52 protein-coding genes, 4 tRNA genes, 1 other RNA gene and 1 pseudogene (2 of these 58 only partly in view) are annotated in these 55,348 nt (G+C 71.4%); 33 read left to right on the top strand and 25 right to left on the bottom strand.

What is annotated here, in order from left to right:
* Window positions 1–445: the 3' portion of a type 1 glutamine amidotransferase gene (locus tag CEY15_RS02650; RefSeq protein ID WP_095717161.1), read on the top strand. The gene continues 365 nt to the left of window position 1, outside the view; 445 of the gene's 810 nt are visible here — the last part of the coding sequence; its start codon lies off the left edge, out of view; it ends in the stop codon at window positions 443–445.
* Window positions 446–472: 27 nt separating this feature from the next.
* On the opposite strand, the gene CEY15_RS02645 is transcribed toward CEY15_RS02650, so the two are convergent.
* Together CEY15_RS02645 and CEY15_RS02640 are read right to left on the bottom strand one after the other, a co-directional pair.
* Window positions 473–1,252, bottom strand: a complete 780-nt coding sequence (locus tag CEY15_RS02645) for an SRPBCC family protein (RefSeq protein ID WP_095717160.1) — start codon at window positions 1,250–1,252, stop codon at window positions 473–475.
* Window positions 1,245–1,937: an ArsR/SmtB family transcription factor gene (locus CEY15_RS02640; protein ID WP_095717159.1), complete on the bottom strand. Its 693-nt coding sequence runs from the start codon at window positions 1,935–1,937 to the stop codon at window positions 1,245–1,247. The genes CEY15_RS02645 and CEY15_RS02640 overlap by 8 nt, the downstream gene beginning before the upstream one ends.
* A 159-nt stretch (window positions 1,938–2,096) precedes the next feature.
* Here CEY15_RS02640 and CEY15_RS02635 point away from each other — a divergent pair, with 159 nt between their 5' ends.
* Window positions 2,097–3,026, top strand: a complete 930-nt coding sequence (locus CEY15_RS02635; RefSeq protein ID WP_095717158.1) for an amidohydrolase family protein — start codon at window positions 2,097–2,099, stop codon at window positions 3,024–3,026.
* A gap of 156 nt (window positions 3,027–3,182) precedes the next feature.
* Here the strand turns inward: CEY15_RS02635 and recR are convergent.
* The 5 genes and pseudogenes from recR to ffs all read right to left on the bottom strand — a co-directional run.
* A pseudogene (gene recR / locus CEY15_RS02630) lies at window positions 3,183–3,788 on the bottom strand (recombination mediator RecR); the annotation flags it as partial.
* Between the two features lie 82 nt (window positions 3,789–3,870).
* Entirely contained in the window at window positions 3,871–4,206 is a 336-nt protein-coding gene (locus CEY15_RS02625; protein WP_095717156.1) for a YbaB/EbfC family nucleoid-associated protein, read from the bottom strand.
* 113 nt (window positions 4,207–4,319) lie between these two features.
* The gene (locus CEY15_RS02620) at window positions 4,320–7,019 is read right to left on the bottom strand and encodes a DNA polymerase III subunit gamma and tau (RefSeq protein ID WP_095717155.1); all 2,700 of its coding nucleotides are present in this window, start codon (window positions 7,017–7,019) and stop codon (window positions 4,320–4,322) included.
* 504 nt (window positions 7,020–7,523) lie between these two features.
* A complete protein-coding gene (locus CEY15_RS02615; RefSeq protein WP_095717154.1) occupies window positions 7,524–8,795 on the bottom strand; it encodes an aminotransferase class I/II-fold pyridoxal phosphate-dependent enzyme in 1,272 nt (423 codons plus the stop codon).
* A 47-nt stretch (window positions 8,796–8,842) separates the two neighbouring features.
* Window positions 8,843–8,937: signal recognition particle sRNA small type (gene ffs / locus CEY15_RS02610), an RNA gene on the bottom strand.
* Between the two features lie 106 nt (window positions 8,938–9,043).
* Between ffs and CEY15_RS02605 the strand changes: the two genes are divergently transcribed.
* The 16 genes from CEY15_RS02605 to nuoN all read left to right on the top strand — a co-directional run bounded on the left by CEY15_RS02605 (window position 9,044) and on the right by nuoN (window position 25,683).
* A tRNA-Ser gene (locus tag CEY15_RS02605) sits at window positions 9,044–9,131 on the top strand.
* Between the two features lie 96 nt (window positions 9,132–9,227).
* Window positions 9,228–9,641, top strand: coding sequence for a hypothetical protein (locus CEY15_RS02600; protein WP_370650913.1), 414 nt, complete (start codon window positions 9,228–9,230; stop codon window positions 9,639–9,641).
* A 243-nt stretch (window positions 9,642–9,884) separates the two neighbouring features.
* Window positions 9,885–10,244: an NADH-quinone oxidoreductase subunit A gene (locus CEY15_RS02595; RefSeq protein ID WP_095717152.1), complete on the top strand. Its 360-nt coding sequence runs from the start codon at window positions 9,885–9,887 to the stop codon at window positions 10,242–10,244.
* A gap of 25 nt (window positions 10,245–10,269) precedes the next feature.
* Complete coding sequence (locus CEY15_RS02590; protein ID WP_095717151.1) at window positions 10,270–10,824, top strand: NuoB/complex I 20 kDa subunit family protein; 555 nt, start codon at window positions 10,270–10,272, stop codon at window positions 10,822–10,824.
* Window positions 10,825–10,910: 86 nt separating this feature from the next.
* Window positions 10,911–11,546 carry an NADH-quinone oxidoreductase subunit C gene (locus CEY15_RS02585; RefSeq protein WP_206682165.1) on the top strand — a complete coding sequence of 212 codons (636 nt, stop codon included), beginning with the start codon at window positions 10,911–10,913 and terminating at the stop codon, window positions 11,544–11,546.
* Window positions 11,546–12,850 carry an NADH dehydrogenase (quinone) subunit D gene (nuoD, locus tag CEY15_RS02580; RefSeq protein ID WP_095717149.1) on the top strand — a complete coding sequence of 435 codons (1,305 nt, stop codon included), beginning with the start codon at window positions 11,546–11,548 and terminating at the stop codon, window positions 12,848–12,850. The genes CEY15_RS02585 and nuoD overlap by 1 nt, the downstream gene beginning before the upstream one ends.
* Window positions 12,847–13,641 (top strand): NADH-quinone oxidoreductase subunit NuoE, encoded by a 795-nt coding sequence (gene nuoE / locus CEY15_RS02575; protein WP_095717148.1) that lies wholly within the window; start codon window positions 12,847–12,849, stop codon window positions 13,639–13,641. Before nuoD ends, nuoE begins: the two co-directional genes overlap by 4 nt.
* A 1-nt stretch (window position 13,642) precedes the next feature.
* The gene (nuoF, locus tag CEY15_RS02570) at window positions 13,643–14,989 is read left to right on the top strand and encodes an NADH-quinone oxidoreductase subunit NuoF (protein ID WP_095717147.1); all 1,347 of its coding nucleotides are present in this window, start codon (window positions 13,643–13,645) and stop codon (window positions 14,987–14,989) included.
* On the top strand, window positions 14,986–17,595 hold the full coding sequence (locus CEY15_RS02565; protein ID WP_095717146.1) for an NADH-quinone oxidoreductase subunit G: 2,610 nt from the start codon (window positions 14,986–14,988) through the stop codon (window positions 17,593–17,595). The genes nuoF and CEY15_RS02565 overlap by 4 nt, the downstream gene beginning before the upstream one ends.
* Entirely contained in the window at window positions 17,592–18,923 is a 1,332-nt protein-coding gene (gene nuoH, locus CEY15_RS02560) for an NADH-quinone oxidoreductase subunit NuoH (protein WP_095717145.1), read from the top strand. The genes CEY15_RS02565 and nuoH overlap by 4 nt, the downstream gene beginning before the upstream one ends.
* Window positions 18,916–19,515, top strand: coding sequence for an NADH-quinone oxidoreductase subunit NuoI (gene nuoI, locus CEY15_RS02555; protein WP_095717144.1), 600 nt, complete (start codon window positions 18,916–18,918; stop codon window positions 19,513–19,515). The genes nuoH and nuoI overlap by 8 nt, the downstream gene beginning before the upstream one ends.
* On the top strand, window positions 19,515–20,303 hold the full coding sequence (locus CEY15_RS02550; RefSeq protein ID WP_095717143.1) for an NADH-quinone oxidoreductase subunit J: 789 nt from the start codon (window positions 19,515–19,517) through the stop codon (window positions 20,301–20,303). The genes nuoI and CEY15_RS02550 overlap by 1 nt, the downstream gene beginning before the upstream one ends.
* Window positions 20,300–20,599 carry an NADH-quinone oxidoreductase subunit NuoK gene (nuoK, locus tag CEY15_RS02545; protein WP_095717142.1) on the top strand — a complete coding sequence of 100 codons (300 nt, stop codon included), beginning with the start codon at window positions 20,300–20,302 and terminating at the stop codon, window positions 20,597–20,599. The genes CEY15_RS02550 and nuoK overlap by 4 nt, the downstream gene beginning before the upstream one ends.
* A 10-nt stretch (window positions 20,600–20,609) precedes the next feature.
* Window positions 20,610–22,526, top strand: coding sequence for an NADH-quinone oxidoreductase subunit L (nuoL, locus tag CEY15_RS02540; protein ID WP_095717141.1), 1,917 nt, complete (start codon window positions 20,610–20,612; stop codon window positions 22,524–22,526).
* Window positions 22,523–24,088: an NADH-quinone oxidoreductase subunit M gene (locus tag CEY15_RS02535; protein ID WP_095717140.1), complete on the top strand. Its 1,566-nt coding sequence runs from the start codon at window positions 22,523–22,525 to the stop codon at window positions 24,086–24,088. Before nuoL ends, CEY15_RS02535 begins: the two co-directional genes overlap by 4 nt.
* Window positions 24,085–25,683: an NADH-quinone oxidoreductase subunit NuoN gene (nuoN, locus tag CEY15_RS02530; RefSeq protein WP_095717139.1), complete on the top strand. Its 1,599-nt coding sequence runs from the start codon at window positions 24,085–24,087 to the stop codon at window positions 25,681–25,683. Before CEY15_RS02535 ends, nuoN begins: the two co-directional genes overlap by 4 nt.
* 81 nt (window positions 25,684–25,764) lie before the next feature.
* On the opposite strand, the gene CEY15_RS02525 is transcribed toward nuoN, so the two are convergent.
* Window positions 25,765–26,118, bottom strand: a complete 354-nt coding sequence (locus CEY15_RS02525) for a 4a-hydroxytetrahydrobiopterin dehydratase (RefSeq protein ID WP_095717138.1) — start codon at window positions 26,116–26,118, stop codon at window positions 25,765–25,767.
* Window positions 26,119–26,200: 82 nt separating this feature from the next.
* Between CEY15_RS02525 and gluQRS the strand changes: the two genes are divergently transcribed.
* The 3 genes from gluQRS to CEY15_RS02510 all read left to right on the top strand — a co-directional run bounded on the left by gluQRS (window position 26,201) and on the right by CEY15_RS02510 (window position 28,503).
* Window positions 26,201–27,124, top strand: a complete 924-nt coding sequence (gene gluQRS / locus CEY15_RS02520) for a tRNA glutamyl-Q(34) synthetase GluQRS (RefSeq protein WP_095717137.1) — start codon at window positions 26,201–26,203, stop codon at window positions 27,122–27,124.
* A 192-nt stretch (window positions 27,125–27,316) separates the two neighbouring features.
* Window positions 27,317–28,126 (top strand): queuosine precursor transporter, encoded by an 810-nt coding sequence (locus CEY15_RS02515; protein WP_095717136.1) that lies wholly within the window; start codon window positions 27,317–27,319, stop codon window positions 28,124–28,126.
* On the top strand, window positions 28,123–28,503 hold the full coding sequence (locus tag CEY15_RS02510; RefSeq protein ID WP_017836326.1) for a CHY zinc finger protein: 381 nt from the start codon (window positions 28,123–28,125) through the stop codon (window positions 28,501–28,503). Before CEY15_RS02515 ends, CEY15_RS02510 begins: the two co-directional genes overlap by 4 nt.
* Before the next feature lie 16 nt (window positions 28,504–28,519).
* On the opposite strand, the gene CEY15_RS02505 is transcribed toward CEY15_RS02510, so the two are convergent.
* Both CEY15_RS02505 and tgt read right to left on the bottom strand, forming a co-directional pair.
* Entirely contained in the window at window positions 28,520–29,029 is a 510-nt protein-coding gene (locus CEY15_RS02505) for a hypothetical protein (RefSeq protein ID WP_017836325.1), read from the bottom strand.
* A gap of 402 nt (window positions 29,030–29,431) precedes the next feature.
* Window positions 29,432–30,712 carry a tRNA guanosine(34) transglycosylase Tgt gene (gene tgt / locus CEY15_RS02500; RefSeq protein WP_176474993.1) on the bottom strand — a complete coding sequence of 427 codons (1,281 nt, stop codon included), beginning with the start codon at window positions 30,710–30,712 and terminating at the stop codon, window positions 29,432–29,434.
* Window positions 30,713–30,807: 95 nt separating this feature from the next.
* On the opposite strand from tgt, the gene CEY15_RS02495 reads away from it, so the two are divergent.
* A complete protein-coding gene (locus CEY15_RS02495; RefSeq protein WP_095717135.1) occupies window positions 30,808–31,422 on the top strand; it encodes a TetR/AcrR family transcriptional regulator in 615 nt (204 codons plus the stop codon).
* Window positions 31,423–31,492: 70 nt separating this feature from the next.
* Here CEY15_RS02495 and CEY15_RS02490 read toward each other — a convergent pair.
* The 4 genes from CEY15_RS02490 to CEY15_RS02475 all read right to left on the bottom strand — a co-directional run bounded on the left by CEY15_RS02490 (window position 31,493) and on the right by CEY15_RS02475 (window position 33,010).
* A tRNA-Ser gene (locus tag CEY15_RS02490) sits at window positions 31,493–31,583 on the bottom strand.
* 59 nt (window positions 31,584–31,642) lie between these two features.
* Window positions 31,643–31,849 carry a CsbD family protein gene (locus CEY15_RS02485; RefSeq protein WP_017838254.1) on the bottom strand — a complete coding sequence of 69 codons (207 nt, stop codon included), beginning with the start codon at window positions 31,847–31,849 and terminating at the stop codon, window positions 31,643–31,645.
* A gap of 123 nt (window positions 31,850–31,972) precedes the next feature.
* Window positions 31,973–32,443, bottom strand: coding sequence for a nucleoside deaminase (locus CEY15_RS02480; RefSeq protein ID WP_095717197.1), 471 nt, complete (start codon window positions 32,441–32,443; stop codon window positions 31,973–31,975).
* Between the two features lie 42 nt (window positions 32,444–32,485).
* Window positions 32,486–33,010, bottom strand: a complete 525-nt coding sequence (locus tag CEY15_RS02475; protein WP_095717134.1) for a tRNA adenosine deaminase-associated protein — start codon at window positions 33,008–33,010, stop codon at window positions 32,486–32,488.
* Window positions 33,011–33,055: 45 nt separating this feature from the next.
* On the opposite strand from CEY15_RS02475, the gene CEY15_RS02470 reads away from it, so the two are divergent.
* Window positions 33,056–33,994 (top strand): prephenate dehydrogenase, encoded by a 939-nt coding sequence (locus CEY15_RS02470; protein WP_095717133.1) that lies wholly within the window; start codon window positions 33,056–33,058, stop codon window positions 33,992–33,994.
* Here CEY15_RS02470 and CEY15_RS02465 read toward each other — a convergent pair.
* The 3 genes from CEY15_RS02465 to CEY15_RS02455 form a co-directional block, all read right to left on the bottom strand.
* Window positions 33,978–34,589: a putative glycolipid-binding domain-containing protein gene (locus tag CEY15_RS02465; protein WP_245847146.1), complete on the bottom strand. Its 612-nt coding sequence runs from the start codon at window positions 34,587–34,589 to the stop codon at window positions 33,978–33,980. The two genes, CEY15_RS02470 and CEY15_RS02465, sit on opposite strands and share 17 nt — an antisense overlap.
* A gap of 64 nt (window positions 34,590–34,653) precedes the next feature.
* Window positions 34,654–35,958: a cytochrome P450 gene (locus CEY15_RS02460; RefSeq protein WP_245847143.1), complete on the bottom strand. Its 1,305-nt coding sequence runs from the start codon at window positions 35,956–35,958 to the stop codon at window positions 34,654–34,656.
* 131 nt (window positions 35,959–36,089) lie between these two features.
* A complete protein-coding gene (locus CEY15_RS02455) occupies window positions 36,090–37,637 on the bottom strand; it encodes an alkaline phosphatase PhoX (protein ID WP_095717131.1) in 1,548 nt (515 codons plus the stop codon).
* A 232-nt stretch (window positions 37,638–37,869) separates the two neighbouring features.
* Between CEY15_RS02455 and CEY15_RS02450 the strand changes: the two genes are divergently transcribed.
* Window positions 37,870–38,499 (top strand): hypothetical protein, encoded by a 630-nt coding sequence (locus tag CEY15_RS02450; protein ID WP_095717195.1) that lies wholly within the window; start codon window positions 37,870–37,872, stop codon window positions 38,497–38,499.
* 45 nt (window positions 38,500–38,544) lie between these two features.
* Window positions 38,545–39,135, top strand: a complete 591-nt coding sequence (locus CEY15_RS02445) for a PGPGW domain-containing protein (protein ID WP_095717130.1) — start codon at window positions 38,545–38,547, stop codon at window positions 39,133–39,135.
* Between the two features lie 7 nt (window positions 39,136–39,142).
* Here CEY15_RS02445 and CEY15_RS02440 read toward each other — a convergent pair whose 3' ends face one another.
* Window positions 39,143–41,587 carry a glycoside hydrolase family 65 protein gene (locus tag CEY15_RS02440; protein ID WP_095717129.1) on the bottom strand — a complete coding sequence of 815 codons (2,445 nt, stop codon included), beginning with the start codon at window positions 41,585–41,587 and terminating at the stop codon, window positions 39,143–39,145.
* A gap of 182 nt (window positions 41,588–41,769) precedes the next feature.
* Between CEY15_RS02440 and CEY15_RS02435 the strand changes: the two genes are divergently transcribed.
* Window positions 41,770–42,225 carry a hypothetical protein gene (locus CEY15_RS02435; RefSeq protein WP_042330231.1) on the top strand — a complete coding sequence of 152 codons (456 nt, stop codon included), beginning with the start codon at window positions 41,770–41,772 and terminating at the stop codon, window positions 42,223–42,225.
* Here the strand turns inward: CEY15_RS02435 and CEY15_RS02430 are convergent.
* Both CEY15_RS02430 and CEY15_RS02425 read right to left on the bottom strand, forming a co-directional pair.
* Window positions 42,180–44,387, bottom strand: a complete 2,208-nt coding sequence (locus tag CEY15_RS02430; protein WP_095717127.1) for a DUF2339 domain-containing protein — start codon at window positions 44,385–44,387, stop codon at window positions 42,180–42,182. The two genes, CEY15_RS02435 and CEY15_RS02430, sit on opposite strands and share 46 nt — an antisense overlap.
* Before the next feature lie 53 nt (window positions 44,388–44,440).
* Complete coding sequence (locus CEY15_RS02425) at window positions 44,441–45,361, bottom strand: DMT family transporter (RefSeq protein ID WP_017838267.1); 921 nt, start codon at window positions 45,359–45,361, stop codon at window positions 44,441–44,443.
* Between the two features lie 199 nt (window positions 45,362–45,560).
* On the opposite strand from CEY15_RS02425, the gene CEY15_RS02420 reads away from it, so the two are divergent.
* Both CEY15_RS02420 and CEY15_RS02415 read left to right on the top strand, forming a co-directional pair.
* Window positions 45,561–45,905, top strand: coding sequence for a PadR family transcriptional regulator (locus CEY15_RS02420; protein WP_095717126.1), 345 nt, complete (start codon window positions 45,561–45,563; stop codon window positions 45,903–45,905).
* Entirely contained in the window at window positions 45,905–46,894 is a 990-nt protein-coding gene (locus CEY15_RS02415) for an HAAS signaling domain-containing protein (RefSeq protein WP_095717125.1), read from the top strand. The genes CEY15_RS02420 and CEY15_RS02415 overlap by 1 nt, the downstream gene beginning before the upstream one ends.
* Window positions 46,895–46,965: 71 nt before the next feature.
* On the opposite strand, the gene CEY15_RS02410 is transcribed toward CEY15_RS02415, so the two are convergent.
* Window positions 46,966–47,038, bottom strand: a tRNA-Arg gene (locus CEY15_RS02410).
* Window positions 47,039–47,086: 48 nt separating this feature from the next.
* Window positions 47,087–47,178, bottom strand: a tRNA-Ser gene (locus CEY15_RS02405).
* A 105-nt stretch (window positions 47,179–47,283) separates the two neighbouring features.
* Between CEY15_RS02405 and CEY15_RS02400 the strand changes: the two genes are divergently transcribed.
* The 3 genes from CEY15_RS02400 (at window position 47,284) to CEY15_RS02390 (ending at window position 51,485) form a co-directional block, all read left to right on the top strand.
* A complete protein-coding gene (locus CEY15_RS02400) occupies window positions 47,284–48,342 on the top strand; it encodes a pyridoxal phosphate-dependent aminotransferase (RefSeq protein WP_095717124.1) in 1,059 nt (352 codons plus the stop codon).
* A gap of 129 nt (window positions 48,343–48,471) precedes the next feature.
* Complete coding sequence (locus CEY15_RS02395) at window positions 48,472–50,268, top strand: bifunctional metallophosphatase/5'-nucleotidase (protein ID WP_095717123.1); 1,797 nt, start codon at window positions 48,472–48,474, stop codon at window positions 50,266–50,268.
* Between the two features lie 251 nt (window positions 50,269–50,519).
* Complete coding sequence (locus tag CEY15_RS02390; RefSeq protein ID WP_095717194.1) at window positions 50,520–51,485, top strand: alpha/beta hydrolase family protein; 966 nt, start codon at window positions 50,520–50,522, stop codon at window positions 51,483–51,485.
* A gap of 70 nt (window positions 51,486–51,555) precedes the next feature.
* Here the strand turns inward: CEY15_RS02390 and CEY15_RS02385 are convergent, their stop codons facing one another.
* The 3 genes from CEY15_RS02385 to CEY15_RS02375 form a co-directional block, all read right to left on the bottom strand.
* Window positions 51,556–52,797 carry an alpha/beta hydrolase family protein gene (locus tag CEY15_RS02385; protein WP_176474997.1) on the bottom strand — a complete coding sequence of 414 codons (1,242 nt, stop codon included), beginning with the start codon at window positions 52,795–52,797 and terminating at the stop codon, window positions 51,556–51,558.
* Window positions 52,794–54,065 carry a lipase family protein gene (locus CEY15_RS02380; RefSeq protein ID WP_176474992.1) on the bottom strand — a complete coding sequence of 424 codons (1,272 nt, stop codon included), beginning with the start codon at window positions 54,063–54,065 and terminating at the stop codon, window positions 52,794–52,796. Before CEY15_RS02380 ends, CEY15_RS02385 begins: the two co-directional genes overlap by 4 nt.
* Window positions 54,066–54,217: 152 nt before the next feature.
* Entirely contained in the window at window positions 54,218–54,544 is a 327-nt protein-coding gene (locus CEY15_RS02375; protein ID WP_245847141.1) for an ArsR/SmtB family transcription factor, read from the bottom strand.
* A gap of 16 nt (window positions 54,545–54,560) precedes the next feature.
* Between CEY15_RS02375 and CEY15_RS02370 the strand changes: the two genes are divergently transcribed.
* Window positions 54,561–55,025 (top strand): SRPBCC domain-containing protein, encoded by a 465-nt coding sequence (locus CEY15_RS02370; protein ID WP_095717121.1) that lies wholly within the window; start codon window positions 54,561–54,563, stop codon window positions 55,023–55,025.
* Between the two features lie 171 nt (window positions 55,026–55,196).
* Window positions 55,197–55,348 carry the 5' portion of a hypothetical protein gene (locus CEY15_RS02365; RefSeq protein ID WP_095717120.1) on the top strand. Its footprint extends 115 nt past the window's final position, so 152 of the gene's 267 nt are visible here — the first part of the coding sequence; its start codon is at window positions 55,197–55,199; its stop codon lies beyond the right edge, outside the window.

The raw sequence follows: 55,348 nt of genomic DNA, 5'->3' as shown, positions 1-55,348 counted from the left end.
CGGCGAGTGGTTCATGGTCGCCGACGGCTCCCGCGCTCCCGGGTTGGGCCTGCTCGACGTGACCACCTCGCCGCAGGCCACCCGCTCGATCGGCGAGCTGGTGGCGGAACCGCAAATGGCCGGGCTCACCCAGACCCTGACGGGGTTCGAGAACCACATGGGCGCCACCGTGCTGGGCCCGGATGCCGCCCCGCTCGGCGTGGCCACCTCGGGAGTGGGCAACGGCGTCCCGGCAGGCGAGCCCGCGCGTGCCGGCGGGCGGGTCGAGGGAGTGGTGCAGGGGTCGATGATCGCGACCTACATGCACGGCCCGGTGCTCGCCCGGAATCCCGAGTTGGCGGACCTGCTGCTGAGCCGCGCGCTCGGCGTCGACTCGCTGCCGCCCGTCGAGGTGCCGGCGGTCGACCAGCTGCGACGCGAACGCCTGGCCGCCGCCCGCCGTTGACGCCTTCCCGCGCGCGGGTGGTGCGCTTCAGCCCGCCGGCGGGGCGGCCGGCGGGGCGGCGGCCGGCGGCGGGAAGAGGCTGTCCGCCCAACGCTGCCACCCGGCGGTGAGCACGTCGCGGTCGAACTCGTCGCCGAAGTAGTAGTGGACGACGGTGACCATGCCCCACGCGCCGTCGCCGCTGAAGAAATGGGCGCCGCTGTTGCTGCGGATGCCGAGATTCCCCGGTTCGGCCACCTCCACCACGCCGTCGATCGGGTCGAGCCCATCGGGTGTCAGGTGCACGGTGTCGCCGACCGCCGGCTGTCGGTCGATCCCCAGCGCGTCGTTGAACCGCGCCCAGATGCCATCCTTGTCGAGGTCGCTGAACGCGATGATCGACACGGTGGCCGGCGGCAGGCCGCGGAAGTGGTCGAAGTAGCGGCGGAGATTGGCCAGGAACCCGTCCCAGCCGTGGCTGTGGTACTCGGCCTCCCAGTCCTCGCCGGTGATTCCGCTGTGGATGAGCCGCAGCACGGCTCCGCCGCCGTCCCTGCCCTCGACGAGGAACTCCACGACCTCCGTCTGGCCGTCCGCAGAGGACGAGTACCGCCGCCCGGGCTCCCACTCCCGGACCGTGGCCTCGGAGATGTTGCCGGACCCGAAGTCGGACACGACGCGGGCGCCGACGCCCCCCTCCGGCGGGTCGAACCGGTGCGGCACGAACCAACACGCCATACCCTCACCTGTGGCGACGGCCTCCCACACCTCCTCCGGCGTGGCGTCGAGCTCGATGGACTTCTCGATCCGCTTGGGCTGGTCAGACATCGTCCTTCTCCTCACTCTCAGATGGGTCGGTTCGCCCGGATGGATCGGTGGGCCCGGATGAGTCGGTTCGCCCGGATGGCCCGGCGCCCCCGGATGAGTCGGTGCTCCCGGGTGGGACGGCGTGCATCCCCACGATGAGCCGGTGTCGGCGGCTCCCATCGGAGGAGTCGTCGTGGTACCTGGACACGAGCCTGGTCACCGCGTCGGTGAGTTCGTCGGCGAACGCCGCGCGGTCGGCCGGGGTGGCGAAGCACACCTCGCCGTCGAGACCGAACGTCCCGACCCGCTTGCCGGTCCGGCGCGCCCCGACGACCAGTTCACCCACCTCGCGCACCATCCGTGAGGCCAGCGCGAGCAGCCATCGTGGGGACGCCTGGTCGCTGTCGGCGCCGACGACCGGCTGGGTCCGTCCCATCACCCCGGGAGAGACGACGTACGACGACGACGAGGCCCTCAGGATCCGTTCGTGGACGTTCCCCCGCCGTCGCTCCTCGACCAGTTCGACCAGCCCGTGCTTCTCGAGCTGCCGCAGGTGATAGTTGAGCTTCTGCCTCGGTACACCCAGCCGGGCGGCGAGCGTGGTGGCCGACCCCGGCTCGGAGAGTTCGGCCAACAGGCGCGTGCGGATCGGGGCCAGGGCGGCGGTCGCCACCTCTGCGCTGTCGATCACGCCGATGTCCTGCATGCCCCCGGCCTCCTGTGTTGGTTGGCACCCAGCCTCCTGCCGACAAAATTTTTTGTCAAGGAATTTTTCCCCGTCGGCACTCGACCGCCCGGGGGTGGACGCCCCCGGGCCGGACCCGATCAGTCGGCCGGAGGTCAGCGCTCGCCTACGCTCGGATCCATGTGTATCCACCACGGCACCGCCACCCTCGCCGGCTCCGTGACCCCTCCCGATCCCGCGCACGAGGCGGCACAGGTGCGGGCTCTGTGGGAGCCGCTGGGTCTTCCGGGGATCATCGACGTCCACACGCACTTCATGCCCGACCGCGTGATGGCCAAGGTGTGGGACTACTTCGACGCCGCCGGCCCCAAGATCGGCCGGACGTGGCCGATCACCTACCGGGAGGCCGAGGACGAGCGGGTCGCCCGCCTGAGGTCCTACGGCGTACTGGCGTTCTCGTCGATGCTGTACCCGCACAAGGCGGACATGGGGGCGTGGCTCAACTCGTGGTCGGCGGACTTCGCCTCTCGGCACCCCGACTGCCTGCACACCGCGACCTTCTTCCCCGAGCCGACCGCGGGTGACTACGTCCGCGACGCGATCGAGGCCGGGGCCCGGGTGTTCAAGTCACACATCCAGGTGGGCGAGTACGACCCTCGCGATCCGCTGCTGGACCCGGTGTGGGGCCGACTCGCGGAGGCGCAGGTGCCCACGGTGATCCACTGCGGGAGCGGTCCCGTGGCGGGACCCTTCACGGGCCCGGAGCCGGTCGCGGACGTGCTCGAGCGGTTCCCGGATCTGCCGTTGATCATCGCCCACATGGGCATGGGTGAGTACTCGGAGTTCCTGGACCTGGCCGAGCGGTACAGCGGCGTCTACCTGGACACGACCATGGCGTTCACCGACTTCGTCGAGGAGATCAGCCCGTTCCCTGCCTCGGAGCGCGGGCGGCTCGCCGATCTGGGGCACAAGATCCTGCTGGGGACCGACTTCCCCAACATCCCCTACCCGTTCGCGCACCAACTCGACGCCCTGGCGGGACTCGGGATGGGCGACGACTGGCTACGGGCGGTGTGGCACGGGAACGCCGCGAGGCTCTTCGACCTCTGACAGACCGGTCCAGCCCGCCGCGCCGCTGTCGGGCCCCGGCATCCGCTGTTCCGCCGGTTCGGGAGACGGTTCGGGGAACGGCTGGGGAGCCCGGGGCTCACTCTGCTCGGGACGGAGCACGCCTCCCGACCGCGCGGGCTGGGAGGGTCCACCGGACAGGATTCGGCGGCCGGACAGGGCGCTGCCCAGGGTCAGCTCGTCCGCGAACTCGAGATCCGCGCCCATGGGCAGGCCCGAGGCCAGGCGGCTCACCACGAGTTCGGGGAACGGCCGCAGCAACCTGGCCAGGTACGTGGAGGTGGCCTCGCCGGTGGTGTTGGGGTCGGTCGCGATGATGATCTCCGCGATCTCCTCGCCCTCGAACTCCTCCCCGACCCGCCTCATCAGGCCGGCGATGCGCAGCTCGTTGGGCCCGATGCCGTTGATGGGATCGAGCGCGCCACCGAGCACGTGGTAGAGCCCGCGGAACTCGCGGGTGCGCTCGATCGCCTCGATGTCCTTGGGCTCCTCGACCACACAGATGAGCGTGGGGTCGCGCCGCGGGTCGGAGCAGATGCGGCAGCGTTCGGCCGCCGACACCGTGCCGCAGACCTCGCAGTACGTGACGCCGTCGACCACCGCCTGCAGCGCGGAACGCAGCCGCTCCACCGACTCCGGCTCCGCCTGCAGGAGGTGGAAGGCCAGCCGCTGCGCGGACTTCGGACCGACGCCCGGCAGTTTGCCGAACTCGTCGATCAGGTTCTGGACTGGTCCCTCGTACATCGCCGTTCCTGTGCTGTGTCGTTCCCGGCGGCGGATGCGCCGCCGGGTGGCGGGTCCCGGATATCCCCGGGTCCCGCCGGGCTCACATGCCCAGGCCGCCCATCATGTCGCCGAGGCCGCCGCCGGAGGCCAGGGGGCCGAGCCTCGACTCGGCGAGCTGCTGGACCTTGGTGTGGGCGTCGCCGAACGCACCGACGAGCAGATCCTGGAGCGTCTCGATGTCCTCGGGGTCCACGACCTTGGGGTCCACCGTGACCCCGGTGACCTCACCGGTGCCGCGCATGGTGACGGTGACGAGGCCGCCACCGGCCTGGCCGTCGACCGTGCTCGCGGCGATCTCCTGCTGCGCCTGGGCGAGCTGGGCCTGCATCTGCTGGGCCTGCTCGAGGAGGGCGTTCATGTCGGGTCCGGGCTGCATGGCGGGTCCTTTCGGCTGGTGCCTCATCTAAGCCGGGGCGGCCCCGGTCGGTCGGAACCCAGGGTAACCGCACCATCGGACAGCGTGCCCCGCCGCGCGGCGGGCCGGGCCGCTCAGCGCTCGAGCGGACGAGCCCCGAGGTGCTCCTTGAGCAACTGCAGAGCGATGTCCTCGCCGGTCCGGTGATCGATGTTCTGCGGCCCACTGCGGGCCTCGTCCACCATCTCCTCCTCGCTCACCGGGGGTGGTGGCGGACCGTCGGGCTCCCCGGCCTCCGGCTCGGGCTCCTCGGGCGGCGGCGGGATGTCGTCGTACCCGCCACCGGGCGCACCGACCGCACCGGACCGCCCGTCTCCCGCACCCTGACCGCCATCACCCCCGCGTAGCCGGCGCTGCCACCCCTGGGGTTCGGGCTGCTGCGCGCTCCCGGGCGCGTCCGCCGGAGCCGGGGCTGCACCCCGGGCCGGAGCGGGAGCCGGGGCACCGTCCGCGGCGGCGGCCGCGGCTCCACCGGAGGTGCAGCGGATCGTCCAGTCACCGCCCACCACCTCGGTGACCGAGTCGGTGATCGCGGTGGCGTTGTGCGGCTGGGACAGCCGCTTGGCCAGCGGGGCGTAGTCATGGACGAGGTGGATGACCCGGCCGTCGACCCCGGCGACCGTCGCGCCGGCGAGCATCACCTCGACGGTGCGGGTCCTCCTGCGGACCGCGTCGCGGATCGCGGGCCACGCGCGACGGATGTCCTCGGCCTCCATGCCGGGAGCGGCGGCGGCAGCGGGGGCAGCAGCGGCGGTGGGGGCGGCGGCGGTGGGGGCGGCGGCGGGCTCGGGTTCACGCCCGGGCTCCTCGGCAGGCCCCGGCCGAGCCCCGGTCGCGGGCTGCGGATGGTCTTGTCCCCTGCCCTGAGCCCGGTCCTGTGACTGGTCCTGTGCCGCTCCGGGCTCACGCCACGGGTCCGCGATCGGTTCCGCGGCGGGCGCCGAGTCGGGCGCCGAGTCGGGCATGGGCGTGGACTCGGACGCGGGCGCCCGAGTGGGCTCGAGGGGGCCGGGCCGGGCCGCGGAGGGGCGCGACTCCACCGGCTCTGCAGGCGCGGCCCGAGACGGGGTCGCGGGGGCCGCGGTCACGTCGGCGGACACTGCAGGGGAAGGCCCGGGTGCGGCGTCGCGCGGCGCGGGGTCCGGAGCGGAAGCCGAGGGACCGGCGTTCGACCGCTGGTTCTCCGCCAGTTGCTGCGCGACCGACTCGGCGGGCACGGCCGATCCGTCGGGCGTGGCCTGCACCGGCCGGGCCGCGGGCGAGGTCGGGTGTGGCGCGGTCGAGTGCGGCGCAGGCTGCTGCGGGGCAGGCTGTTGCGGCGCAGCTTCCTGCCGCGCGGGCGCGGGCTGTTGCGGCGCAGCTTCCTGCGGCGCGGGCGCGGGCGAGGGCGGCTGCTGCGTCGCCGCGTCTCCCTGCGACTCCTGCCGGGCGGCCGGCTCGGCGGGTTGCGCTTGGGATCGGCGCACGAACTTCGGCCGACCCTCCGCCTGGGCCGGAGGCTGCGTGCCGGGTGCGCCGCCCGTGCCGGAGCGCCCTTCGTCGTCGTCCGGCGAAGCCCCACCCACTCCGGACGGACCCCCGTCCCGGACCCGGGCACCACCGGCAGGCGCGGTGGCCGCCTGCGCGGTGCCCGACTCCAGCGCCTCGACTCGCTGCACCAGCGCGATCATGGAGTCGTCGGCGGAGGGCAGGAGCAGCTTGGCGCAGAGGATCTCCAGCAGCAGCCTGGGCGAGGTGGCGCCGCGCATCGACCCCATCCCCTCGTGCACCATGTCCGCACACCGCGCCAGGGTGGCGGGCCCGATGTTCTCGGCCTGGCGCCGCATGGTGTCGGCCTGCTCGACCGGGGCGTCGACCAGCCCGCGCTCGATGGCCTGGGGCACCGACTGCACCATGATCAGGTCCCGCAACCGCTGGAGCAGGTCGGCGGCGAACCGGCGGGGGTCGAGCCCGGCCTCGATGACCTTGTCGACGGTCCGGAACAGCGTCGCACCGTCACCCGCGGCGAGCGCGTCCACGGTGTCGTCGATCAACGCGACCTCGGTGGCTCCCAGCAGACTCACCGCACGCGAATAGGTGATGCCGTCCTCGCCCGCGCCCGCCATCAGCTGATCCAGCACGCTCAGCGTGTCACGCGGCGACCCGCCACCCGCGCGGATGACCAGGGGGAAGACCGTGGGCTCGACCCTCACGCCCTCCTGCTCGCTGATCCGCTCGACCAGCCCGCGCATCGACGACGGCGTGAGCAGGCGGAACGGGTAGTGATGCGTCCGCGAGCGGATGGTCGGCAGCACCTTCTCCGGCTCGGTGGTGGCGAAGATGAAGATGAGGTGCTCCGGCGGTTCCTCCACGATCTTGAGCAAGGCGTTGAAGCCCGCGTTGGTGACCATGTGCGCCTCGTCGATGATGAGCACCCGGTACCTGGACGACGCCGGCGCGAAGAACGCCCGCTCACGCAGGTCGCGGGTGTCGTCCACGCCGCCGTGACTGGCCGCGTCGAGCTCGGTGACGTCCAGCGTGCCCGTGCCCCCGGGTGCCAGGGCCACGCACGAGTCGCACTCCCCGCACGGCGTGGCGGTGGGCCCCTCCACGCAGTTCAGCGACCGGGCGAGGATCCGGGCGGACGACGTCTTGCCGCACCCTCGCGGGCCGGAGAAGAGATAGGCGTGGTTGATGCGACCGGAGGACAGGGCCACCGAGAGCGGTTCGGTGACGTGCTCCTGGCCCACGACCTCGGCGAAGGAGGCGGGGCGATACTTCCGATAGAGGGCCACGTGTAGAGGGTACCCAGGGGGTACGACGGCGAGGTCCGCCCTCCGCGTCCCGGGACACGACCTCCGGAAATGACCGGAGGGGCCGCGTCTCCGCAGCCCCTCCCGACGTCCCTCGCGCGGCGGTGCGGGCCCCCTCAGACCCTCGCGGCGCGGTTCCGGACCAGGATCGAAGCACCGGCCCCTCGCAGCCCCTCAGCCGCACTCCGGTGCCCGATCCCTTGTGGGGTCCGGACGGTAGAGATACAACCATGCCGACCTGCGGGGATCAAGGACCTACTCTCGTTGACTATTGCTCAACTATGCGGCTGGCGACATACGTGCACGTCAGCGCCACCGCCGCGGTCCCCCTGCGTGCCCACCCGATGGGAACGTGTTGTAGATCACGTTGGGGCATGTCTCGCAGGTGAAGACGGCTCGGCGACCCGCGCCGGAGCGCGAGGGCGGGCGCCCGGCGCACCCGACCCATGGGGGAAGGTGATTAACGAAGGGGGAGGCGCTGTTACATCACTTTCGCGCATCGCGGCACGCGGCGAGCAGCGCGCACAGGCCCACCACGTCCATCGCCTCCTCCACCTCGGCCAGTGGCGGCAACGTGGGGGCCAACCGGATGTGCCGATCGTCGGGATCCTGCCCGTACGGATAAGCCGAACCCGCCGGGGTCAGCGCGACCCCGACCGCCTTGGCCAGACGTACGGTCTCCGTGGCGGTGCCGTCCGGCACCTCGAGGTCGATGAAGTACCCGCCCTCGGGACTCGTCCACGTCGCCACGTCGTACCCGCCGAGCCTCCGGCCCAGTGCGGCGGCGGCCGCCTCGAACTTCGGGGCCACGATCTCGCGGTGCTTCTGCATGTGGTCCCGCACCCCGTCGGCGTCACCGAAGAAGCGCGCGTGTGCCAGCTGGTTGACCTTGTTGGGGCCGATCGACCGGATCCCGGTGTGCCCCAGGTACCAGTCGAGGTTCGCCTCGGAGGCGGAGAGGAACGACACCCCCGCCCCGGCGAAGGTGATCTTGGAGGTCGAACACACCTGCAGGAATCGATTGGGGTGACCGGCCTCGGCGGCCAGCGAATCCACATCGGGCACCTTGGGGAAGTCCTCGGTCAGCGTGTGCACCACGTAGGCGTTGTCCCAGATCACCCGGAAGTCCGGGGCGGCCGCGGCCATCCGGGCCAGCCGGGACACGGTGTGGTCGCTGTAGACGGTCCCGGTCGGGTTGGAGTAGATCGGCACACACCACATGCCCTTGATCGACGGGTCCGTGGCGACGAGGTGCTCCACCTCGTCCATGTCCGGGCCGCCCTCCCCCATCGCCACCGGGATCATCTCGATACCGAGGGCTTCGGTGATGCCGAAGTGCCGGTCGTACCCGGGGACCGGGCACAGCCAGCGGAGCTTCGGCTCGTCCTTCCACGGGCGCTCCGAGTCGGGCGTACCGAACAGCATCGAGAACGTCAGCAGGTCGTACATGATCGACAGGCTCGCGTTGTCCTGGGCGATCACGCGGCCGGCGTCCACGCCCAGCAGTTCGGCGATGATCCCGCGGAGCTCCGGCAGACCGGCGCCGCCGCCGTAGTTACGGACGTCGGTCTTGCCGGCCGTGTGGTCGCCCTCCCCCGGAAGCGCCAGCAGTCGCTCGGAGAGATCCAGCTGCTCCGGTGACGGCTTCCCGCGGGTCAGGTCCAGGGACAGTCCCCGGTCGGCGAGCGAGTCGTACTCGGACGACAACTCGGACTCGAGTCGGGTGAGTTCGTCGGCGGAGAGATCGGACAGCGCCATAGTGGCCTCCGGGAGGTCGACATCGTCGGTGGTGTGTGTACCCAGACGTAAAGGGACCCCGCGCACCCGCCAGAGCCCGCTGACCCTTGCTGCCTTCCGGCCCTGGGGGAGTTCACAGGATGGACGCCGCGCGGGGTCCGGTGACGAGTCTAGCCGTGCCGCCTCCGCCGCTGCACGCAGCCCGGGATGTGGCCGGTGATTCCCGGATGGTTTGCCAGTGGTTGGCCGCGCTGGGTACTCTCGTCCACGGAGGATTCGCCTAGTGGCCTATGGCGCTCGCCTGGAACGCGGGTTGGGGTTTATAGCCCCTCAGGGGTTCAAATCCCCTATCCTCCGCCGCAGACGCGGCCCGGTGCTCTCGAGCCCGGGCCGCGTCTCTCATTTCGGCCGGTGCGCCGGCTGCCCCCACCGCAGCCGAGCCCGCTCGGTAGCATCGCGAACGTGACCGAGATCACCAGTCCGGACGTCGAGCTACGGGTGCTCGTCTACAGCCACGACGCCGCGACCCGCAGCCGCGTCATGTCAGCACTGGGCACGCGCCCGCACCCCGACCTCCCCCGACTGCACTTCACCGAGGTCGCCACGGCACCGGTGGTGATCGAGCACATGGACGCCGGGGGGATCGGTCTCGCGATCCTCGACGGCGAGGCCGCCCCCACCGGCGGGCTGGGTCTGGCCAAGCAGCTGCGCGACGAGCTCGACCACACCCCGCCGATCCTCGTGCTGATCGGGCGCGCGGACGACCGGTGGCTGGCCGACTGGTCCCGGGCCGACGCGTCGGTCCCGCACCCGATCGACCCGCTCCGGCTGCGGGACACCGTCACCTCGCTCCTCGCGCCGACCTGAGCGCCCGCCGCCACGGACGGTCGCCGTTGACGGCCACCACAGACCCCGGAAGTCGTCTGCCGAAAGTCCAGACACACGTCAAAGCAATGTGAGTAGAGTCACAGTCGAGGACCGGGACACCCCGATCTGACAGGGAGTCGGCGGGCCGTCAACCCACCACCACCGGTCGCCGACGATCCCATGCGGTTGCAGGAGAAGTCTGCCCACAGGTGCCTTCTCGAGGAACACGCGAGGAGTGACGCGATGAACGAGTACGTGCCGATCCTGGCCCTCGGGGCCGTCGCCGTCGCCTTTGCCGTCTTCTCCTCGCTGGTCTCCTCGCTGGCCGGTCCGAGCCGGTTCAACAGGTCGAAACTCGAGGCCTACGAGTGCGGCATCCAGCCCACCCCGCAGCCGGTCGGCGGCGGACGGTTCCCGGTGAAGTACTACCTCACCGCGATGCTGTTCATCATCTTCGGCATCGAGATCCTCTTTCTCTATCCGTGGGCCGTCCACTTCGACAACCTCGGGTTGTTCGGACTGGCCGCGATGGCCCTGTTCGTCTTCAACGTCTCCGTCGCCTACGCCTACGAGTGGCGTCGGGGCGGACTGAGCTGGGACTGACCGGAACCGGGAGGAGGAGACAGTCATGGGACTGGAGGAGAAACTGCCGAGCGGGTTCCTGCTGACCACGGTCGAGCAACTCGCGGGCTACATGCGCAAGGGGTCGCTCTGGCCCGCCACCTTCGGCCTGGCGTGCTGCGCCATCGAGATGATGGCCACCAGTGGCGGCCGCTACGACCTGGCCCGGTTCGGCACCGAGGTGTTCCGGGCCTCCCCCCGCCAGGCCGATCTGATGATCGTCGCCGGCCGCGTCAGCCAGAAGATGGCCCCGGTCCTGCGCCAGGTGTACGACCAGATGGCCGAGCCCAAGTGGGTGCTGGCCATGGGTGTGTGCGCGTCCTCGGGCGGGATGTTCAACAACTACGCGATCGTCCAGGGCGTCGACCACGTCGTCCCCGTGGACATCTACCTGCCCGGATGCCCGCCGCGGCCCGAGATGCTCATGCACGCGATCATCACCCTGCACGACAAGATCCAGCACATGCCCCTCGGCGCCAACCGGGCCGAGGCCGTCCGCGCGGCGGAGCAGGCGGCCCTGGACCAGCGTCCGCTCATCCCCGTCGAGGGGATGTTCCGGTGACCGGCGATCATCCGGTCCCGGCCGATGCCCCGGACCCCGCGGGCCCGGCCGGATCCGACGCGACCACGGTCGGCGTCCGCCACGGCATGTTCGGGGTGCGCGGCTCCGGGGACACCTCCGGGTTCGGCGGGCTCGTGCGCCCGGTCGACATGCCGGGCGGTACCCGGCCGCCCGACGGTGGGGACGACGACGAGGTGGTCGCCGCGCTCACGGCCGCACTGGCATCGCGGGGCGGACCGACCTTCGACGAGGCCGTGGAGAAGGTCGTGGTGCACGGCGGACAGCTGACCCTGCACGTCCGGCGCCGACATCTGCCGGCGGTCGCGCTGACACTCCGGGACGACCCCGCACTCCGCTTCGAGATGTCACTCGGGGCGAGCGGGGTGCACTACCCCGACGCCGCGGGCCACGAACTGCACGTGGTCTACCCGCTCCAGTCGATCACCCACAACCGCCGGCTGCTGCTGGAGGTCTCGGCCCCGGATTCCGATCCGCACATCCCGTCCCTGACCAGGATCTATCCGACCACCGACTGGCACGAGCGGGAGACCTACGACTTCTTCGGCGTCCACTTCGACGGACACCCCTCACTCACCCGCATCCAGATGCCGGACGACTGGGAGGGCCATCCGCAACGCAAGGACTACCCGCTCGGCGGGATCCCCGTGCAGTACAAGGGCGCGACCATCCCGCCCCCGGACCAGCGGAGGGCCTACAGCTGATGGCCGACAGAACCGACTCGGACACCGTCCTCACCGCGACCGGGCAGGACTGGGAGGCGATCAGCGACGCGGCACGGAACGCCGACGACGACCGCATCGTCGTCAACATGGGCCCCCAGCACCCGTCCACTCACGGGGTGCTGCGGCTCATCCTCGAGATCGAGGGCGAGACCGTCACCCGCGCGAGCTGTGGGATCGGCTACCTGCACACCGGTATCGAGAAGAACCTCGAGTACCGCTACTGGACCCAGGGCGTCACCTTCGTCACCCGGATGGACTACCTCTCGCCGTTCTTCAACGAGGTCGCCTACTGCCTCGGGGTGGAACGGCTGCTCGGGATCACCGACCAGATCCCGGAGCGGGCGTCGGTCATCCGGGTGATGCTCATGGAGCTCAACCGGATCTCCTCGCACATGGTCGCGCTCGCGACCGGCGCCCTGGAACTCGGGGCCAGCACCCCCATGCTGTTCGGCTTCCGCGAGCGGGAGATGGTCCTGGACGTCTTCGAGATCATCACCGGTCTGCGGATGAACCACGCCTACGTCCGGCCCGGCGGGGTGGTCCAGGACCTCCCGGACGAGGCCGTGCCCAAGGTGCGCGAACTCCTGGACGTGATGCCCGGCCGCATCCGCGAGATGGAGCTCCTCCTGCGCCAGAACCCGATCTGGAAGATGCGGCTCGAGGGGGTGGGCTATCTCGACCTCACCGGGTGCATCGCCCTCGGGGTGACCGGACCGGTGCTGCGGGCCAGTGGACTGCCCCACGACGTGCGCCGGACCGATCCGTACTGCGGGTACGAGACCTACGAGTTCGACGTGGTGACCGGGTCGGGCAGCGACTGCTACGACCGGTTCGTCATCCGGGTGGACGAGATGAAGGAGTCGCTGAGGATCGTCGAACAGTGCCTGGACCGGCTCGAGCCCGGCCCCGTGATGGTCGACGACCCCAAGATCGCGTGGCCCGCCCAGCTCAAGGTCGGCCCCGACGGCCTGGGCAACTCCGCCGAGCACGTCCGCCACATCATGGACAGCTCGATGGAGGCCCTGATACATCACTTCAAGCTGGTCACCGAGGGGTTCGCGGTGCCCCCGGGTCAGGTGTACGTGCCGGTCGAGTCGCCCCGCGGCGAGCTGGGAGTGCACATGGTCTCGGACGGCGGCACCCGCCCGTACCGGGTCCACTACCGCGATCCGTCGTTCACCAACCTGCAGGCGGTGGCCGCGATGTGCGAGGGCGGGATGCTCGCCGACGTGATCGCCGCCGTCGCCAGCATCGACCCGGTGATGGGGGGTGTGGACCGATGAGCGGCGAGCCGGTCTTCCTCCAGTTCGGTCAGAAGCCCGACGAACCGGGCGCCATCGTCCACCCGGGCGCACGGCGGACGTACCCGGACGAGGTCCGGGAGCGTCTGGCCGCCGATGCCGCCGTGATCGTCGCCCGCTACCCGCAGGACAGGTCGGCGCTGCTCCCGCTGCTGCACCTCGTGCAGGCGGAGGACGGGCACATCACCCCGGCCGGTATCGAGTTCTGCGCCCGGGTGCTCGACCTGACCGCGGCCGAGGTGATGGCGGTGGCGACGTTCTACTCGATGTACCGCCGCACCCCGACGGGTGACTACCTGGTGGGCGTGTGCACCAACACGCTCTGCGCGGTGATGGGCGGGGACGAGATCCTGGCCTCCCTCGCCGAGCACCTCGAACTCGACGGCCCCGGCACCACGGACGACGGCAGGGTGACCCTGGAGCACATCGAGTGCAACGCCGCCTGCGACTACGCCCCGGTGGTGATGGTCAACTGGGAGTTCTTCGACGACCAGACCCCCGCCTCGGCCCGGCGGGTGGTCGACGACCTGCGGGCCGGGCGGACGGTGACCCCCACCCGCGGTGCTCCGCTGTGCACCTTCCGCGAGACCGCCCGCATCCTCGCGGGCTTTCCCGACCCGCGCCCCGGCGCCAATGACGGCGCGCCCGGCGGGCCCACTCTGACCGGTCTCCGTGCCGCGAGGGCGGCCGGGATGCACGCGCCCGACGCGCCCGATACCCACGCCGGCGCGCCCGGGTCCCAGCCCTCCGCTCCCACCGACGAGGAGGCCTGACATGCCGCTCGCGCCGTACCTCAGCCGATACTGGGACGCCCCGGAGAGCTGGACCCTGGAGACCTATCTGGCCCACGACGGCTACGTGGGTCTGCGACGCGCCCTGGCCACCGGCCCGGACGAGGTCATCTCCACCGTCCTCGACGCGGGTCTGCGCGGCCGAGGCGGGGCGGGGTTCCCCACCGGCCGCAAGTGGGGCTTCATCCCGCAGGCCCCCGGCCCCGACGCCCCCGAGGACCCCGAGGCCTCCGACCCCGCCGCCAAGCCCCACTACCTGGTGGTCAACGCCGACGAGTCCGAGCCCGGGACCTGCAAGGACATGCCCCTCATGCTGGCCACGCCCCACGTGCTGATCGAGGGCATGGTGATCGCGGCGTACGCCATCCGGGCGTCCCACGCGTTCATCTACCTGCGCGGCGAGGTGGTACCGGTGCTCAGACGGCTGCAGACCGCGGTCGCCGAGGCGTACGAGGCCGGGTTCCTGGGGCGCGACATCCTGGGCAGCGGCTTCGACCTGGACATCGTGGTCCACGCGGGCGCCGGGGCCTACATCTGCGGTGAGGAGACCGCGCTCCTCGATTCCCTCGAGGGCCGTCGGGGGCAGCCCCGGCTCCGTCCCCCGTTCCCGGCCGTCGCCGGCCTCTACGCCTGTCCCACCGTGGTCAACAACGTCGAGTCCATCGCGAGCGTCCCGTCGATCCTCCACCACGGGCCCGAGTGGTTCCGCTCGATGGGCTCGGAGAAGTCCCCCGGCTTCACGCTGTACTCGCTGTCCGGCCACGTGGCCCGGCCCGGCCAGTACGAGGCGCCCCTCGGCATCACCCTGCGGGAACTGTTGGACCACGCCGGCGGCATCCGGGAGGGGCACACGCTCAAGTTCTGGACCCCCGGCGGTTCCTCCACCCCGATCCTCACCGACGCCCAGCTGGACATGCCCCTGGACTACGAGGGATGCGCGGCCGAGGGCTCCATGCTCGGCACCAAGGCGCTGCAGATCTTCGACGACACGACCTGCGTGGTGAGGGCCGTGCTGCGCTGGTCGGAGTTCTACGCCCACGAGTCCTGCGGCAAGTGCACACCCTGCCGTGAGGGCACGTTCTGGCTGGTGCAGATCATGCGCAGGCTCGAGGACGGCACCGCGACGGAGAGCGACCTGGACCGGCTGCTCGACATCTCGGACAACATCGTCGGCAAGTCGTTCTGCGCGCTCGGGGACGCCGCCGGCGCTCCCATCATGTCGTCCATCGCGCTCTTCCGGGACGAGTACCTGGCCCACATCCCCGACGGTTGTCCCTTCGATCACAGTCGCTCGACCGTCTTCGCCCGGACCGAGGAGGTAGCCCGATGACCCCCGACGACCGCGTGCCCAACAAGATCACCCCGCGCGCCGACGACACCGTCGCCGACCTGAAACCCGACGGGGACGAGGACCTGGTCACCCTCACCGTGGACGGTCGCCGGGTCTCCGTGCCCGCCGGCACGCTGGTGATCCGCGCCGCCGAACGCCTCGGCGTTCAGATCCCGCGGTTCTGCGACCATCCATTGCTCGAGCCGGCCGGCGCGTGCCGCCAGTGCATCGTCGAGGTCGAGGGCGCCCCCAAACCCGTGACCTCCTGCACCACCCCGGTCACCGAGGACATGGTGGTGCGCACCCAGTTCACCTCCGAGATCGCGGACAAGGCCCAACGCGGGGTCATGGAGCTCCTGCTGATCAACCACCCGCTGGACTGCCCCGTCTGCGACAAGGGCGGTGAGTGTCCGCTCCAGAACCAGGCACTCTCCAGCGGCCACGGGCACTCCCGGTTCACCGAGGTCAAGCGCACGTTCCCCAAGCCCATCGCGATCTCGGCGCAGGTCCTGCTCGACCGCGAGCGGTGCGTGATGTGCGCCCGGTGCACCCGGTTCTCGGACCAGATCGCGGGCGACCCGTTCATCGACCTGATGGAACGGGGATCCCAGCAGCAGGTGGGCGTCTTCGGGGACGAGCCCTTCGAGTCCTACTTCTCCGGCAACACCGTCCAGATCTGCCCCGTCGGGGCGCTCACCGGTGCCGCCTACCGCTTCCGGGCGCGCCCGTTCGACCTGGTCTCGAGCCCCGGCGTCTGCGAGCACTGCGCCAGCGGCTGTGGGCAGCGGACGGACCACCGCCGCGGGAAGGTCCTGCGCAGGCTGGCCGGCGACGACCCGGACGTCAACGAGGAGTGGAACTGCGACAAGGGCCGGTGGGCCTTCGCCTACGCCACGCAACCCGACCGCCTCACCACCCCGATGATCCGCGGCCGGGACGGGGGCCTGGTCCCGGTCCCGTGGAGCACCGCGCTCGCCACGGCCGCCGCGGGGTTGTCCGCCGCACGCGGTCGCACGGGCGTCCTGACCGGCGGTCGACTCACCCGGGAGGACGCGTACGCCTACGCCAAGTTCGCCCGAGCGGTCCTGGGGACCGACGACGTCGACTTCCGTGCGCGCCCTCAGTCCTCCGAGGAGGCGGAGTTCCTCGCCCGGCACGTGGTCGGCCGCGGCCCGGGTGGTGCCGGGGCGGTCACCTACGCCGATCTCGAGACCGCACCGGTGGTCGTGCTGGTGGGCTTCGACCCCGAGGAGGAGTCGCCGATCGTCTTCCTCCGCCTGCGCAGGGCCGCGCGCGACCTCGGGGTGCGGGTCGTCTCGGTGGCCCCGTTCGCCTCGCCGTCCGTGCGCAAGACAGGCGCCACGCTCGTGCCGACGGTGCCGGGTGACGAGCCGGAGGTCCTCGCCGCGTTGGCCCGGGTGGCGGGTCCGAACGGGCCCGACTCGTCCGGGCTGTCGGGCCTGTCCGAACTGTCCGAGCTGTCCGAGCTGTTAGAGCTGTCCGACCTGTCCGACCTGTCCGACCTGCCCGCGCTCCTGCGCGCCCCCGGCGCCGTGATCCTGGTGGGCGAGCGACTGGGAGCGGTCCCCGGGGGCCTTCCGGCGGCGGAGGCGCTCGCCGACGCCACCGGGGCGCGCCTGGCGTGGATCCCGCGTCGGGCCGGCGAGCGGGGGTCCCTCGAGGCGGGATGCCTGCCCGGGTTGCTGCCCGGGGGCCGGCCCGTCTCGGACGAGGGCGCCCGACGCGCGCTGGCCGACCTGTGGCGCTCGGAACCGTTGCCCGACACGCCCGGCAGGTCCACCGACGACCAGCTCCGGGACGTCGCCTCGGGAGACCTGACCGCACTGCTGGTGGGCGGGGTCGAGGCCGCGGACCTGTCCGACCCCCGCGCGGCCCTCGCCGCGATCGACGCCGCGGGGTTCGTGGTGAGCATCGAGCTGCGCCGGAGCGAGATCAGCGACCGCGCCGACGTGGTCCTGCCGGTCGCACCCGTGGCCGAGAAGGCCGGCACCTTCCTCACCTGGGAGGGCCGCGAGCGCCCCTTCGCCGCCGCGCTGACCGGTGGTGACGCCCTCCCCGACCACCGGGTCCTCAACGCCCTCGCCGAGGAGATGGGCGCCTGGTTCGGCCTCCCCGACGTCGAGTCCGTCCGCCGGGAGCTGGCGGCCGTGGGTGAGACCATGGGGGCGCAGCCGCCCTCCGGTGCACAGCCGCTCCCGTCGATGTACTCGCGCCCCCACCGAAGCGCAGGCGCGAGTGCATCGACGGTGGCGGATGCGCGCGCCGGGCAGGCCGTCCTGGCCACCTGGCGGCTGCTGCTGGACTCGGGGCGGATGCAGGACGGTGAACCGCACCTGGCCGGGACGGCCCGGACCCCCGTGGCCAGGCTCTCCGCGGCCACCGCCCTCGAGGCCGGCGTCGCGGACGGCGATCCGTTGACCGTCTCCACGGAGAGCGGATCGATCACCCTGCCCTGCGTGGTCACCGCGATGCCCGATCGCGTGGTGTGGCTGCCGCAGAACTCACCCGGGTCGACCGTCAACGCCACGCTCGCCGCGGCCGCGGGGGACGTCGTCCGGATCGGCGCCGGGGAGGGGGCCTCGTGACCTCGCAGGGATATGCGGACCTGTCCGCCTTCGGCATCGACCCGTGGTGGCTGGTGCTGCTCAAGGTTCTCGCGGTCTTCGTGTTCCTCGTGGTGACGGTGCTCGCCGCGATCTACCTCGAGCGCAAGGTCATCGCCTGGATGCAGATGCGCGTGGGACCCAACCGGGTCGGCCCGCTGGGCATGCTGCAGAGCCTCGCCGACGGCGTCAAGATCGCCCTCAAGGAGGGACTGATCCCCGCGGGGGTCGACAAGCCCGTCTTCCTGTTGGCGCCGGTCATCGCGGTGATCCCGGCGTTCATGGCGTTCGCGGTGATCCCCTTCGGACCCGAGGTCTCGATCTTCGGACACCGGACGCCGCTGCAACTCACCGACCTGAACGTGGGCGTGCTCTACATCCTGGCCGTCACCTCGATCGGCGTGTACGGCATCGTGCTGGCCGGTTGGTCCTCCGGCTCCACCTATCCCCTGCTCGGTGGGCTGCGGTCCACGGCGCAGGTGATCAGTTACGAGATCGCGATGGCACTGTCCTTCGTCGGCGTGTTCCTGTTCGCCGGAACCATGTCGACCTCGGGGATCGTCGCCGCTCAGTCCGAGGTCTGGTTCGTGTTCCTCCTGGCGCCCTCGTTCCTCATCTACGTGATCTCCATGGTCGGCGAGACCAACCGCGCGCCCTTCGACCTCCCCGAGGCCGAGGGCGAGCTGGTCGGGGGGTTCCACACCGAGTACTCGTCGCTGCGGTTCGCCATGTTCATGCTGGCCGAGTACGTCAACATGACGACGGTCTCGGCCCTGGCGGCCACCCTGTTCCTCGGCGGCTGGCAGGCACCGCTGCCGTTCTCCCTGATCGACGGCGCGGACTCCGGGTGGTGGGCGCTGCTGTGGTTCGTGATCAAGGTGTGGGGCTTCATGTTCCTGTTCATCTGGCTGCGCGCCACCCTGCCGAGGTTGCGCTACGACCAGTTCATGGGCTTCGGCTGGAAGGTGCTCATCCCCGTCTCCCTGGGATGGGTGATGGCCGTGGCGAGCATCCGGGCGTTCTCGAACGCCGGCTACGACGGCCTGACCATCGCGCTGGTGACCGCCGGCGTGATCGCCGCGGCCGTGATCGTGGTGGCCCTCCGCACCCGGATCGGCACCCGCCCCCACCGCGGGGGCGCCGCCGACCCGACGCCCTTCGACCCGGTCGCGGGCGGGTTCCCCGTCCCACCGCTACCCCACCAGCGCGCGGCGTTGTCCGGGCGCACCGCGACACCCCAGCGCACGCCCTCGTCCGGGCGCACCGCGACACCCCAGCGCACCGCATCGGAGGAGGCCCCCAATGCCTAGGGTTCCGAGAATCCTCGAGCCGATCGCCGGGTTCGGTGTCACGTTCGCGACGATGTTCCGCAAGAAGCACACCGAGCAGTACCCGGAGGAGAAGGTCCCCACCGCTCCCCGCTACCACGGCCGCCACCAGCTCAACCGCTACGCCGACGGCCTCGAGAAGTGCATCGGCTGCGAGCTGTGCGCGTGGGCCTGCCCGGCGGACGCGATCTTCGTGGAGGGCGCCGACAACACCGAGGACGAGCGTTACTCCCCCGGCGAGCGCTACGGGCGGATCTACCAGATCAACTACCTACGCTGCATCGGGTGCGGCCTCTGCGTGGAGGCCTGCCCGACCCGCGCGCTGACCATGACCAACGAGTACGAGATGGTCGGCGACGACCGGGCCGGGCTCATCTACGAGAAGCAGGACCTGCTGGGGCCGATGCTCGACGGGATGGTCCCCGCGCCGCACGACATGGCCCCGGGCACGACGCACGCCGACTACTACCGCGGCGACGTCCTCCGCGCGGCGCAGAGCGCACCCCACGGGGCGGCGCCGGGCGAGGACTCCCCGCCGACCCAGGGCGCGCCCTCACACGGGGACGGGTCCTGATGGCCGGGGCACCGGTGTCCACCGGGGAGTCGGTCCTGTTCTGGGTGCTGGCGGTCGTCGTCGTCGTCGGCGCGCTCGGGGTGGTCTCCGCCAAGAAGGCGGTCTACTCCGCCCTGTGTCTGGCCATGACGATGGTCGCCCTGGCCGTGCTGTACATGGCGCAGGGCGCGGTGTTCCTGGGCGTGGGCCAGATCGTCGTCTACACCGGCGCGGTGATGATGCTGTTCCTGTTCGTGGTCATGCTCATCGGCGTGGAGTCCTCGGAGTCCCTGGTCGAGCGGATCCGCGGACACCGCGTGGCCGCGATCGTCGCCGGGCTAGGCTTCGGGGTCCTCCTGGCGACCGGCCTCGCCCGCGCGGAGCTGCCGCCCTTCACCGGCTTCGGCGCCGACCACAATGACGTGCCGGCACTGGCCGAGCTGCTGTTCACCCGCCACGTGTGGGCGTTCGAGCTCACCGGCGTGTTGCTGATCATCGCCACCCTGGGGGCCATGGTGCTCGCGCACCGCGAACGGTTCTCCGGCCGACGGACCCAGCGCGAGATGTCCGAGCAGCGCTTCCTGGACTGGCAGCACGACGGCCACGCCCGCGTGACGCCGCTGCCCAGCCCCGGCGTGTACGCGCGGCGCAACTCCGCGGACATGCCGGCCCGGCTGCCCGACGGCTCGGACTCCACCGACTCGGTGAGCGACGTCCTTCGCCGGCACGGCGGCGGCAGGGAACTGGGACCCGGAGACGATCCGGGGGCCGGCGGTACGGCGGGACCTGCCGAGGGGGGACGACCGTGAACCCGGAGAACTATCTCTACCTCTCGGCCGTACTGTTCACCATCGGTGCGGCCGGGTTCCTGCTGCGGCGCAACGCGATCGTGGTGTTCATGTGCATCGAGCTCATGCTCAACGCCACCAACCTGGCCCTGGTGACGTTCGCCCGGATGCACGGCGACGTGGGCGGTCACGTGTTCGCGTTCTTCGTCATGGTGGTGGCCGCGGCCGAGGTCGTGATCGGCCTGGCGATCATCATGGCCATCTACCGTTCCCGCCGATCGGCCTCGATCGACGACGCCAGTCTGCTCAGGTATTGAGGACGCGCGGATGACTCCTGATGTGACGTTGTGGCTGATCCCCGGCCTGCCGCTGCTCGGCGCCGCCCTCCTGCTGCTCCTGGGCCGCCGCAGCGACCCGTGGGGACACCTGCTTGGCTGCGCCACCGCGCTGGCCGCGTTCTGCGCGGCCGCCTGGCAGTTCGCCGCCATGCTCGGCCGCGGGGCCGCCGACCGCACCCTGCAACAGACGCTGTTCACCTGGATCTCGGTGGGCGACCTCCACGTGGACATGGGCCTGCGACTGGACCAGCTCTCCATGGTGTTCGTGCTGCTGATCACCGGCGTCGGCCTGCTCATCCACGTGTACTCGACCGGGTACATGGCCGCCGATCCGGCGCGACGCAAGTTCTTCGCCTACCTCAACCTGTTCCTGGCCGCGATGCTGCTGCTGGTGATGGCCGACGACTTCCTGGTGCTCTACCTGGGGTGGGAGGGCGTGGGCCTGGTCTCCTACCTGCTCATCGGGTTCTGGCAGCACAAGCCGTCCGCGGCCACCGCGGCCAAGAAGGCGTTCCTGGTCAACCGCGTCGGGGACATGGGGCTCGCCGTGGCCCTGATGGTGATGGTCACGCAGCTGGGGACCCTGTCGTTCGAGGGCGTCTTCGCCGCCGTCGGCGGTGCCGACGGCGCCGCGCCCGCGGTCGGGTCCGGCCTGGTCACCGCGCTCGGCCTGCTGTTGCTCCTGGGCGCCTGCGCCAAGTCCGCCCAGGTGCCGCTGCAGTCGTGGCTCGGGGACGCCATGGAGGGCCCCACCCCGGTGTCGGCGCTGATCCACGCGGCCACCATGGTCACCGCCGGCGTCTACCTGATCACCCGGGCCAACCCGATCTTCGACGCGGCCCCGGCGGCGCGGACCGCGGTGATCGCCGTCGGCGCGGTGACGCTGCTGTTCGGCGCCGTGATCGGCTGCGCGAAGGATGACATCAAGAAGGTGCTCGCCGCCTCCACCATGAGCCAGGTGGGATACATGGTCATGGCCGCCGGGTTCGGCCCCGCCGGGTACGCGCTGGCGATCATGCACCTGCTCACCCACGGCTTCTTCAAGGCCGGGCTGTTCCTCGGAGCGGGATCGGTGATGCACGGTCTCGACGACGAGGTCGACATGCGCCGCTACGGCGCCCTGCGCGCGGTCATGCCGGTCACCTTTGTCACCTTCGGACTCGGCTACCTCGCGATCATCGGCGTCCCACCGTTCTCCGGCTTCTACTCCAAGGAGGGGATCATCTCCGCGGCGTTCGACGTGGGCGGCGGCGGGGCGGCCGGATACCTGCTCGGCGCGGTGGCGCTGCTCGGAGCAGGGCTGACCGCCTTCTACATGACGCGCGTGATGATCCTGACCTTCTTCGGCCGGCAGCGATGGCGCGAGGGGGCCCAACCACACGAGTCGCCGGTGTCCATGACGGCGCCGATGATCCTCATCGCGGTGGGGTCCGTGATCTCCGGGGCCCTGCTCGCGATCGGCGGGCGGCTGGAGGGTTGGCTGGCCCCGGTCGTGGGCGAGCACCACGCCGAGCACGTGCTGCCGGTGTGGCTGGTCACCACCGCCTCGCTGGTGGTCGTGGCCGTCGGGATCGCGGTCGCGGTGCGACGGTACGGCCGCGCCGACATCCCGGAGCAGGCGCCCTCGGAGGTCTCCGCGCTCACCCGCGCCGCCCGCCGCGACCTCTACGCCGACGCCGTCAACGAGGGTGTGCTGATGCGGCCGGGGCAGGCCCTGGTCGCGGGAACGGCGGTGGTCGACCGCAGGGTCGTGGGCGGCGCGACCGGCGGTGTCGCGGCGGCGATCGGACTCCTGTCCGCCCGCGGCCGACTCCTGCAATCCGGACTCACCCGCTCCTACGCGCTGTACATGCTCCTCGGCGCGGCCCTGATCATCGCCGCCATGTCGGCCGGAGGTGTGCTGTGAACGGGCCCGGTCTGCTCTCCGCGCTGTGGCTCACGCCGCTGATCGGCGCCCTCGTCGTCGTCGTCCTCCCCTCCGGCGCGCGACGCGCGGCCAGGCCCCTCGCCCTGGCCACCTCCCTCGTCGTGCTGGCGGTGGCGGTCGCGCTCGCGGTGGGGTTCGACCCCGGCGGCGAGACCCACCAGTTCGTCGAGTCCCACCCGTGGATCCCCGCCTTCGGCGCCTCCTACACGCTCGGACTCGACGGGATCGCGCTGGTGCTGGTCCTGCTCACGGCCGCCCTCATGCCACTGCTCCTACTGGCCGGGTGGCACGATGTCGCCGCGTCCGACAGTCGACGCGCGCAGGCGTACCCGGCGCTGATGCTGGCCACGCAGGGGTTGGCGCTGGTGGCGTTCACCAGCCTGGACGTGCTGCTGTTCTACGTCGCGTTCGAGGCCATGCTCATCCCGCTGTACTTCCTCATCGGCGGCTTCGGCCGCAGCGATTCCAGCGGGGCCGACCGGGCGGCGGCGGCCGTGCGGTTCCTCATCTACAACCTCCTCGGCGGGCTGGTCATGCTCGTCGCGGTGATCGGGCTGTACGTGCTCACCGCCCGCGCCGGGCTGGGGGACGCCGGGACGGACGGCGGATCGATCGGCGCCGGGACGTTCGACTACCGCCTCATCACCGCGGCCGTGGCGGACGGCCGGCTCGAGATCACGACCGGCGTGGCGCTGCTGATGTTCGCGGCCTTCACCCTGGCCTTCGCGATCAAGGCGCCGCTGTGGCCGTTCCACACCTGGCTGCCCGGCGCGGCCGTGGCCGCGACCCCCGCCTCGGCGGTGCTGATGATGGCGGTCGTGGACAAGGTCGGCACGTTCGCGATGCTGCGCTACAGCCTGCCGCTGTTCCCGGACGCGGCCGCCACGGCGGCGCCGGTGCTCGTCACGCTGGCGGTGATCAGCATCGTCTACGGCGGCGTGATGGCCATCGCCCAGACCGACCTGCTCCGGCTGATCGCCTACGCCTCCATCTCCCACTTCGGGTTCATCGTCCTGGGCATCTTCGCCAGGACGGAGCAGTCCGCGGCCGGATCGGCGCTCTACATGGTCAACCACGGAGTCGCCACGGCCGCGTTGTTCCTCGTGGCCGGGTTCCTCGTCCACCGGCACCGCATCCGGGAGATCGGCTACTACGGCGGTGTCCAGCAGGTCGCGCCCGTGATGGCCGGGACGTTCCTCATCGCCGGCCTGGCCACGCTCTCCCTGCCCGGGTTGGCCCCGTTCGTCAGCGAGTTCCTGGTGTTCGTCGGGACCTTCGGCCCGTACCCGGTGGCCGCCGTGCTCGCCACGAGCACGTTCGTCCTGGCGGCGGTCTACATCCTGTGGACCTACCAGCGGGTGATGGGTGGACCCCCGGCTCCCGGGCTCGCGCGGACACCGGATCTCGACGCCCGGGAACTCGTGGTGGTGATCCCGCTGGTGGTGGCGCTGATCGTGCTGGGCTTCTACCCGCAGCCCGCGTTGGACGTGATCGAACCGGCGGTCGCCCACACCGTCGCACTGGTGGGAGGAACCCGATGACCCCGGACATCGCGTACGGATCGCTCTCGCCGCTGCTCGTGGTGTTCGGCGCGGGGATCGTCAGCGTGCTGGTGGAGGCGTTCGTCCCCGCGCGGCGCCGCTATGGCACACAGATGGCCGTCTACCTGGGAGGTCTCGCCGCCGCGCTGATCTCGGTGGTCCTCCTGGCCGGGACCCGGATCGTCACGGCCGAGGGGGCGGTCGCGGTCGACGGCCCGGCGCTGTTCCTGCAGGGCCTGACCGTGGTCGTGGCCCTCGGCGCCGGCCTGCTGATCGGCGAACGCACCGTGATCCCGTCGGCCTCCCGCAGAAAGGTGCTCGCGGGCTTCGCGCCCCAGGCCGCCGTGGCCCCCGGCGGCTCGGGCGAACGCGAGGCCGAGCGCGCCGGATTCACCCAGACGGAGATCTTCCCGCTCGCGCTCTTCGCCACGGGCGGCCTCATGCTGTTCCCCGCGGCGAACGACCTGATCACGCTGTTCATCGCGCTGGAGGTGCTCTCCCTGCCGCTGTACGTCCTGTGCGGGATGGCCCGGCGCCGACGGCTGCTCTCGCAGGAGGCCGCGGTCAAGTACTTCCTCCTGGGCGCGTTCTCCTCGGCGTTCTTCGTCTACGGCGTCGCGCTGGTGTACGGCTACGCCGGGACCGTGGACTACCGGGGGATCGCCGACGTCGTGGAGTCCGAGGGCGCCAGCCCGCTGATCCTCATCGGCGTGGCCATGATGTCGGTGGGCCTGCTGTTCAAGGTCGGCGCCGTGCCGTTCCACACCTGGACGCCCGACGTCTACCAGGGCGCGCCCACCGCGATCACCGCGTTCATGGCCGCCGGCACCAAGGTCGCCGCGTTCGGCGCGATCCTGCGCTTCTTCCACACCGCGGTGCCCGGGCTCGAGGCGGACTGGGCGCCCGTGCTGTGGGTGATCGCGGCGCTGACGATGATCGTGGGGACGATCGTGGGCGTCGCGCAGAACGACGTCAAGCGGCTACTGGCCTACTCCTCCATCGCCCACGCCGGGTTCCTGCTCACCGGGGTGATCGCGGTCCAGGCCGCCGGGGCGACGGCGATGCTGTTCTACCTCGCGGCGTACGCCGTCAGCACGGTGGGCGTGTTCGCGGTGGCCGGGCTGGTCCGCGACGCCGACGGTGCCGAGATCAGCGACCTGCGGGCCTGGGCCGGGCTCGGTCGGCGTCAGCCGCTGGTGGCGGGCGCGTTCGCGGTGCTGCTGCTGGCCCTGGCGGGCATACCGCTGACCAGCGGGTTCATCGCCAAGTTCGCCCTCTTCTCGGCGGCCGTGACCGGGGGCGCGGTGACCCTGGTGGTGATCGGCGTGCTCACCAGCGCGATCGCGGCGTCGTTCTACGTGCGCGTGATCGTGGTGATGTTCTTCCGCGACGCCGATTCCGGGGGCTCGGGTGGCTCGGGTGCCGCGGGCTCGGGGGTGGGCGGCTCGGGCGTGGCCGGCTCGGGCGTGGCGTTCGCCCGCCAACCGGCGACCCTGGCCGTGGTCGCGGCCGCCACGGTGCTCACCCTGGCGCTGGGGATCGCCCCGCAGCCGCTCCTCGATCTGGCAGAGGCCGCCTCGACGTTCGCCTGGTGAGCCCCAGTCCTCGTCGAGAAGAGCGTTTCGCCCGCATCTGCCGAGAGCAAGTGTGCGGAACGCTCTTCTCGATGGGGTAGGTCAGTCCATGCCCAGCGGGGTCGCGTCGAACTCCCCGGACAGCGCCGAGACCGACCGGGCCAGCCGCAGGTCCCGCCGGGTCACGCCGTCGACGTCGTGGCTGCGCAGGTCCAGGGTCACCTCGTCGTAGCTCCACAGCAGGTCGGGGTGGTGGTCCTGCGAATTGGCGGCCTGCCCGATCGCGGCGACCAGGTTGATCGCGGCCTGCGGGGTCTCGCACACGGCGGTGTAGGTCAGCGAGCCCTCGGACAGCGCCCAGCCGGGGAGATCTGCCAGCCCCTCGGCGATCTGCTCCTCGGTCAGGCGGGTCCGGTCGTCGGCGTCGGGGCGTGCGTTGTCGGCGTCTGCGCTCATACCGCCCAGTCTGGCACCTCTCGCCGCGCCCGGCACGTCCCGCCACGTCCGGCCTCTCGGGCCCCCGGCCTACCCTGAGGACGTGGACTCCCCCGCCAGCAACCCTCCCCGCGGCGCCGGCCGGTACGCCCCCAGCCCGTCGGGCGACCTGCACCTGGGCAACCTGCGCACCGCGGTGGTGGCCTGGGTGCTGGCCCGCGACTCGGGTCGCGCGTTCCGCATGCGCGTCGACGACCTCGACACCGCGCGCGCCCGCCCCGGCATGGCCGGGCGGCAGCTCGAGGACCTGGCATCGATCGGGATCGACTGGGACGGCGAGATCATGTGGGAATCCGAGCGCGCGGAGGCCTACGCCGCGGCCGCAGACCGTCTGGCCGGCGCCGACCTGGTCTACGAGTGCTACTGCTCGCGCCGAGAGATCGCCGAGGCGCCCCGTGCCCCCCACTCCCCGCCCGGCGCATATCCCGGCACCTGCCGGAACCTGACCGAGGCCGAGCGGACAGCCCGCCGAGAGGCACTCGGCCCGGGCCGCGTGCCGGCCCTGCGGCTGCGGGCAGGCATCCCCGAGCTCACCGTCGACGACCTGGTCCACGGCCCCTATACAGGCGTTGTGGACGACGTGGTGCTGCGACGCGGTGACGGCGTGTGGGCGTACAACCTCGCCGTCGTCGTCGACGATGCCGACCAGGGCGTGGACCAGGTGGTCCGCGGCGAGGACCTCCTGCCCTCCACACCCCGCCAGGCCTATCTGGCCGACCTCCTCGGCCTGCGCCGGCCGGAGTACGTCCACGTCCCGCTCGCGGTCAACGCCGCCGGCGAGCGCCTGGCCAAGCGGGACGGGGCGGTGACCCTGGCCGACCTGGCGCTGGAGGGGACGACGACGAGGGCGGCAGTGGCCCGGATCGTGGCGTCTCTCGGTGGACCGCCCGGCGCGGACTCGATCGACGCCCTGCGAGGGGTGGTCACTCCCGGGTCGCTGCGGTCCGGCCCGTGGGTCGTCGCCTGACCGTCGAACCCGGACGTTCGAGACGACGGGCGTCGGGCGGTCGGTGGATTCGCCGGTCGGGCGCGTCTGCACGGATAATCGACGCCCGTGACCACTTCATCGCAGCAGAACCCTGATCCTCGCGGGCCTGGGCGGCCGGACGGGACCACTCCCGAGCCGGCGCGCAGCACCCGGGACTCCTCCGACCCGACCATGTCCGACCCGACCCCCACCAGCCCCGCCCCCGACGCCCGGGACGACCGCAGCGGCACCGACCGCGCGGTCTTCGCCACCGTCGCCAGCCCGTACTACGGCTACCTGATCGCCTTGTTCGTGGGCGTCATGCTCATCAGCAACGTCACCGGCACCAAGGGCGTCCTGCTCTTCCCCGACCTGAGCTTCGAACTCGGGTTCCTCAGCCTCGACGGTCTCGTCACCGACGGCGCCTTCCTGCTCTTCCCGCTGGCGTACGTGCTGGGCGACGTGATCAGCGAGGTGTACGGCTTCAAGGCGATGCGCCGTGTCGTCCTCTCCGGCTTCGCCGTCCTGGCGCTGGCGGCGCTGAGCTTCACGTTCACCGTCCACTTGCCGCCGGCCCCGTTCTACGAGAACCAGGACGCGTTCGAGGCCGTCGCCGGCGTGATCCCGCAGTTCTTCCTGGCCGGCCTGGCCGGCTACGTGGTGGGCGAGCTGCTCAACAGCTACGTCCTGGTGTGGATGAAGCGCCGCACCGGTGAGAAGACCCTGTGGGCCAGGCTGCTCGGCTCAACCGTGGTCGGCCAGCTCGCGGACACCATCGTCTTCTGCACCATCGCGGCACCCGCCCTGGGCATGGTCCTCGGGTCGGGCGACTACTGGAACTACGTGGTGATCGGGTTCGTCTGGAAGACCCTCGTCGAGGCGGTCCTGCTGCCGGTGACGTACGTCGTGATCGCGTGGATCAAGAAGCGCGAGCCCAGCTATCAGACCGCCCTGGCCGGATCGACCGTGGCGCGATCGCCCCTGGCAGACTCGAGGGCATGACCTCCCACGACGAGGGCGCGGGTGGCGGCGGCTCGGGCGTCGGGCGCGACGGGAGCGGCGCATCGATACGGGTGCTCGGCGCCACCGTCGACGACCAGACCCGCTGCGTCCACTACCGCGGGCCCCTCGACGTGGTGGCGATCCGCTTCCACTGCTGCCGGGAGTTCTACCCGTGCTTCCGCTGCCACGCCGATGCCGCTGACCACGCGGTCTCGGCGTGGCCGCGGGCCGAGTTCGACGCCCCGGCGATCCTGTGCGGTGTCTGCCGGACCACGCTGTCGATCACCGAGTACCTGAACGCACACGGGTGCCCGGCCTGCAGGGCGCCGTTCAACCCGGGCTGCTCATTGCATCACTCGATCTACTTCGACGGCTGACTCTCTTACCCCGGGCTCAGTACTCCCCGTAGAACGTCTCGAGGAGTAGTGCAGACACGCGGCACGCGGCGGCGATCGAGTCCAGCCGCTGCTGGGTCGTGGCGTCGCCTGGAAGCTCGCGGTGGTACTCCCCCCGCGGCAGGAGTTCGAGCACCTCGCGCAGTCGCCCCACTTGGTGGCGATCGATCCCGTACTCGCCCGCGACCGTCAGGATCTCACGCATTACCTCACGCAGTGCCTCACCCTCTCCTGGGCTCAACCGGCCCTTGATCTCCCGGATACCCAGGTGGACCTCGATCGGGGGTTCATTCCCCTCGTCGTCAAACTCGAACTCGGCGAGCAACTCCGAATGGTCCGCGATGAGGTTGTAGAGCAAATCCGCGGCCACCTCGGGTCCCGGCCACACCCCCTCGTGGTCATCGAACGGGATCTCGGCCGCGCGTCCCATCAGTCGCTCCGCCGCGTCCTGCTCGCCGCTCCCCATCCGGTCTAGGGCTTTGACCAGGAGATTCTCGGCGGCCTGCATCGCCGCCTGACTAAAGGGTCCCAGAGGAGCTGTGGGCGCCATCGGATTGGTTCCGAAAGCGGTTCGCTGAGCGTATATCGCATCGATCTCGTCCAGAGTCTCGCCAAGGTCCATGCCGACAGCTTTCCACGCATCTGCGCGACTGCGCGACTGCGCGACTGCGCGACTGCGCGACTGCGCGACTGCGCGACTGCGCGACTGCGACCGACACTGACGCCTCACCCGAGGTGCGCGTCCGGAATGGTCCAGAGACGGCGCGCACCCCTTCCGGCGGCTGACAGGGGGGCCGCATAAGCCGAAGAGGGCGCGTACGTCATCGGCGCGGACGGGCCCCGCGGGACGTCCCCCGAGGAAGGCGCGCACGGGCCCGGCGGACGCCGACCGGGTAAGGCGCGGGCGGTGCTACGTCGAGTAGTACCGCCCCAGGAACTGGGACTTGTACGCCAGGTACTCGTCGGGCCCGGCGTCCATCGCGGCGCGCACCTCGTCGACCAGCCGCACCACGAACGCCAGGTTGTGCAGGGTGAGCAGGGTCGACCCGAGGAACTCCTTGGCCTTGAACAGGTGATGCAGGTACGCGCGGCTGTACTCCCGCGAGACCTCGGACGGCCCCTCGGGGTCGAGCGCGCTGTGGTCGTGCCGGAACTGGGCCCGGGTGACGTTGACCCGCCCGTCCAGCGTGTAGATCCCGCCGTGGCGGGCGAGCCGGGTGGGCGCGACACAGTCGAACGTGTCGGCCCCGTTCTCCACCGCCGTGAAGATGTCGTCGGGCTCGCTGATCCCCAGCAGGTGGCGCGGCCGGTCCTCGGGCAGTTCCTCGGTGCACCAGCCCACGATGGTGCCGAGGTTCTCCTTCTCCAGCGCCCCGCCGATCCCGTAGCCGCCGAACCCGCGGCGCCCCTGTTCCTCGGCGCGGTCGCTCATCTCCACGAGCCCGCGCACGGCCTGCCGCCGCAGGTCCTCGAACTGCGCGCCCTGGACCACGCCCCACAGTGACTGACCGGGCCGGTGCCCGCGCTCCACCGACAGGCGTTCGTGCTCGTCGAGACACCGCTGCGCCCAACGCCGCGTGCGCTCGACCGACCTCTCCTGGTACTCGCGGGTGTTCATGAGCGTGGTGAGCTCGTCGAAGGCGAACAGGATGTCGGCCCCCAGACCGTGCTGGATCCGCATCGACACCTCCGGGGAGAACCGGTGCGGCGACCCGTCGAGGTGCGAGGTGAAGGTGACACCGTCCTCGTCGACCTTCGCGAGCCTCCCCTGGCCCTTGTTGGTGGCGGAGTCGTCCGGGGCCCCGGCCGCGCCCGCCGACATCTCGATCACCTTCTTGAAGCCCACCCCGAGGCTCATCACCTGGAAGCCCCCGGAGTCGGTGTAGGTGGGCCCGGACCAGCGCATGAACTCCCCCAGCCCGCCGGCGGCGTCCACCACGTCGTGGCCGGGCTGCAGGTACAGGTGGTAGGCGTTGGCCAGGACGGCCTGCGCGCCGGTCGAGCGGACCTGCTCCGGGGTGAGGGTCTTGACGGTGGCCTTGGTGCCGACGGGCACGAACGCCGGGGTGGCGATGTCGCCGTGCGGGGTGTGGATGACGCCGGTGCGGCCCCCCGCGGTGCCGTCGAGGACCATCCGGGACCCCACGTCGAAGGTCGTCGCGCGTGGGGTGGGGGGCGTGTGATCCGACATGTGTCCCATCGTGGCACGACGGTCCGGGGGGCCGGCCCTGGCCCTACGATGGGGGGAATCGACGACGGCAGGAATCGACGACGACGAGGTGAGCGATGCCCGGTACCAGCGGCCGACGGCTCTCCCGGCACGAGCGCCGCGACCAACTGGTGGTCCTGGGAGTGAGACTCCTGGAGACGGTGCCGTTCCACGCGCTGTCGATGGATGACGTGGCCGAGCGGGCGGGGGTCTCGCGCAGCCTGCTGTTCCACTACTTCCCCACCAAACTGAACTACCTCACGGCGGTGGTCAACGCGGCCGCCGACCACGTCCTGTCGCTCACCGAGGTGCCGGAGGGGGCCAGCGCGGAGGACCGCACCCGGGCGATCATCACCGCACTGGTGCGCTACATCCAGCGGCGGCGCGACAACTACGTGGCGGTCCTGCGGTCGGGCAGGTCCGTGGACCCGGTCCTCGAGCAGGTCGTGGACGGGATGCACCGCACCATCAGCCTGCGCATCCTCCACAGCATCGGGGTGGTCCGACCCGGCCCGATGGCCCTGGTGCTCACCCGCGCCTGGTTGGCCGGTGTCGAGGAGTTGGCGCTGCTGGGCGAGGAGTCCGGGCTGCCCCAGGAGACCGTGATCGACTCCGCGATCACCACGCTCCGGGCGGTCGCCGCCCTGCCGGACTTCGTCGCCGACGTCTTCCCGGGTGACGACGCGGAATGAGATCAGGCCCGAGATGAGGCCCGACATGGGGAGAGCCCCGGAACTCCGATGAGTTCCGGGGCTCTCCCCGTGGCGGTGGCGGTGGGATTTGAACCCACGGTTGGGGGTTACCCAACACAGCATTTCGAGTGCTGCACCTTCGGCCGCTCGGACACGCCACCGCCGATCAGGCTACTTCACGAGCGGCCGCAGGCGGAAATCGCCTGCTCGCCGGGGCGAATCAGGCCTTGTCGTTGCCGGTGAGCTTGCTCGCGGCCTCGTTGGCCTTGTCCTTGAGCTTCTCGGCACCCTGCTTGATGCCGGCCTTGCCCTGATCCGCCTGGCCCTCGGCCTGGAGGTCACGGTCGCCGGTCGCGGCGCCGGCCGACTCCTTGGCGCGGCCGCCGAGCTCCTCGGCCTTGTTCGAGAACTTGTCTCCCACACCCATGTGGTGCTCCTCTCGATCGCGGCGCCGGTGCCCGGCGCCTCTCCCGATCCACCGTACGGAGATGTTCGCCGGGCCTCCACCGGACCATGGTCACGATCCCGTCACCGCCGTACGGGGGCGCCGCTACCGCCGAGCGCGGAAGAACTGTTCCAGCAGCGCGGCGCACTCGGTCTCGAGCACCCCGCCCCGGACCTCGGGGCGGTGGACGAGCCGGCGGTCGCGGACCACGTCCCAGAGCGATCCGCAGGCCCCCGTGCGGGGCTCCCACGCGCCGAAGACGACGCGGCCCACCCGCGCCGCGACCGCGGCTCCCGCGCACATCGTGCACGGCTCGAGGGTCACGACGAGGGTGCAGTCCTCCAGGCGCCACCCGTCACCCAGCACCCGGGCCGCCTCGCGCAGGGCCAGGATCTCGGCGTGGGCGAAGGGGTCACCGTCGGCCTCGCGCCGGTTGGTGGCCACGGCCAGCTCCCGGCCGTCCGGACCCACCAGGAGCGCGCCGACCGGCACATCACCCTCGGGGGTGTCTCCGGCGACCGCCAGGGCCCGCCGTACCAACCGCTCGTCCTCGGACCGGGGCGACGTCGGTGACATGGGCGCGGTCACAGGGGTGACCGCCTCACGAGCATGACCGCCTCACGAGTCGGGCAGGTGCCGCTCGAGCTCCTCGCCGAAACCCATCCTCTCGGCCAGCGACTGCAGCTGCTCGTCGGCATAGAGGTCGGTCTCGGACACGATGATCTCCAACACCCCCGGCGGCAACCCCACGTCCTCGAGGATCGCCATGTCGCCCTCGCCCCAGGGGTCGGCGTCCTCGAGATCCTCGTCCGGAAGCTCCACGTTGAGCTCGTCGAGCACGTCGGCCGCGAGGTCGTAGTCGAGGGACGCGGTCGCATCGGAGAGCATGAGCCGCATCCCGGACGGGCCGGGACGAAGGATCACGAAGAACTCGTGATCGACGTCGACGAGGCCGAACGACGCCCCCTCGGTGCGCAGCGAGCGGACCTGCCGCGCGGCGTCGTCGAGACTGGTGAGCGCGGTGTCATCGAGTCTGGTGATCTGCCATGAACCGCCCGCCTGCAACACCCCGAGAGCGGAACCGGTGACGGCGTCGTCGTCGCTGTCGCTGTCGCGGGTGTTTCGGTCGGAGGTGCTGGCCATGGGCCCAACCGTAGTCTGCTGTGAGAACCTTGTCAGGTGGCGGCGGTGACGGACGTGTGCGTGCTCGGAGCGGGCCTGATCGGCGGTTCGTTGCTGCGGGTCCTGGGCCCGGATCGGGCGTTCGGGTGGAATCGCTCGACCCCCGGCGCGGAGGCGGCGACGGCGGCCGGCTTCCACGTCTCGACGGATCTGGCCGTCACGCTCCGCCGGGCCGCGCGGACGGACGCCCTCGTCGTCGTCGGCGTCCCCCTGCCCGCCCTCGGCGCGGTCCTCGACGCGGTGGCCGAGCACGCACCCGGGGCCGCTCTGACCGACGTGGTGAGCGTCAAGGGGCCGGTCCTGGCCGCGGTGCGCGAACGGGGGCTGGGCGCGAGGTTCGTGGGCGGCCACCCGATGGCGGGGACGGCGGACTCCGGCTGGGCGGCCACCGACCCGGACCTCTTCCGTGGGGCGACCTGGCTGGTGGCCGCGGACGACGACGCCGATCCCGACACCTGGTCCCGCGTGGCCCGGATGGCGGTGGACTGTGGCGCCCGGGTGGTCTCGTCCACCTCCGCCGACCACGACGCGGCCGTGGCGAGGATCTCCCACCTGGGTCACGTGGTGGCCGAGGCGCTGGCCTCGGCCGGGGCCCGGGGGGGAGACCTCGCCCTTGCCCTGGCCGCGGGGTCGTTCCGCGACGGCACCCGCGTGGCGGGCACCGCGCCCGACCTCGTGCGGGCGATCTGCGAACCCAACCGGGACGCGCTGGTGACCGTCCTCGACGAGTGCCTGGCGGATCTGACGGCCGCCCGCGACTCACTGGCCGGCGAGGGGTCGCTCGGGGCGCTCGTCGACGAGGGGCACCGCGCGCGTCGTGCCTACGAGCGGGCGCAGGCGGTGCGCGCGGACGCGGCCGTGTCGGTGACCCCGGGGGCGCCGGGCTGGCTCGCGGACCTCCGCGCCGCCGGGGCCGCCGGGCGGGAGGTCAGACCCGCCGACTGAGCCCGGTGACGTCGAGGATGAACCCGTCGGGGTCGACGGTCGCGCTCGTGGCGGCGGTGGCGGTGATCCCGTGGACCTTCTCGTCGTCACTGGAGAAGGTGACGGAGTCCTCGGTGACGTCGAGCGTCAGGGAGTCCACCGAGAGCACCCGCTGCTCGATCGAACCGGGCTGCGAGTGCAGTCCGAGCCGTCGGCTGATCACGCTGGCGAAGAACACGCTGAACGTCACGTCCACGTCGACCACCCCGTCGCCGCCCACGCGGGAGCGGGTGTCGGAGGGGTCGTCCAGGAGCCAGGAGCCCTCGGCATCGCGGACCAGGTCGATGGTGCGCTCGTACTCCTCGGTGGACACGGTCAGCTGCACCCGGTGAGGGGCCAGGTCCGATCCGATCTCGACCTGGTACTCCAGCGTGAACGCCTGGTGATCGGGATGCGCGGCGGAGACGATCCGGCCCCGGGCGCGGGAGGACTCGCCCTTCCGGACGAGTCTCACCTGCTCGATCACCCTGCCGGTCTCGGAGATCCACGTGTACATGCGGGGAGCCGAGGCGCGAGGCGCTTCGACCTGCGGCGAGGGCGACTGGGAAGCGTTCACCCCTCCTACGGTATGAAAATCTCCACCGAAACGCACATCACCGGCCCGTCGCGGCGACCCGGCGTCACCTCGGTCGCAGCTCCACCCGTGCGCGTCGCCAGGGATACAGCGTCACGTTCCGCGCCCTGGGCCACTCGTGCCCACTGCCCACGCGGTCGAGCCGGTAGCGCTCCAACACCTGCCGGAGGATCACCTCGCCCTCCATCATCGCGAAGGACGCACCGATGCACCGGCGGGCACCGCCGCCGAAGGGCAGCCAGGTTGTGGGGGTCGGGACGTCGCCGAGGAATCGGCCGGGGTCGAACTCCTTGGGCGCGGGGTAGGCGGCCGGCGCGCGGTGGGCCAGGATGATCGACGGCGAGATGGTCATCCCCCGCGGGTAGGTGCGGCCGCCGACGGTGGCGGGCTCCTGCAGCTCCCGCATCACCATCGGGACCACGGGGTGCAGTCGCAGGGACTCCTTGAGCACGGCGTCGAGGTACTCCGTACCGCCGGCGGCGATCTCGGACACACAGCGGTCCTGGATCCCGGGGTGCCGGGCCAGCTCGAGCACCGACCACGCCATGGCGGTGGCGGTGGTCTCGTGTCCGGCGGCCACCAGGGTCATCAGCTGGTCGCGCAGTTCCTGATCGGACAACCCCTGGGCGTCCTGGGCGGACGCCCGCACCAGCAGCGCCAGCAGATCCCGCCGCCCGGACAGCGCCGGGTCCCGGCGGGTCGCCTCGATCTCCTCACCGAGGAAGGCGTGGATCGTCGCGAGGTCCCGGACCTGTCGGCTCCACGGCCGGAACCGGCGCAGCGGCATGATGCCCATTCCGATCATCACCACCGGCCCGGCGTCCACCGCCCGCGCCACGATCGGCCTGATCCGGTCGAGACGGGCCGAGTCCGTCACCCCGAAGACCACGCGCAGGATCACCTCGAGCGTGAGCTCGTTGAACAGGATGTGCGCACGGACCCGGCCCGATCGCGGCCAGCGATCCAACTGCTCGGTCGTGACCTCCTCGACCAGCGAGCGGTACCCCTCGATCTCGCGGCGCCCGAACGCCGGCGCGAGGAGCCGGCGGGCGCGCGCGTGCTCGTCGCCGTCCTGGAGGAGGAGAGAGTGCTCCCCCAACAGCGGACGCAGCAGTTCGTTGCCCTTGCCCGCGTGGAAGACCGACGGCGAGCCGGCGAAGACGTCCTTGACGTCGGCGGGATCGGCGACGGCGACCACCGTCCGTCCCCTGGGCATCAGGTCGAGCTTGAACGGCACCCCGTACCGTCTGGCGGCCGCCGGGAAGACGGCTGCGGGGGCCGACAGTGTGAGCAGGGCCTGCACCAGGCCGGGTAGCCGTGGGCCGGAGGGAACGCCGTCGTCTGTGGTCACACTGTCCATGGTGACACCGTAGGAGTCGACAGGTGTCGCCGCAGCCGGACCGTCGAACACGCCGCCCCGCGCCGCCACCTCCCCGGCTGCGGGGGTGGCGGCGCGGACGCGTCCTGCCGGGGCGAGGGGGCTCAGGCTCCCAGACCCGCACTGCCGAGCGAACCGGTGCCGGCCCCGGCACTCCCGGCCAGACGCGCCCAGGGGCCGGTCACCGCGAAGGTGTAGCCGTCACCCTGGATCGACACGAACATCACCGAACCGTCCTCGTTGAACACCGGGCCGGCGAACTCCGAGTTGCTCACGCGGTTGCGGGCGATGGGGTACGCCCGGCCACGCTCGTCGACGCCCACGACGTGCTGGATCCCGGAACCGTCCTCGGAGATCACGACGCCGCCGTGGGGTGAGACCGTGATGTTGTCCGGGCCGTCGAAGCTCCCGCCGTCCGCGAGCTCGACGGACGGGTCCGGGTTCCTGCCGAAGATCGAGTACAGCGTGATGGACGCGCCGTCCGGCGCGATGCGCCAGACCTGTCCGTCGTGCTCGGCCGCCGAACCGTCCCCCATCCGGGCGAACGAGGCCACCACGTACGCGCCCTCCTTCCACCACGCGCCCTCGAGCTTGCGGGAGCGGGTTCCGCGATCGGCGTAGGACTGCTTGCGGATCGAGGTGGTCTCGGCGAGCCGGTCGCGGCCCGGGACGTCGACCCACTCGACCTGGTAGGTCGTGCCGACCGTGGTGGCCACCGACAGGTCCGGTACGTGCGTGCCGCCGGAGACGCACCGCATCATCTCGAACGTCCCGGCGGTGTCACCGCCCTCGGAGCGCGCGAGCTCCGCGAGCGAACCGGTGCCGGGACGGAACCCGGCCGGCGGGGTCCAGCGGTACACGTGGCCGTTGGGACTGCCCGCGTCCTCGGTGAGGTAGATGACGCCGGTGGTGGGGTGCACCGCGACGGCCTCGTGGGCGAAGCGACCGAGGAACTTGAGCGGCACCGTGGCCTGGGCCCGGTTGAGCGCCGGGTCCGGCGAGACCTCGAAGACCCAGCCGTGGTCCACCGACGCGGTCTTTCCCGCGAGCGATCTGCCGCCGGCCCGGAGTTCGGTCTCCTCGCACGTGAGCCACGTGCCCCACGGGGTGACGCCGCCCGCGCAGTTGTTCACCGTGCCGGCCACGCCGACGTACTGCGACCTGCGGGCGCCCCGGGAGTCGACGGCGATCACCGTGCAGCCTCCACCCGCCTGATCGTCGAAGGTGATGCCCTCGGTCACCGGCACGACGTGCGGCTCGCTGCCGCCGATCTCGTGGTTGAGGATGAGGAAGCCGCCCCCCGCGCCCACCAGGTCACCGAGCGAACCGAGTGCTCCCGAGAGCGAGCCGAGGGGGCCGGAGGCCGGGAAGTACCCGGCGGCATCGGGATCGGACGGGGACGTCGCGCCGCCCTCCATGGCGTGCTCGCCCGCGTGGGTGACGACCGAGTACGTGAAGCCCTCCGGCAGATCGAGCAGGCCGTTCGGGTCCGGCACCAGGTCCCCGTACCCCTCGGTGCCGACGCCCGTCGCGTTCGCGGTGGCTCCGGCGCCGGTGAAGGTCCCGGTGAGGTTGCCGGCGACGTACACCCCCGCGCCGACGGCGGCCGCGCCGACGAGGAATCGCCGGCGATCGATGCTGGTTTCTGCCATTGTTCCGGTGTCCTCTCCCCGCGGCCGGCCCTTCCGGCGCGCGGGCTACGACGCTAGGATCCGGGGGAAACAGGAACGTACTGTTCAGGTGTCGCGCCCGTGAACACGCGGCGGAGACCCGGTGCGGGCGCCCCGCGGCCCTCGACAGCGGCCCGTCCGTCCACCCCGGACTCGCCGAGTGTTCACCGGCGGGCAATCGACCGAGCCCTCGCGGTGGCCTAGGGTGACCGGCATGGCCCTGCTCCCCGTGGACCTGGACTCGACGCCCGACGACATCGCCTCCCTCCTCGCCGTGGACGCCGCCGTGCGCGCCGCGGTGGGCCTGGAGCACTCCACGCCCACACCCTCGGCCCTGCACTGGGCCGGCGCGGAGGGGATGTGGCTGGCCCTCGTCCGGCCCGGAGAGGGGCGCGCGCTCCTGGCCGGCTGGCACCACGAGTTCTCCCTCACGGAGGGCAGCGGTCGCGCCGGAGAGGCCGGGACGGACCTCGTCGGCGACGCTCCGGGGTGGTGGCGACGCGGGGTCGAGCACGCCCGGTCCAAGGGCCTCTACCTGGGCTTCCTGTACGGCTGGGACGGGGCTACGTGGTGGAGGCTGGACCAGCCGACCGACGACGGTTTCGACCCGGAGATCTACCCGGTGACCGCCGCGGCCGTACGGGACATCGTCGACGAGTTGGCCGACGAGACCCTCCTCGACGCCCCCACGGCCGGCGCGGTCGACGCGCTCCTCTCGGCGGGTGCACGGTTGTCCGCCCGGGATCTGGCCGCCGTCCTGCACTCCCCCGACGGGTGGCCCGAGGTCGACCTCGAGGCGGGCGTCCGAGCGGCGCGGGCGTTCGGGTCCCCCGTCCCGGCCTGACCTCGCCGCGGTACCGCCCCGGCCGATCTCTGCCACCATGGTCTGGTGAGAAGACTCGGTTACGTCGCGGCCAAGCGCCTCGCACTCGAGACAATCGGGTGGACCCTCGTCGTGCTGGGCATCGCCGCCCTGTTCCTCCCCGGCCCCGGGCTGCTCACCCTCTTCGCGGGCATGGTGGTGCTCTCCCAGCAGTACGAGTGGTTCGAGAAGCGGGTCGACCCCGTCAAACGGATGGCCCTCGAGGGCGCGTCCCGCGGGGTGCAGACCTGGCCGAGGATCACCGCGTCGGTGCTCGGCGTGGCGTGGCTGGTCGGGCTCGGGATCTACTGGGGCGAGCACCCACCGGCGCCACGGTGGTGGCCCTTCGACCCCGCCTGGTGGTTCATCGGCGGATGGGGCACCGGCGGGAGCCTGATCGCCTCCGGACTGATCGGCCTGGTCCTCATCGTCTACTCGATCCGTCGCTTCCGGGGGAACCCGTACGACCACGAGGTGGAGACCGAGCGGGAGAGGGAACGCCACGCCGCCCGCCACCGGGAGCGAGAGGAACGGCGCCGGGCGAGGCACGATGCCACGTCGGGCCGGCGGCCGTACCCGGCCGCGTCCCCCACCGGGCCGGGCGTCGTGTCGGACTGACCGGGCGTCACGTCAGACTGAACGTCTCCTCGCCACCCACCGCGACCATCCGTTCCTCCCGACCCACCCGGACCTTGACGGGGGTCGCGTCGATCACCCCGTCGCGGTGCCGGACCGTGACGCGGTCCCTCATCACCGTCACCGTCAACGGGGAACGCAGGTAGGTCATGTCGAAGGACACCCCGTCGATTCCGCTGGGCAGGTTGGGGTCGAGGCGCAGCATCCCGCCGCTGACCCGCATGCCCGCGTAGAACCTCTGGACCAGATCGACCGTCCCGGACATCACCCCCATGTGGATCCCCTCGCGCGTGGTGCCACCCTGGATGTCGTTGACGTCGCTGGCCAACGCCACCTTGAACCGCTCCCACGAGGCGTCCGGATCGAAGCGGGCCAGCACACCGGCGTGGGTGATGTAGGACAGGGTCGAGCCGTGCGAGGTCCGGCGGTCGTAGTACTCGATGGTGCGCCTGGCGGCGTCGGCGGGGAAGTCGTAGCCGAGTCGCCTGACGATGCGCCTGAGTTCGGAGTCGCTGAAGAGGAAGAACAGCATCACGGCGTCGGCCTGCTTGGCGAGCTTGTACCGGTCGGGGGTGTCCCCCTCGGCCTTGAGGATCCGGTCCAACCGCTGGATGTCGCCGTACTGGGCGCGGTAGGAGTCCCAGTCCAGCTCCACGAGGTCCTCATACCCCTCGAACTGGCTGATCACCCCGTCGTGGAACGGGACGAACATCTTCCTGCTCATGTCCTTCCACCGCGTGACCTCCTCGTCGCGCAGTTCGAGCCGCGCGCGCACCTCGTCCGCCCGGGGTTCGGGCAGGAGGTCGAGCAGGCTCGCGGCGATGTCGCAGATCCAGGCCACGAAGACATTGGTGTAGGCGTTGTTCCGCAGCCCCGCCTCCGACGCCCCGGGGTACTTCTCGTGGTACTCGTCCGGCCCCATCACGCCGTGGATCTCGTAGCGGTCCCGCTCCGGCGAGTAGTGGGCGATCGACGACCAGAAGCGGGCGATGCCGAGCATCATCTCCGCCCCCCGGTACTCGAGGAACATGGTGTCCTCGGTGAGCGTGACGTACTGCCAGACGTTGTAGAAGATGGCCGCACTCACGTGTCGCTGGTTGTGGGACAGGTCCTCGTCCCAGCGCCCGGACATCGGGTTGAGGTGGACCTCCTGGGTCTCCTCGGTCCCCAACGACCCGCTCTGCCACGGGAACATGAAGCCCTCGTACCCGGCGGCGTCGGCCGCCGCCCGCGCTTCCGACAAGCGGCGGTAGCGGTACATCAACAGTCCCCGGGTGACATCGGGGGTCCGGAAGGTGAGGAAGGGGAAGACGAACAGCTCGTCCCAGAAGATGTGGCCGCGGTAGGCCTCCCCGTTGATCCCGCGGGCGGGCACCCCCGCATCCAGGTCCGCGGTGTGATGGGAGCAGATCTGCAGGATGTGGCTGATGTGGACCCGCAGGAGGTGCTGCACCTCGTCGTCGCCGAACACCCGCATGTCACACGCCTGCCACAACCGGCCCCATGCCTCGCAGTGGTGCGCGTAGGCGGCGTCGATGGGCCGGGCGCGGACCACCGACCGGTGCGCGCGCGTCATGGTGTCCCCGGTGGCGGGGTCGCGCGAGGTGAACAGCGACACCGATTTCTCGATCGTCACCGCGACGCCGCGCTCGAGGTCCAGGCTCAGCGTCTGCTGGATGTAGTCCGAGGTCCGGAAATCCGCCCGCGGTACGTCGATCTTCTCCCCGGCCGTGTGGACGAGGGTCCGGGCCGCCAGACTGACGACCACCTCGGACTGCCGGGTGTGTGCCTTGATGGCGATGACCTCGGGCTCCGGGAAGAGCGTGCTCCCCGGGCGCAGGTGGTCGCTCTCGAGCTGGCGGTAGCGGGGCACGCCGTCGTTGGTGACCCGACCGTCAAGCGCGGTGACCACCTCTGCCGAACCCGACCAGTTGAGCGGGGTGATGGTCCACTCGAGGTAGGCGTGGTGCATCGAGGCCATCGAGACGAACCGCCGACTGACCAACCCGGTCTCCCGGCCCTCCCTGTCCCGGAACCGCAGCCGCCTGGTGAGTGTGGCCGACCGGAGGTCGAGTTCGTGGCTGTAGTCGAGAATCTCCACTTCTGCGAGCCGGAGCACCTCCGCGCCGCCGATCCGGAGTTTGAGCGGCAGCCAGTTGGGCAGGTTGACCAGGTCCTCGTTGTGCACCGGGACGCCGCCGAGCATGGTGGTCGCGCGGTTGTACAGGCCGTGGACGTACGTCCCGGGGTAGTGGACCCCGTCGGCGTCCTCCCATTCGGCCGCGCCCCGCGTGCAGAGGTAGCCGTTGCCCGTCGACGTGAGGGTCTCGCGCAGCCCCTCCTCGCCGGGATCGAACCCGGAGTAGGACAGCGAGAAGGCGTCGGACCGCCCAGCGGTGGTGTCGTCCGAGGGCCCGGTCTGCAGAGTGGTCACGCGGTCGACCCTATCGACTGACCTGCGGTTCCGACGGGATCCCACGTGCTTGTTTCCGGGATCGTCATCTGGCCGAGACTCGTCGGCCACCGACGTATTGTATGATCTACGTCACAGTCGGGACGGCCCGGGCCGCGCCTCGGGGCCCGCCGTCGACCGTCGCGCCGGAACAGGGGTTCACCATGACCGTTCAGTTCATCGAGATCACGGAGGACGTGGCCGACAGGCTCCACGTCCTCACCACACCGACGGCCTGCCAGGTCGGCGATGCGCGCATGATCATCGTCGATCTGCTCGGCTCCGGTCCGTCATGGCCACTGTCCGTCCTCGTCGACCACGTGTGCACCGCGTACGAGGCTCCCGACGGGGAACGTCTCATGGTCGACCTCCGGGAGGGCATGGCCGAGGACGAGCTCCGCGACGAGCCGGCACTCCGGCACGTGACGTGGGTGCGCGCCACGCGCCTCGCTCTCAAGGAACTCACCGACTCCGGAGAAGTGGTCTGGAGCCTGCCCTCGGACGATCCGGACGAGGTCGACCACCCCGAGGTCGAGGTCCTGATGTCCGGCGCGGAACCGCGCGCCTTCCGCGTCTACGTGGGGGATCCGCTCCCGGACGGCTCGGTGTCCCTGCGGTAGTAGGGCCCACCGCGGCCGTCCGTACCGTTCTCCCCCGTACCGCCGCCCTGGACGCCCCCGACGTCCGTGCCGCCGCCCCGAGTGCCGCCGCCCTGCGTGCCGCCGCCCCGAGTGCCGCCGCCCTGCGTGCCCCCGCCGTCCGTGCCGCCGCCCTGCGTGCCCCCGCCGTCCGTGCCGCCCCGGTAGCGGACGGCCACGGCCAACATCACCGCGCCCACGGCGATGAAGGACAGCACCCGGAACAGGCCGGGCAGCGTGGCAAGGTCGAGGAACAACAACTTGGCGAGCGCGAGCGACCCCAGGACGAAACCCATCCTGCGGGCGTCCGAGAGCCGGGGACTCGGCGTGAGGATCAACCAGGCCGCGCAGCTGATCCACAGCACGGTGACCACCAGGTGGGCCACGAGGAAGCCGTTGCGCGCCGCGCCCGCCAGGTCACCGATCACCACTCCGGCCGCCACCACCATCACCGAGAAGGCCAACAGCGCCGCGACGGCACCCGCCATCACCACCCTGGAGGCCTGCCGGGGCACCCGCCGGGACGCCCACCACGTCGCGGCCACGGCGAGCGCGGTGACCGCGAGCGCCGCCACCACGTCCCAGTAGGTCAGCTCGCGGACCGCCAGACTCTCGTCGAGCGCGAGGAACGGCTCGTTGACGACCAGGTACACGGCCAGCGCGATGGCGGCGCCGACGCCGGCCACCCAGTCCGCCCAGCGGCGACCCCACAGGCCCGCCGCCACGACGTAGCCGGTGGCGCTGAGGGTGAGGGCGAGGCTCGTCATCTCCCGTCCGCCCAGTTCCACCCAGGCGCCGAACAGCAGCGCACTGCCCACGACCCCCGAGACGGCGGACAGCAGCACCGGTCCCGGTTCGTGGGCTCGACGTCCGGCCACCACCGCGACGGTGAGATAGGCCGCGGCGAGGATCACGCCGACCGGCCAGCCCGGCCGCAGGAGGAAGAGTCCGGAGAGGAGCAGCAGGGGGACGGCGGTGGGGACGACGACGAGGGCCGCGTTCTCCGGAGCCGGGCGGCGGCGCACGGAGTCGACCCAGGCGACCCCGACGCCCACGGCGGCGAAGACCAGGGCCGCCACGATCAGCGCGACCTGTTCGCCCCGGTCGTGGAGGTGCGTCTGCGTGAGGTAGCCCACGAGGACCGGTGCCGGGAAGACCGACCACACCACCCTGACCGCGATCCCGAGTTCGGCGCCGAGTACGGCGGTCGCGATGGCCAGGATCACCAGGAAGACAGGGAGCTCGACGCCAGTGGAGATGAACGGGGCCAGCACCATCGTGCCGGCCGAGACCAGGCAGGCGAGCAGCCCCGAGGACCATCGTTGTGCCAGCGCCATCCCCGCGAGCGCCAGCCCGCCGACGAACATGTACGCCGCCGGCACGGGGATCCACTGATAGAGAGTGGTGCAGGCGATCACGTCGAGCATGGCCGCTGCCAGACCGGTGCCGACCAGGGCCAACGCGCCGGGGTTGATCGGGCGCTCGGGCGTGGCCTCGTGGCGGGACTGCAACCACAACCCGAGCCCGACCAGGACCAGCGCCAGTACCGCTGCGGCGACCACCCGGGCGATCGGTGGGAAGAGTCCCGCCTGGATGGCGACCACCAGCAGGAACGCGATCCCGGCCAGCATCACGGAGCCGCCGATCGCGGCGATCACCGTGGCCGCCGTGAGCCGTGGCGCCCGGCGGGGTCGGGTCTCCGCGGAGCGCCGCGTCCACCCGGGCCCGGCGGGGCCGGGGGCGGCAGGGCCGGCGGGGCCGGGGCCGGACTGCGGGCGGGGCCCGTCCACCGGGCCGGCAGGGCGGTACCCGCCGAGCGCGGGGCCACCGGCCTGCGGGGCTCCTGCTCGCCACACCGAATCCCGCCCGGGGCCGGAGGGCTGCGCGTAGGCGGGGCGGGGGTCGGGGTGAGTCGCCCCCGGGGCGGGCTGGGCCGGATGCCCGGGCGGCACGGACTGGGTCGGCGGCACGGGCTGGGTCGGCTGCACGGGCGGCACGGGCTGGGTCGGCTGCACGGGCCGCGTCTGCCGACCGAGCGCCGCCAGCCCGCTCCGTACCTCCGCCACCTCGGCGGTGATCCGCCCGAGCCTCGCGTCGAGGTCGGCGAGCATGCGCTGGACGTGGTCGGGCTGTTCCGGGTTCACCCCTGAATAGTCTCCCGTCCGGGCCGCCCCGTCCACAGGCTCCCTGCCGAGCCCTACCGGCGGTCGCGCTGGGCTTGCGCCGCTGCCCGGGACCGCAGCACCAGGATCACGCCGACCGCGCTGACCGCCATACCGACCACCGCGAGAAGAGTGATCGGCACCCCGAACATCAGCCACACCCACACCATGGTGGTGGGCGGGGTGAGGTAGAGCAGGACGCTGGCCACCGTGGCGCCCCTGGTGCGGGTGACGAACACGTAGAGGACGTACCCGCAGAGCGTGGAGAGGAACACCAGCCAGGCCACCGCCACCCAGAACTCGGGCTCGGCCGGCACCGCGCCCTGCCCGGCCAGCAGCATCGCGGCGACCAGGGCCACCGCCGCGACGACCGACTGCATGGTGATGGACTGGAGGAGGGTCTCCGTGGGCCTGAGACGCTGGGTGAGGACCGTCCCCGTGGCCAGACTCAGCATCCCGGCCACCGGGAACAGGTAGGCCCACCACGGGGCGCTGCCGGCACCCAGGCCGCCCGAGACCACCACCACGACGCCCGCCATTCCGAGCAGCATGCCGATCCACATGACGGGTGTGGTCCGTTCCCCGAGGAACCTGCCCGCGACCGTCGCCACGAGTAGAGGCTGCAGCGCCGCGATCAGCGCCGCCGTCCCGCCGTCGACGCCGCGGGCGACACCCTCGAAGATCATGAACAGGAACACGGCCTGACTGAACAGACCCAGCACCGCCTGCCTCGCCCACGCCCTCCGGTCGGTCAACCGCACCCGGAGCACGAGGCAGACCGAGAGCAGCAGGAGCCCGAGGATCGAGAACCGCCAGCCGAGCAGCTGCAGCGAGGTCCCACCGGTCCGGGTCCCGAGCTCCGCGCCGACATAGCCCGAACTCCACATGATCACCAGGGCCACCGACGCCAGATGGCCGGCGTTGCGGCGGAGCGCATCTCGAGCGGGCTGGGACATCGGCACAGCCTACGAAGCGGCCGGTCTCGTCGTCGTCGTACCGTCGGCCCCACCCCCGACCCCCGCGCACGACATCCGGCGGCGGGGGCGACGGCGGGCGGGCATTCCCCCACGCCGACGATCACCGTTCCGGCCACGAGCCGGGTGCCTGTGCGGCGCACTCTTCCCATACTGTGTGCCACACAGTACCGTGTGAGGCATGAGCGACGGCGTGGACGCGGTGCTGGCGACCCACCTGCAGGAGCTCCGGCGCGGCTCGGTGGTGCTGGCGAGCCTGCTGGCCTGCATGCGACCGCGCTACGGATACGCCCTGCTCACCACGTTGGCCGAGGCCGGGATCTCGACCGAGGCCAACACCCTCTACCCATTGCTGCGCCGCCTGGAGGGGCAGGGGCTGCTCACCTCCACGTGGCGGACGGAGGAACCCCGACCCCGCAAGTACTACGAGACCACCGCGCTCGGTGCCCAGACCGCCGAGCTGCTCCACTCCGAATGGCAGGCGCTGGGCGCCTCCTACACCGATCTGCGGAAGGCGGAGACGTGATGTCCACACTGACCGATCGCTACATCGCCGAGGTGGTCCGGCGGCTGCCGGACAGCACGAGCGACGACATCTCCGCAGAGATCGCCGCGACCATCGACGACATGGTCGCGGCCGAGCTCGACCGGCACGGCGACGGCGCCGCGGCTCCCGACCCCGACTCGATCGAGCGCGCCGTGCTCGGTCGGCTCGGTGACCCCGCCGCGCTGGCGCGTCGCTACTCGGGCGCACGGCACTACCTCATCGGGCCCGAGGTCTACCCGGCGTGGCTGCGTGTCCTGCGCTGGCTCATGCCGATCGTCGGCGCCCTGGCAGCACTCACGAGCGCGATCGTCTACGTGGTGACGGCCCCGCAGGCCGAACTGGGCGGCCTCATCGGTGAGGTCGTCAGCGGGGTGGTGTCCGCCCTGCTGTGGGCGTTCGCGGCCTGGACCCTGCTCGTGGTGATCGTCGAGCGGACCACGCCCGAGGGGGGCCGCAACCCCTTCACCACGTCGACCGCGTGGGACCCGTCGGAACTCGACCATCCGCGGGTCCGGCCGGACACCCGCATCGACGCGATCGTCTCGTTGAACCTCCTCGCGCTGCTCGCCGCCGTGCCCTTCGTGCCGTCGACGTTCCTCTACATCGGACACCTCAACGGCGGCGAGACGGTGGTGAACCCGGACATCCCCACCGTCTGGCTCGCGGGCTACCTGGCCCTGATCGGGGCGCTGGCGCTGGTGCAGATCCGGCGCCTGGCCCGCCCGGGGAGGTCCCGGCGGCGACTGGCCCTCGAGGTGGTCACCGACGTCGTGTTCGGCGCCTTCCTCACGGTCCTGGTCCTGACCCAGGAGTCGGTGATCCACCCCGACCTCGTCTCGGCCGGCGGGGACGAGCTGCCGGCCGCGGCGATCCGATGGAGTGTCGTCGCGACCGTCTGGGTGATCGTGATCTGGGACCAGGTCGAGACCCTCCGGGCGCATCGGCGGGACACGGCCGCGGCCCGGTGAGGCATCGGTGGAGGGACGAACGACGAACGCCCCCGTCCGCGTGGACGAGGGCGCTGCCGGTACCGCTGCTGTGCGCCCGAAGGGACTCGAACCCCTAACCTCTTGATCCGTAGTCAAGTGCTCTATCCATTGAGCTACGGGCGCATTATTCATCTGTCGTGCCAGTTCAACCGGTCACCCGGTGCTCCGGCATGGCGGAGGCGAGAGGATTTGAACCTCCGGTCCCCTTTAAGGAGGACAACTCATTAGCAGTGAGTCCCATTCGGCCGCTCTGGCACGCCTCCTGGAGGCTCTGCTGAGCCAACGAGGGATAACAGTACACACCGGTCGGCGCGGTGCGCAAAACGGCCGGACACCCCGCCGTCATCCGGTGGTCCTACTCTGTACGCATGTCCCCCGACGTGCGCAGCGACCTCGACGCCATCCCCTCCTACGTCCCCGGCGCCACCGTCCCGGGAGCGGTCAAACTGGCTTCCAACGAGACCACCGCGGGACCGCTGCCGAGCGTGGCGGCCGCCATCGTGGACGCCGCGGCCGGGGTGAACCGCTACCCGGACATCACCGCCGGAGCGCTGGTGTCCCGGTTGTCGGAGTTCCTCGGGATCCCGTCGCGCAACATCACCGCGGGCTGCGGCTCGGTGGCGTTGTGCCAGCAGCTCGTCCAGGCGGTGTGCGCACCCGGGGACGAGGTCCTCCACGGCTGGAGATCGTTCGAGGCCTACCCCATCATCGCGCGGATCGCGCACGCCGTCCCGGTCCCGGTCCCGAACCGGGCCGACGGCACCCTGGACCTCGACGCGATCGCCGACGCCGTGACCGACCGGACCCGGCTGATCTTCGTCTGCACTCCCAACAACCCCACCGGGCCGGCGGTCTCCCACGCCGAGCTCACCGCGTTCCTCGACCGCGTTCCGGAGCGGGTCACGGTGGCGCTGGACGAGGCGTACTACGAGTACCTCAGATCCGACGACCCGGTCGACGGCGTGGCGGAGTCCATGGCCAGGCCCAACGTCGTGGCTCTGCGCACGTTCTCCAAGGCGTACGGCCTGGCGGGGCTGCGCGTGGGCTACCTGACCGGGCCGGCGGACCTGGTGGTGTCCGTGGGGAAGATGGTCGTCCCGTTCTCGGTGAGCTCGCTCGCCCAGGCCGCCGGGATCGCCTGCCTCGACGCGGGCGACGAGCTCCGCGCCCGCACGGATGCGGTGGTGGCCGAACGCACGAGGGTCCGGGACGCGCTGATCGATCTCGGCCATGCCGTGCCGGAGAGCCAGGCCAACTTCGTGTGGCTGCCGCTCGGTGACGCCGCGGCCGCATTCGACTCGCACTGCCGCGACCACCTCGTCGTCACCAGGTGCTTCGCCGGCCACGGGGTGCGGGTGACGATCGGCGACCCCGTGGAGAACGACCGCCTCCTGGCCGCCGCACGCGCTTTTGTGACCGGAACGTGACTGTTCCGGCGGGCTCCCGTGACCTCACACCGGCACAGTGGGCAAGGTTCGCGTGCGCAGAGCGGTGCTCCCGCTGGTGATCACGCGTGTCAGCGACGGATCGACACCGAAGGACATCGAAGGAGCCGGATGAGACAGCAGAGTTCATGGGACGACATGAACTCCTCGCTGGTCGGCACCCGAGTATGGTCCGGCTCACCATCCCCGGCAGACCACCACGGACCGGGCTCCCCCTCGCTCCGCCGGACCGCGATCGTCACGCTGGTGATCGTGGCCATCGGCGCCCTGGTCCTCACCCTCGCCGGCACCCCGCTCGCCGGTGCCCGCACCGGCGAGTCCGGCCGACCCTGGACGCCCTCGGAGGAGACGCAGTCGGTGCGCATCCTCGGCATCGGCGAGTTCTCCGGTGCGCTGACCCGGCCGGTGGGGTTCCAGGGCCAGCTCCGGGACGGCTCGGGAAACGTACGGCCGGCGGGCGGTGGGGCCCACCTGGCCGCCACGGTGGGCAAGCTGCGCGACCAGGCCGGTGACGCGATGTTGCTGGCCACCGGTGACTCGATCGGTGGGACCGCTCCGGAGGCGGCGCTGCTGGGCGACCGGCCGACGATCGAGTTCTTCAACCGTCTCGGCGTGGACGGCGCCGGAGTCGGGAGGCGCGAGCTCGAGAAGGGGGCCGACCACGTCCGCTCCCTGGTCCGTCCGGGGTGCCGCACCGAGCAGGACTGCCGGGTGGACCCGCCCCTGCCACCGTTCCGCGGCGCGGCCTTCCCGTTCCTGGCCTCCAACGTCTTCCCCTCCCCCGACGCGGCTCCCACCTTCCCGTTCGCGATCCACCGCATCGGCGACGTCCGCGTGGGGGTCGTGGCCGTCACCCTCCCCTCCGACAGCGCCCCGGAGACGACGACCCGGCTCGCCGACCCGGTCAAGGCGGTCAACGAGACCGTGGAGGCGCTGCAGTTCCTCGGCGTGGAGGCGATCGTGGGCCTGGTGCAGTCCACCACCGTGCACGGCAACCTCGACCCCGGCGCCTGCCCCGACGAACTCACCGAGTTGGACCTGGTCAAGCGCCTGGACCCCGCCGTCGACGCGCTGATCGTCGGCGCCTCGGGCGGTCCCGCGACCTGCCGGGTGCGGGACGCGGAGAACGACGAGCGGGTGGTGGTGGCGCCCGCGTCCCACGGTCGGTCGGTCACCGTCGTCGACCTCGCCGTCGACCCCGCCACCGGCGACGTGATCCGCCCGCAGACCTCGGCGTTCAACCAGACGGTGAACCTCGACATCGAACCCGACCCCGGCACCGAGGAGCTCGTGCGCCAGGCCGGTGCCGCCGCCGCACCGGCGGCCCGCACCCCCCTGGGCTCCGCCACCGAGACGATCCCCCGGCGGATGGACGCCAACGGGGAGTCCCCCCTGGCGGACGTCATCGCCGACTGCCAGCTCCACGCCACGCGGGGCCGTGGCGCACAGCTCGCGCTGTCCAACCCGGACTCGCTGCGCACGGACCTGCCGCAGGGCCCCCTGGACTACGCGACCCTGCACACCGTGCAGCCCTACGGCGACCGCCTCTACCTGGTGACCGTGACCGGCGAGGAGCTCCAGGCGGCGTTCGACCACTTCGCCGACGACATCGGCGACAACGGCCCGGCGGTCTCGTCCAACGTGAGCTACACCGTGGATGCCCGTCGACCGGTCGGTGCCAGGGTCACCGAACTCCGCGTCGACGACGAACCGGTCGATCCGGCCCGCGAGTACACCGTCGTGGTCAACGAGTTCCTCGCCTCACCGGAGTTCAACGGCTCGCCCCTCGCCGAGCGCGGGGATCGCCGTGAGGCCGGCCTCACGGACATCGACGCCCTGCTCCGGTACGTGGAGGACGAGGGCCCGCTGAGCGCACCTGAACCCGGACGGGTCCGGGTCGTCCGGTAGCCGGCCCGCGGGCCCCTCCGCGCGCCCCGGACCCCGCCCGTTCCGAGCACCCCGGACCCGGGTCGCCCACCTCCTCGCGGCGTGGACCACCTCCCACACCGGGGGCCTCCTTAGTAATATCGCGTCGTGCATTCTAAGATGGATTTCATTACCCGATCCGGGCCCCCCACCGGACCGACGCGATTGGCCGACGCATCCAGCACGAGCCGGTCCACCTTCGACCTGAACTTTTCCTGAGAAAATTGGTGCTCATGCCACAGCGGCATCGTTGTTCCCGGACGAGGAGATCCGCGCGGATCGGCCTGGGTCTGACCACCGTCCTGGCGGTGGGATCCGCCTGTGTGTCCACCGGCGCGGCGCCGGTCGTGGTGACCGATCTGGGCGCCCCCGCCAGGCTCGACGAGGTGACCGTCCAGCGCTTCGAGTACCCCACGCACGGCTCCCCGGATCCGGACCAGAACTGGGCTGATCTCTACCTGCCCGCCGGCGAGCAGCGGGTCGACTCGATCCCCCTGGCGGTCCTCATCCACGGCGGGGCGTGGCAGGACCAGATCGGGGCCGACTCGTTCGACCCTCTCGCCCGCAAGCTCGCCAGCCGCGGCATGGCCGTCTACAACATCGAGTACCGACGGGTGGGGTCGGGCGGTGGATGGCCGACCACCTTCCACGACGTCGCGAGCGCACTGGACCACGTGGTCGAGGTGGACAAGAGGTTCCCGCAGATCACCACCGACGACGAGCTGGTGGTGGGACACAGCGCGGGAGCCCAACTCGCCGTGTGGGGCGGCACCCGGCACCTGCTGGACGACGACGAGGTCGGCGCGAAGCCGGCGTTCCGCCCGACGCGGGTGGTCTCGATCGCCGGCCCCCTGGACATGGTCTACGCGGCCACCCACGGCGACGAGAGGATCGTCACGGCGATGGGTGGCACCCCGTCGGAGGTCTCGGGGAGGTACGCGAAGGTCGACCCCATCCAGAACATCGACCCCGGCACACCGGTGGTCGCGATGCACGGGGCCCGCGATGTGACCGTGGCGCCCGAGAACTCCCAGCGCTACGTGGACGCGGTCACCCGGGCCGGCGGGAAGGCCAAGATGATCATGTTCAACGACGAGGACCACGTCTCGCTCGTGTCCGGGGACTCCCGCGCCTATCCCCGCGTGCTCGAGATCATCCGCCACGTGTCGGCGGCGGATCTGCACGAGACGACCGCCTGACCGCGCCCCCGCGGGCGGCGGACCAGGCCGTCACGCGGTCAGGCCGTCACGCGGTCACGCGGTCTGGCGGTCAGGCCAGGACCGAGTCGAGCCAGCCGAACATCCGCGCGTCGGTGAGTTGTCTGGCCAGTGGCTGACAGTGGAAGTTGGCGCCCTCGGCGGCGGTGAACCGCGCCAGTTCGGTGGGGCCGCCCGCGCCGGCGGCGAGCCGCTCGGACTGGCCGGGCCAGAACTGTTCGTCCTCCGGATCGGTCACCAGCAGCGGGGTGGTGATGTCGGCCATCTCGTCCGCCGTGAGCGCGTATTCGTGCACCTGCGCGAGGGTGTCGAAGTACCCGGTCCTGCCGTACGGGCGCGCACGGAACGCCCACGTCCGCGCGGTCGAGGACGAGAACCTCATCCCCAGGGACATGTCGCGGTCGAACGCCTCCTTCTTGCCGGAGCGGAACAACGACATCAGGCTGGAGGGGATGTGCGCGGTCCACGACGCCGCCACGTCCACCACCCCGGGGTCCGCGACCGCGGCGGCGAAGCGGTGTTCGTACGCCAGCGCCCGCGGCACCCAGTAGCCGCCCTGGCTGAGCCCGTAGACCGCCAGCCTCCCGGGGTCCACGTCGGAGCGGCCCAGGAGGAGGTCGACGACGGGGGTGAGGACCGACTCCCAGTCCGGGCGGAAGCCGATCCCCCGCTCGAACAGCATCGACTGCTGCCCCGGTCCGTCGAATAGCAGCACGTTGTACCCACGCGCGAGTGCACCGGCCGCGCCGTTGTGCGAGAGCCCGCTGGTCGCACCGTCGCTTCCGTTGACCATCACCAGCGTCCGACGGGGTCCCGGGTCGGTGGACGGCCGGAGGAACCACCCGGGCATCGAGTCCTGCTCCCAGGGGATCGTCACGCGCTCGACGATCCGGTCGGTGGTGTCGACGAAGCGCTCCCAACTCGATCGCTGCAGGCGGAAGGTGGACGTCAGCTGGTCCTCGGACTGCAGGCCGCTCGCCGCGTTCACCGCGACCGCGAGGTAGGTGGCCGCGCGCAGGTAGGCCGCCGACGCGGTCACCGTCCGCCCTGCCGCCGCCTCCCGGTCCGCCGCGGCGTGGACCCTGCTCCCGAGGTCGTGCCAGGCCCGGAACCAGTGGTCGTGATCGCCGTCCCCGACGTCGTCGACGGTCGCCAGGATCTCGCCGGCCTCGGCGGCGCCGTAGGCGACGGCGCCGAGAAGACACCGCACCTCGTAGTCGAAGTCGGGGTCCTTGTAGAAGCCCTTGCTCAGTGCGCGGTGAGGCCGGGCGGAGAAGAAGGTCGACGTGGTCAGGACCCCTGACAGTTGGAGGTGGGGGCGAGGCCGGCGAACCGGTCGGTGAGGAACTGGGCTGTCTGCGCCTGGAAGGGCACGAAGGCCTCGGAGTGACCGAGGCGGTCGTACTGCGCGTAGGTGACGGCGACGCCGCGGGTGCAGTACTCGTGCGCCAGGCCGGCGACGTCCGCGGTCACCATGACCGAGTCTCCGATCCCGTCGAGGTTGCCCACGGCGAGCAGCATCGGGACCCGCGGCGTGCCCGTCGTTCCCATCACGTTGTCCCCGATCGCGCTGACCACGGCGGGGATGTCCAACAGGGAGGTGTACGGGAGGCGGACCATCTGGGCGTCGGTCAGCCCGGGATAGTCGGCGGCGAAGGCGTTGATGCACTGCGAGCTGACGGTCTCGACGAGCTGACGGCCGTAGTCGGACAGGAAGCTGTCGGTGTCGATCCCATACGCTCGCTGATAGGCCACGACGAGCGCGGGGATGACCCCGGCCCATGTGGCGCTCCCGCTCACATACGGGAGGTTGTGTGCGATGTTGACGGGGAGCCCGCCGGCGGCCGCGCCGACGATGTTGAGTTCCGGGGCGTAGCTCGGCGCCACCTCGGCACCCCACTGGGTGGGCACGGACCCGCCGGAGTATCCGGCCAGCCCCACCGGCGTCGACGCCGGCAGTCCCACGTGGTCGATGGTGGCGCGGACACCGTCCAGGGCGGCGTAGCCGGACTGGCGCCCGATCGTCCACTCGAGGTCCGGTCCCTCGTAGTCGGGAACGACGACGGTGTAGCCGGCCGCGAGATACCCGCCGATGACGCCCTGCTCCGCGATCGCGGCCCGACCCGGGGCACCGTTCCCGGTCAGGGTGTAGGAGGGGTCGCATTCGGAGCCCAATGCGTCGTAGGCCATGTGGTAGGAGATCAGCCTCGGGGGCCCCGGGACCAGGGGCCTGAGGATCGTCGCGACGGTGGCGCTCGGGCCGCCCGCCTGGTCGGTCGTCCGGTAGAGCACCTGGGTGCTGGTGAGCGGTGTGGCGAGTTCGAGCGAACCGTAGGTCATGGTCCTGCTCTTGATCACCGTCCCCGGCGCGAGATCTGCGATCGGCCCGTCGGGGGTGTAGAACGGGTCGGCGGAGGGCAGGGGCACGGGTGGCAGGGCGGCGGACTGGGCCGCCGACGATCCCGTCCCGGCCCCGAGGCCCGCGCAGAACACCAGCAGGATCGCGAGGGTGCACGCGACACCCCGGCGCGTCTGACGGATGGCGGTACTGGTCCCGGTCATGGCGCACTCCCGGCGTCTCGTCGCGCTCAACGGATGGTGCGGTGGGGACCGGGTCGCCGATCGACAGCGGTGGACGGACCCGCACGCTCACTAGATGCTGTCGCAGATCATCCCAGCAGCACACGCGGTTTGTAAACAGGTCGTTATGCGCCCTATCCGTCGAGTTCGTCGAGCAACTCGACCGCCGCGCGGGCGTACTCGCCGATCCACCGGTCGTGGATCCGCTTGATCGGCAGCGGCGCGAGCGACAGGTGGCGCTCGCGGCCGACCCTGCGCCCCGTCACCAGGTCGGCCCGCTCGAGCACGCGCAGGTGCTGCAGCACCGTCGTGCGGTCACTCTCGGGAAAGAGGGCACAGAGCTCGCCGGTCGAGCGCGGCGAATCCTTGAGGGCGTCCAGCATGCGCCGCCGGATCGGGGCGGCGAGCGCCTTGAACACGGCGTCGTCGTCACCCTGACCCTTGCGCTCTCCGGCAGACATGTTGTAAATATACAACATGTCTGGAGAGCTGAGAGAACTGACCTTCACCGTCTCGGGTCGCGTGGGGCGGCCCGTCGACGCCGTCTACGAGGCCGTGGCCGACCCCGCGCAACTGTCCCGCTACTTCACCACCGGGGGCGCCCGTGGCCGGCTCGAGCCGGGCGCGGAGGTCTCGTGGGAGTTCGCCGACTTCCCCGGGCGATTCCCGGTGACGGTGGTCGAGGCCGATCCACCCCGGCGACTGGTCATCAGATGGGATGGCGCCGAGGCCATGGACCCCGAGACCACCACGGTCTTCGAGTTCGAACCGATCGACGACGGCGCGCGCACTCTGGTCACGATCACCGAGCGGGCCTGGCGCGTGACGCCCGGCGGCGCGGAGAACGCCTTCGGCAACTGCGAAGGGTGGACGATGATGCTCACCGCACTCAAGGCGTGGGTCGAGCACGGCATCAATCTGCGTGAGGGCTTCTACTCCTGAGCCCACCCAGGGGCGGAAGTAGAGGGATTCCCGCCCGAGTTGCTTAATGCCTGGTCAGAGGCGGAAACAATCCGTCCATCTCCAGACGTGTCTCATACATGTCCAATGGGGATAAGTGTGGCCCCGTAGCGCTGGAACGCTCGGGGCCTCGACCAGGACGGAAACGACGTCATGGCCTCCAGCCAGCATCCCACAATCCCGCCCGTCAACGGCGACTTCATCACCCACTTCCGGCGTGTCATCACCGCCGGAACTCAGAGCATCACCGTCGAGGTCGCCACGTTCATCGACGACGGCGTCGAGCAGCCACCGACCCTGTACGT

The sequence above is a fragment of the Dietzia natronolimnaea genome, assembly GCF_002289575.1.
Classification (GTDB): domain Bacteria; phylum Actinomycetota; class Actinomycetes; order Mycobacteriales; family Mycobacteriaceae; genus Dietzia; species Dietzia natronolimnaea_A.
This window is presented reverse-complemented; position numbering and strand designations above follow the sequence as displayed.

What these genes read in the sequence shown, in the direction of transcription:
- CEY15_RS02645 (WP_095717160.1), bottom strand. Translation starts at nt 1,252, where the DNA reads ATGTCTGACCAGCCCAAGCGGATCGAGAAGTCCATCGAGCTCGACGCC.
- CEY15_RS02640 (WP_095717159.1), bottom strand. Translation starts at nt 1,937, where the DNA reads ATGCAGGACATCGGCGTGATCGACAGCGCAGAGGTGGCGACCGCCGCC.
- CEY15_RS02635 (WP_095717158.1), top strand. Translation starts at nt 2,097, where the DNA reads ATGTGTATCCACCACGGCACCGCCACCCTCGCCGGCTCCGTGACCCCT.
- CEY15_RS02625 (WP_095717156.1), bottom strand. Translation starts at nt 4,206, where the DNA reads ATGCAGCCCGGACCCGACATGAACGCCCTCCTCGAGCAGGCCCAGCAG.
- CEY15_RS02615 (WP_095717154.1), bottom strand. Translation starts at nt 8,795, where the DNA reads ATGGCGCTGTCCGATCTCTCCGCCGACGAACTCACCCGACTCGAGTCC.
- CEY15_RS02595 (WP_095717152.1), top strand. Translation starts at nt 9,885, where the DNA reads ATGAACGAGTACGTGCCGATCCTGGCCCTCGGGGCCGTCGCCGTCGCC.
- CEY15_RS02590 (WP_095717151.1), top strand. Translation starts at nt 10,270, where the DNA reads ATGGGACTGGAGGAGAAACTGCCGAGCGGGTTCCTGCTGACCACGGTC.
- CEY15_RS02585 (WP_206682165.1), top strand. Translation starts at nt 10,911, where the DNA reads ATGTTCGGGGTGCGCGGCTCCGGGGACACCTCCGGGTTCGGCGGGCTC.
- nuoD (WP_095717149.1), top strand. Translation starts at nt 11,546, where the DNA reads ATGGCCGACAGAACCGACTCGGACACCGTCCTCACCGCGACCGGGCAG.
- nuoE (WP_095717148.1), top strand. Translation starts at nt 12,847, where the DNA reads ATGAGCGGCGAGCCGGTCTTCCTCCAGTTCGGTCAGAAGCCCGACGAA.
- nuoF (WP_095717147.1), top strand. Translation starts at nt 13,643, where the DNA reads ATGCCGCTCGCGCCGTACCTCAGCCGATACTGGGACGCCCCGGAGAGC.
- CEY15_RS02565 (WP_095717146.1), top strand. Translation starts at nt 14,986, where the DNA reads ATGACCCCCGACGACCGCGTGCCCAACAAGATCACCCCGCGCGCCGAC.
- nuoI (WP_095717144.1), top strand. Translation starts at nt 18,916, where the DNA reads ATGCCTAGGGTTCCGAGAATCCTCGAGCCGATCGCCGGGTTCGGTGTC.
- CEY15_RS02550 (WP_095717143.1), top strand. Translation starts at nt 19,515, where the DNA reads ATGGCCGGGGCACCGGTGTCCACCGGGGAGTCGGTCCTGTTCTGGGTG.
- nuoL (WP_095717141.1), top strand. Translation starts at nt 20,610, where the DNA reads ATGACTCCTGATGTGACGTTGTGGCTGATCCCCGGCCTGCCGCTGCTC.
- nuoN (WP_095717139.1), top strand. Translation starts at nt 24,085, where the DNA reads ATGACCCCGGACATCGCGTACGGATCGCTCTCGCCGCTGCTCGTGGTG.
- CEY15_RS02525 (WP_095717138.1), bottom strand. Translation starts at nt 26,118, where the DNA reads ATGAGCGCAGACGCCGACAACGCACGCCCCGACGCCGACGACCGGACC.
- CEY15_RS02515 (WP_095717136.1), top strand. Translation starts at nt 27,317, where the DNA reads ATGTCCGACCCGACCCCCACCAGCCCCGCCCCCGACGCCCGGGACGAC.
- CEY15_RS02510 (WP_017836326.1), top strand. Translation starts at nt 28,123, where the DNA reads ATGACCTCCCACGACGAGGGCGCGGGTGGCGGCGGCTCGGGCGTCGGG.
- CEY15_RS02505 (WP_017836325.1), bottom strand. Translation starts at nt 29,029, where the DNA reads ATGCAGGCCGCCGAGAATCTCCTGGTCAAAGCCCTAGACCGGATGGGG.
- tgt (WP_176474993.1), bottom strand. Translation starts at nt 30,712, where the DNA reads ATGTCGGATCACACGCCCCCCACCCCACGCGCGACGACCTTCGACGTG.
- CEY15_RS02495 (WP_095717135.1), top strand. Translation starts at nt 30,808, where the DNA reads ATGCCCGGTACCAGCGGCCGACGGCTCTCCCGGCACGAGCGCCGCGAC.
- CEY15_RS02485 (WP_017838254.1), bottom strand. Translation starts at nt 31,849, where the DNA reads ATGGGTGTGGGAGACAAGTTCTCGAACAAGGCCGAGGAGCTCGGCGGC.
- CEY15_RS02480 (WP_095717197.1), bottom strand. Translation starts at nt 32,443, where the DNA reads ATGTCACCGACGTCGCCCCGGTCCGAGGACGAGCGGTTGGTACGGCGG.
- CEY15_RS02475 (WP_095717134.1), bottom strand. Translation starts at nt 33,010, where the DNA reads ATGGCCAGCACCTCCGACCGAAACACCCGCGACAGCGACAGCGACGAC.
- CEY15_RS02455 (WP_095717131.1), bottom strand. Translation starts at nt 37,637, where the DNA reads ATGGCAGAAACCAGCATCGATCGCCGGCGATTCCTCGTCGGCGCGGCC.
- CEY15_RS02450 (WP_095717195.1), top strand. Translation starts at nt 37,870, where the DNA reads ATGGCCCTGCTCCCCGTGGACCTGGACTCGACGCCCGACGACATCGCC.
- CEY15_RS02435 (WP_042330231.1), top strand. Translation starts at nt 41,770, where the DNA reads ATGACCGTTCAGTTCATCGAGATCACGGAGGACGTGGCCGACAGGCTC.
- CEY15_RS02425 (WP_017838267.1), bottom strand. Translation starts at nt 45,361, where the DNA reads ATGTCCCAGCCCGCTCGAGATGCGCTCCGCCGCAACGCCGGCCATCTG.
- CEY15_RS02420 (WP_095717126.1), top strand. Translation starts at nt 45,561, where the DNA reads ATGAGCGACGGCGTGGACGCGGTGCTGGCGACCCACCTGCAGGAGCTC.
- CEY15_RS02415 (WP_095717125.1), top strand. Translation starts at nt 45,905, where the DNA reads ATGTCCACACTGACCGATCGCTACATCGCCGAGGTGGTCCGGCGGCTG.
- CEY15_RS02400 (WP_095717124.1), top strand. Translation starts at nt 47,284, where the DNA reads ATGTCCCCCGACGTGCGCAGCGACCTCGACGCCATCCCCTCCTACGTC.
- CEY15_RS02395 (WP_095717123.1), top strand. Translation starts at nt 48,472, where the DNA reads ATGAGACAGCAGAGTTCATGGGACGACATGAACTCCTCGCTGGTCGGC.
- CEY15_RS02390 (WP_095717194.1), top strand. Translation starts at nt 50,520, where the DNA reads ATGCCACAGCGGCATCGTTGTTCCCGGACGAGGAGATCCGCGCGGATC.
- CEY15_RS02380 (WP_176474992.1), bottom strand. Translation starts at nt 54,065, where the DNA reads ATGACCGGGACCAGTACCGCCATCCGTCAGACGCGCCGGGGTGTCGCG.
- CEY15_RS02375 (WP_245847141.1), bottom strand. Translation starts at nt 54,544, where the DNA reads ATGTCTGCCGGAGAGCGCAAGGGTCAGGGTGACGACGACGCCGTGTTC.
- CEY15_RS02370 (WP_095717121.1), top strand. Translation starts at nt 54,561, where the DNA reads ATGTCTGGAGAGCTGAGAGAACTGACCTTCACCGTCTCGGGTCGCGTG.